We start from the raw sequence: 44,697 nt of genomic DNA on the forward strand, positions 1-44,697 counted from the left end.
TGTTTATTGAGCTAGATTTACCAGCATTGGAACGACCTGCGAATGCGATCTCGATACCAGTATCATGAGGTAAAGCCCTGATATCTGGCGCACTGGTAATAAAGTGGGTGTTTCGATAGTTGAGTGAAGGATTCACTGTTAACTCCGTCTCGACTTTATGTAGTCGACTGATTACTTTTATGTGAAATTGTGTAAAATGACCGTGCTCGGTTTTTGCTCGATGATTGTATCATGATGGCGTGGGCATCGTGGTATTGGAAGCTTGATAATTATAAATGGAATGTCATGAAGAGATTAGCGCTACTACTCACTTTATTCGCGAGCTTTACTGCCTTTGCACAAGGCGATGCAGAAGCAGGTAAAGCAAAATCAGCCACTTGTGCCGCTTGTCACGGTGCAGACGGTAACAGCGTCATTCCCGCCAACCCTAGCCTTGCAGGTCAGCACGAAAAATACCTTCTTAAGCAGCTCAAAGAGTTCAAGCTGGGTATGACGACTGGCGGAGAGCAAGGTCGTAACAATGCCGTGATGGCCGGCATGGTGGCTGCACTGTCTGAGCAAGACATGGCAGATTTGGCGGCATACTACGCATCACAAACTGCGAAGCCGGGTACGACACCGGAATCTTCTATCGAAATTGGTAGAGAGCTGTACATGGCTGGTGACCAAGAGCGTGGTATTGCAGCTTGTATTGCGTGTCACGGCCCTCGTGGTAACGGCACCGCACTGTCAGGCTTCCCGAAAATTTCTGGTCAGAGCGCCGATTACATGAAAGCTCAGCTGATGGCATTCCGTGACGGTCAGCGCAACAACGACCTCAACGGCATGATGCGCATTGTGGCGCAGAAGCTGTCAGATAAAGAAATCGAAGCTATCTCGAACTATGTAGGCGGTCTGCACTAACAGACTGTGCAATAGCCAGATTGCGCAAAAAGACGTCAAAAAGGCAGCATTCGCTGCCTTTTTTCGTTTGGGTTTCTATTATTTCCCATGATCTTGTAAGCGATTGACCATTCTTTATAGAGAAAGGTGCTTAAATATTTGCTGGTTTTTATTTTTTTCTTCCATATTTCAGAAAGATACTTTTTAAGTGCATTTGGTGATTGTTTGAATTGTGAGTTACCGCCTGTTTTGAAAAGTGCGAAAGCGTAAACTTATTCATGTCGACAGGAGCACGACACGGAAAGGACAATCAGGACGATTTCGCAGGGCTGCGCAAGGATTCAAACGGACTTTGGCTTAGGAAAGCCTCAGAGACCAGGACGTTATGTTGTCAGGATGGCATTCAAAAGTGTGAAGGATTCACACTCAGCATGGACCACCTTCAGGACGAAAGGTTAGGACACACACCAGGATGGTGATGACGACAGGACGTTGCGAGTAATAACTCAAATAAAAACGGCAGGACGCCCGCGCTTAGAAGGACCCTTATTCACCGGGATGTGGTGTTACTGTTAGGGATGAAAACGGTAAATCCGTTCATTAGAACGCTATAGAGCGACAGGCTTTGCCTGTCGCTTTTTTCTTATTCAACTTTCTGCTACATTTCCCGCCATTCAATTTGGTGTAGAAATCCCCATGTCCCTTGAATGCCCTCTATGTAGATCTGCTGATATAGCCGATTTCGAGCAGGATAGACGTCGCCGTTTCTTCCGTTGTCAGGAATGCTATCTGGTCTTTGCAGACCCTGAGTGCCTGTTATCACCGGAAGAAGAAAAAGCCGTCTACGACAAACATGAAAATGTCGTGGAAGATGAAGGCTATCGACGTTTCCTAAGCCGTCTCGCGACACCGCTTATGGAAAAAATGGGTGAGAGCGCAAAGCAAGGCTTAGACTTTGGATGTGGTCCCGGTCCGGCTTTAGCCGCCATGCTTGAAGAAGCCGGACACCAAATGGCCGTGTACGATCCGTATTTTGCGCCCAACCTCAGTGCGTTGGACACTACGTATGATTTCGTGACCTGTACAGAAGCCATTGAACACTTTTATATGCCTCACAGGGAATGGAGACAATTGCTGAACTTGGTCAAGCCGGGAGGCTGGTTAGCCATTATGACCAAGCTTGTTATTGATGCTCCAGCTTTCAAAAGCTGGCATTACAAAAATGACCCAACCCACGTGAGTTTTTTCAGTCGCGAAACGTTCCGCTTTTTGGCCGAGCGTGATGGTCTTGACGTGGACTTTGTTGGTAACGACGTAATTTTACTGAGGAAGAAAAACGAATGACCCGCAAGAAAAAAGCCCGCAAAGTTGGCTCTGAAGGTCCTGCGCAATACAGCGAGAAGTCGCTGACCAAAGAAGACATTGCTGCGCTGGCACGCAAGCGTAAGAGCAAGCGCAAAGGTCTGAAGTCTGGCTCACGCCACTCGGAAGGTAAAACCGCGCAACAGCGTCAGGCGCAGGCACAACGCGACCCGCGTCTGGGCAGCAAAAAGCCTATCCAGTTGGTGGTAGAAGCCAAACCACATCCAAAATCTGCAGAAGCGAAGAAGGCCCGTCGCCTGAGCGCTGAGCAGGAATTGGAAATGTTGGAAAATGATGCGCAACTAAATGTGCTTCTCGACCGTATTGAAAACGGTGACAGTTTGGGCGCAGGCCTTCAGCAATATGTTGATGAGAAGCTGGATCGCATCGAGGTGCTAATGAAGCAATTGGGTCTGTTCGAAGAGGACGAGCCTGAAGCGGAAGAAGCGCCGAAGAAAAACAAACGCCGCGGCGACGACGATTTGCTGGCGGAGTTTGAAAACTTCAAATTTGACCAGGAGTAAGTGTTGGAAACTCTTCCTATAGGTGTTGTGGCACTTGGTGGTGCCATCATTCTCGGTTTGGCTGTGTATGCAGGCTGGTTGTTGTCGAAACTTCGCCATCAAACCAAAATGCAGGAAAAGGCGATGAACGCCGCTATTAAACAACGCAACGAGAAAATCATTGAGAGTGTAGATGTGATTGCCATGGCGACACTGCAAGAGCAGTGCGACCTGTCAGAAGCGGCTATCCGCCTTTACATGATCATGGACCACCTGCAGGGAGAGAAGCGCGTGGAGTTCCCAGAGCGCTTCCCCGCACTTTACGAGTTGTATGATGTGGTCAAAGACATGCCACGCGGCGATGCGCGTAAGAAGATCGAAAAGCGTGAACGTATGCGCCACGACATGGAGCGCATGAAGGCGGAATCCCGACTGCAGCAGGCCATTCATACTGAGCTTGAAGAAATCCTTGCATTCACTGGTGCGAAAATGACGCCAGTGCGTACTTTGGCGAGTTAACGACTTACCCTTAAAGGTACGATCTGACCAACAATTTTCCCGTTCCTTGTGCGGGAACAATTCTTAGCAGCCGGAGAGTGTGGCAGAATTGGCCAACTTACACTTTCCGGTTGTTCATTTTGGCGGGAACATACATGTCTAAGCAGCAAATTATCTGGGATCAGGCACTGATCGAGAAGTATAACTACTCAGGGCCGCGTTACACCTCTTACCCAACAGCACTGGAATTCCATGAGGTTTTCACGGCGGCTGAGTTTGATATGGCATGCACCCAATACCCAGATCGTCATCTTTCGCTGTATGTGCATATCCCATTCTGCCACACCCTTTGCTACTACTGTGGCTGTAACAAGGTGATCACCCGTCATGCACACAAAGCGGATCAGTATCTAGATGCGCTGGAACTGGAAATCCGTCAACGTGCATACCTGCTTCGCGACCGCAACGTGACTCAACTGCACTGGGGCGGCGGTACGCCAACCTTCCTGACCAAAGAACAGATTTCCCGCCTGATGTCCCTGCTGCGTGAAGAATTCCGTCTCAATGCCGATGCGGAAATCAGTATCGAAGTGGATCCGCGTGAAATTGAACTCGACATGCTGGATCACCTGCGTAGTGAAGGCTTCAACCGTCTAAGTATCGGCGTGCAGGATTTCGATAAGACAGTTCAGAAAGCGGTGAACCGTGAGCAGGATGAAGACTTCATCAAAGCCATGGTGGTACGTGCCAAAGAATTGGGCTTTCGCTCGACCAACCTGGATCTGATTTATGGCCTTCCGCACCAAGATAGTGCAACCTTTGCTAAGACATTAGAGCAGGTGCTGACCATGCAGCCGGGCCGTTTGTCTGTTTTCAACTATGCGCACCTGCCACAACTGTTCGCGGCGCAGCGAAAAATCAAAGAAGACGATTTGCCATCGCCACAGGAAAAACTGGCGATGCTGGAGCAAACCATTAACACCCTGACTGGCGCAGGCTACCAGTTTATCGGTATGGACCACTTTGCCTTGCCGGATGATGAACTGGCGGTAGCGCAGCGTGAAGGCATCCTCCACAGAAACTTCCAGGGTTACACCACCCAAGGCGATTGCGATCTGCTGGGCTTGGGGGTGTCAGCGATTTCCATGATTGGTGATTGCTATGCACAGAACCAGAAAGAGCTGAAGAAATACTACGGTCAGGTCGACGAGCAACGCCATGCGCTGTGGAAAGGTGTGATGCTGGATGGCGATGATTTGCTTCGCCGTGAAGTCATCAAATCGCTGATCTGCAACTTCACCCTGGACAAGCGTGCGATTGAACGCGAGTTTGATGTTTCCTTCGATACCTACTTTGCGGAAGATTTGGATTTACTGCAGTGCTTTGTCGATGATGAGCTGGTGAGCATCGATGCAGATACCATTAAAGTGACGCTGAAAGGGCGCCTGCTGATTCGCAACATCTGCATGTGCTTTGACACTTACTTGCGTGACAGAGCGCGTCAGCAGCAGTTTTCCCGCGTGATTTAATGCTGTCTCACACCACAAGAAACGAAAAAAGCCGCTGATTGCGGCTTTTTTGTTGGCTGTTGATGGGGCGTTATACGCCGCTGCCGATGCTGAAAATAGCCAGCACCACAGCCAGTGCTGCCGCTGCCAGTTGACCTGGGCCTGCAGCAACAATTTCATTTGCGGTAAACAGTGCGTCGAACATGATACTTCTCATCCGGCGTAAATATGGGTTTTCAATCAAGGGGATTATCAAAGCAAAGGCTTTGCATTGACCTTGGTTGCTTAAAATTCGGCGGCATTCTACTTGAGTTTTGAACAAAAAAACACCGGCTTTTGCCGGTGTTTTCAGGATATTTTTCAGGTGAGCGGATTAGCCGCGGGATGCCGCTTTGGCTTTCAGTTCCGCTTTTTCGCTATCAGACAGGAACGCGATTTCCATGCCGTTCGCTTGAAGCTGAGTGATTTGCGCTTGGCTCAGACCCGCCTGCGGTGCGGCCACTTCGTATTCGTAAGGTAACTCGATACCTGATACTGCAGGGTCATCGGTATTCAACGTTGCCAGAATGTCTTGTGCCAGGAATTGTTTCACCGGGTGTGCTTCCAATGAAGCCACAGTGCTGGTTTGCACGTTAGAGGTGAGGCAAGACTCAATACCGATACGGTTTTTGGCCAGAAACTCCATCAAAGAAGGATCTTCGATGGCTTTCACACCATGGCCGATACGGCTAGCGCCCAGCTCATTGATTGCCTGCCACATGCTTTCTGCTCCTGCCGCTTCGCCAGCATGCACAGTCACATTCAGGTTGGCTTTACGTACTTTGGCAAAGTGGTCGTTGAACTGATGACCCGGCTGGCCCAGCTCGTCACCGGCCAAATCGATAGCAACCAGGTGCTCTTTCAGTGCCAACAGCGCATCCAGCTCCTGCATGCAGGCTTCCACACCAAAAGTACGGCTCATGATACCAATCAGGTTGGTTTTCACGCCGAAGTCACGGCTACCAGCCTGAACGCCATCAATCACCGCTTCCACCACACCTTGCACTGGCAGTTGGTGTTTCATCGCCATGTAGTAAGGTGAGAAGCGAAGTTCTGCATAGTCAATGCGCGCATTCAGTGCATCTTCGACGTTTTCATAGGCGACAAGGCGGACCGCGTCCAGATCGCCAAGTACAGCCACACCCCAATCCAGCTTGGACAGGAAACCAACCAAATCCGGCTCGTTAGACATAACCTGAACGTGTGGGCGGAGTGTGTCGATAGTGTCAGCAGGAAGCGTCATGCCGAACTTCTGACCCAGTTCCAGAATGGTGTTAATACGAATATTGCCATCAAGGTGACGGTGCAGATCCGTCAGAGGAAGGTGGGTTGCGATCATGTGAATATCCTTAAATCAACTTTTGGCAAGTATAAGGACTAAATACAAGGTCGTCAGTAGGGCTGGGAAAGGAAACCGCCTAAAAAGGCGGTTTTGAAAAGATTGTCTACCAAATTTATTTAAATGGTGAACTGCTCTGGATTTATGGCATTTGAAGTTCTTTGAGCTTACGGGTCAGGGTGTTACGTCCCCAACCAAGCAGTTTTGCCGCTTCCTGCTTGTGCCCCCGGGTGTGGCTGAGTGCTTCACGCAGCAAGATACGTTCAAATTCAGGCAAGGCTTCACGTAGCAGGTTGTCATCACCGTTATCCAGCGACAGACGAGCCCATTGGGATAGCGCGGCCTGCCAGCTGTCACCTTCGCCGGTACTTTCCATTGATTCAGGTTGCATCAGCTCTGGCGGCAAGTCTTCGGGCAAAATTTCTTTACCGCTCGCCATCACTGTCAGCCAGCGACAGGTGTTTTCTAGCTGGCGCACGTTGCCTGGCCAGGAAAGACCTGACATTAAATCCAGTGTGGTCGGGTGCAGTGATTTGACCTCGATATCGAGCTCATCAGAAGCTCGCTTGAGAAAGTGTTTGGCGAGCTGGCCGATGTCCTGACGGCGTTCACGAAGCGGCGGCAGGTGAACGCGAATCACGTTCAGGCGGTGGAACAAGTCTTCACGAAAACTGCCTTCAGCCACCAACCTTTCAAGGTTCTGGTGGGTTGCTGCAATGATGCGGACATCCACATTGATGGCCTGATGGCCACCTACACGATAGAACTGGCCATCGGCCAGCACGCGCAGCAGACGGGTTTGGATATCCAGCGGCATATCACCGATTTCATCCAGAAACAGGGTGCCGCCATTGGCCTGCTCAAAGCGACCCTGACGGACATTGTTGGCACCGGTAAAGGCTCCTTTCTCGTGACCAAACAGCTCAGACTCAATCAAGTCTTTTGGAATTGCAGCCATGTTGAGTGCGATAAACGAGTTGGACGCGCGTGGGCTATGGCGGTGGAGAGCATGGGCAACCAGCTCTTTACCCGTACCTGACTCGCCGTTGATCAATACGGAAATCGATGAACGGGAAAGGCGACCAATGGCGCGGAAAACTTCCTGCATAGACGGCGCTTCACCGATAATCTCCGGTGCGGCTTCCATCGTTTCTTTGGGTGAGCGCTGGCGTTTTTGCTCCTGACTGTGGGAGACAGCTCGCTCAACCAAAGCGACGGCTTCATCAATATCAAACGGCTTTGGCAGGTATTCAAATGCCCCTTTCTGATAGGCACTCACTGCTGCATCCAAATCCGAGTGAGCCGTCATGATGATGACGGGTAATGTCGGGTATTCAGATTGCAGACGGTTTAGCAGGGTGAAGCCATCGGTGCCCGGCATGCGGATATCAGAGACAAGTACATCCGGGACTTCCCGGTTTAAAGCGTCCAGCACGCTGTCAGCATCGGCAAACGTTTCACAGGCAAGTCCGGCTGCGCTTAGGGTACGTTCCAGTACCCAGCGGATTGAGCTGTCGTCATCGACGACCCAGATTAGTCCTTTGCTCATATTCTCCCCTTAGCGACGAATGGGTAACAAAATGGTGAAAGTGGTGTGTCCCGGCCAGCTATTTACGTAAATCTTGCCTTTATGCTGATCTATGAGGTTTCGGGTAATGGAAAGTCCAAGCCCTGTGCCTCCGGGGCGCCCTGACACCATGGGATAAAACAAGGTGTCCTGGAGTTCAGGGGCAATGCCAGGACCATTGTCAGAAATATCGATACGTGCAGCCAAACGGTGGCGCTTCCCGCCAATCACCACCTGATGTTCAGTGCGGGTGCGGAGAACGATTTCAGCATTTGGGCTGTCTCCTATAATTTGCGCCGCATTGTTCACCACGTTGAGGATGGCCTGCTCCATCTGATCAGGATCCATCTCGATGTCGGGAAGGCTGGGGTCGTAGTCACGTTCCACCACCACCTTATCTGCACTGAGTTCTACCAGCTGGCGAACTTTCTCCAGTATCACGTGGATGTTTTCTTGCTGGCGGTGACCGGGCTTTTGTGGTCCCAGTAATCTGTCGACCAGATTGCGCAGACGGTCAGCCTGCTCAATGATGATACGGGTATATTCCCCAAGACTTGGGTCGGGCAGCATTTTCTCTAAAAGCTGAGCTGCACCTCGAAGGCCACCGAGCGGGTTTTTAATTTCATGGGCAAGACCACGCACCAGCTCCTTGGCAGCCTGCTGTTGTGCCTGCTGCTGCAACTCTTTACTGATTTGTTGTTGGTGGCCAATAGCTTTGATTTCAATCAGCATAGAAGGACTGCGCGCCCACATTAAAGGGCTGGCACTCAGTTCTACTTTGCGCTGGTGGCCATCCACGACGATGGTGACATCGCTGTCTGTCAGCCCCTGACCGCCAGAGAGGGTTTCTTTAACCAGCTCAAGATCGATAGAGCAGTGTTGTAACAAGTCGGGAAGGGGGTGCTCCAGTAAGCGGCGTGCGCTGAGACAGAGCAGTTGCTCGGCTGCAGGGTTGGCATAGGTGACAACAAGATCATTATCAAGCACCAACACCGCAGTGATCAGGTTATCCATAACAGTTTCGGTCAGCGTGGCCACATTACTTTCCTTTTGGTTGCACCAATATGGTGCAACCCAGTTTACTCGATAGTGCGATGTTGTGCAGCGAAGAAAATCCACTTTCTACAGCAGCGCTGCAAAATAGCGTCTCAGCCTGTGTTATCTGGGGGTTGGTTTGCCCGGAGGCGGGGCTTTTTTCTTGGTTGCCCGATGCAGATACACAGTGATTGAATGGGATGCTGCAATTACCTTGCCATCTTGTAGTAATTGCACCTTTATGGTGTGGGAGCCTCGATCAACGTTGGTTAAGGTTAAAGATGCACCTTTTGAGACGGGCTGTTTCTTTCCATCAACCACGGCGCGAACAGATTGATTTTTCCCTAGTGGCAGGTCGGTAGAAATGTTGAGGGTGATATTGCCTTCATTACTGCGAATCGTGGCCTCATCGCCCGGAGAGATCAGGGAAATTGAGCTGGCCAGCGGCGGCACTTCGGGGGCGTCAGGTATGGGCGGCGCTTTCGGAGCGGCAGGTGAAGCAACATTGGATGGCCCCTGAGCGGGTAGAGGAATCGTACCTAATTCCACCTCGAGCTCCAAACTCGCGGAAGGTGGCGAATCGCTGAAATGCAGGGTGCCATTTTCATCAACCCAGCGGTAATACTCACCCGCGCTGGCGGACACAGACAGTACACCAAAAAAGAGCATACCGATTTTGCGCATCATGAATTCCTTGAGTTTCTGGCGGGATGCCAACAAACCTATTTTCGGTGGGGGAGAAATTCAGACAATAGAAAAAGGGCCCGCCTGTGAGCGAGCCCTTTGATTTGTTATGAAACCCGTTGAATTACACTGAGTAGTACAGTTCGAATTCCAGTGGGTGAGTGGTCATGTTCACCTTCTCAACGTCCTGAGATTTCAGTGCGATGTAAGAATCGATGAAGTCATCAGAGAATACGCCGCCTGCAGTCAGGAACTCACGGTCATCGCTCAGGCACTGCAGTGCTTGCTGCAGAGACTCTGCTACCTTTGGAATTTCTGCAGCTTCTTCTGCTGGCAGGTCGTAGAGGTCTTTATCCATTGCATCGCCAGGGTGGATCTTGTTCTTAATACCGTCAAGACCAGCCATCAGCATTGCTGCGAACGCCAGGTATGGGTTTGCTGCTGGATCACCGAAACGAACTTCGATACGGCGTGCTTTCGGGCTTGGTACCACTGGGATACGGATAGAAGCAGAACGGTTACGTGCAGAGTATGCCAGCATAACTGGAGCTTCGAAGCCTGGAACCAGACGCTTGTATGAGTTGGTGGCAGGGTTTGCAAAGGCGTTGATTGCGCGAGCGTGTTTGATAATACCGCCGATGTAGAACAGTGCAGTTTCAGACAGGCCACCGTACTTGTCGCCAGCGAACAGGTTCTGACCGTCTTTCGCCAGAGATTGGTGTACGTGCATACCTGAACCGTTGTCGCCAACCAGTGGCTTAGGCATGAAGGTCGCAGTCTTACCAAATGCGTGCGCTACGTTGTGAACAACGTACTTGTAGATTTGGATTTCATCCGCTTTGCTTGTCAGTGTGTTGAAACGCGTTGCGATTTCGTTCTGACCTGCAGTTGCTACTTCGTGGTGGTGCGCTTCAACAACCAGGCCCATCTCTTCCATCACCAGACACATTGCTGAACGGATGTCTTGAGATGAATCAACTGGTGCTACTGGGAAGTAACCGCCTTTAACGCCTGGACGGTGACCTTTGTTACCGCCTTCGAAATCAGAACCGGTGTTCCATGCTGCTTCTACGTCGTCAATCTTGAAAAAAGAACCTGACATGTCAGTCGCGAATTTCACATCGTCAAACAGGAAGAACTCTGGCTCAGGACCGATCAGAACAGTGTCTGCGATACCGGTAGAGCGCATGTAGTCTTCAGCGCGTTTTGCGATAGAGCGTGGGTCACGGTCGTAGCCTTGCATGGTTGCTGGCTCAAGAATGTCACAACGTACGTTCAGCGTTGCGTCTTCCGTGAATGGGTCAAGTACAGCGGAAGACGCGTCAGGCATCATCACCATGTCTGACTCGTTAATGCCTTTCCAGCCTGCAACAGATGAACCGTCGAACATTTTACCTTCTTCGAAGAAGTCCGCGTCGATCTGGTGTGCTGGGATTGAGATGTGCTGCTCTTTACCTTTGGTATCGGTGAAGCGCAGGTCAACAAACTTAACTTCGTGCTCTTGGATTAAGGCGAGTACGTTTTCTACTGACATGTGAATAAACCTCCGGTGTCATTGTTCTCTAACTTGGCGAAGGAGCGTCTTTGCGCTTCACCAAAAATGGGTCTGGCTCCACTAAAGCGAAAAGTGTGCCAAGTTTGAAATCCCAGTCGTTACCGATAGTTACACGATAATGACTTAAAAAAGTGCGTTTATTTGATCAATCTTGGTGCGCGTCCGCACTAAAATGGTGCAATGGGAAGGATTGCGTGCCATCCAAGTCATTCAGCAGCGGTTCGGCTATGTTGTCAACGTCAGATCAATGTGATGGATAAGACAATGTTGGAGCTGTGAGGTGGATCGAAAGTCGGCCTATTGTGGTGCAATAAAAAACGCAAGAAGTCGACCCATGATAAGGGCGAAAAATGTTGCCCAAATGTAGCGCACTGTTCGCCCGCAGACAGTATTGGATAAGGGATGGAGACAGACTTCCAAAGTGGGCTTTTTGTGTCGGTAACAAGGCAGAACGAATATAAATTGATCCTAAGTCACATATTTCGTGGGTTTTCAATAAAAATCTGGTAAATTACGGCCGGATTTTTAATCAGTGGCGGTGAGCGCTTTCGGCAAAGCCGGAGCTTTTGGCGGCACATCTTTTTTGAGTGAAAGAGAACCCATGTCTACTTTACAGATAGATAAACTGAGAAACATCGCGATCATCGCGCACGTTGACCACGGTAAAACCACCCTGGTTGACAAACTGCTTCAGCAGTCTGGCACCCTGGAAACCCGTGGCGAGCACGAAGAACGCGTCATGGACTCGAACGACATCGAGAAAGAGCGTGGCATTACCATTCTGGCGAAGAACACCGCGATTAACTGGAATGATTACCGCATTAACATCGTAGATACCCCAGGACACGCCGACTTCGGTGGCGAAGTGGAACGTATCATGTCGATGGTTGACTCTGTACTTCTGATCGTTGACGCAGTTGATGGCCCCATGCCACAAACTCGCTTCGTCACGCAAAAAGCGTTCGCACATGGTCTGAAGCCAATCGTTGTTATCAACAAAATCGACCGTCCTGGCGCACGTCCTGATTGGGTAATGGACCAGGTGTTTGACCTGTTCGACAACCTGGGTGCTACTGACGAGCAGCTGGACTTCCAAGTGGTTTACGCATCAGCACTGAACGGTTGGGCGACGCTGGAAGAAGGCGAAACCGGCGAGAACATGGAACCACTGTTTCAGGCTATCGTTGACAACGTATCAGCACCAGAAGTTGATACCGAAGGCTCTCTGCAAATGCAGATCTCTCAGCTGGACTACAGCTCTTACGTTGGTGTTATCGGTGTTGGTCGTGTGACCCGTGGTTCTGTAAAACCTAACCAGCAAGTGACCATCGTAGGTGCTGACGGTAAGACCCGTAACGGTAAAGTCGGTACGGTACTGGGTTATCTGGGCCTTGAGCGCCATGACGTTGCATCTGCAGCAGCTGGTGACATCATCGCAATCACAGGTCTGGGCGAGCTGAAAATCTCTGACACCATCTGTGACGTGAACGCGGTTGAAGCGCTGCCAGCGCTGTCTGTTGACGAACCAACTGTGACCATGACTTTCCAGGTGAACACCTCCCCTTTCGCAGGTAAAGAAGGTAAGTTCGTGACTTCACGTAACATCCTTGAGCGTTTGCAGAAAGAACTGGTTCACAACGTTGCACTGCGCGTTGAAGAAACTGAAGACCCGGATAAATTCCGCGTTTCAGGTCGTGGTGAACTGCACCTGTCTATCCTGATCGAAAACATGCGTCGTGAAGGCTTTGAGCTTGCTGTATCTCGTCCAGAAGTTATTCTGAAAGAAGAAGATGGCCAGCTGATGGAACCGTTTGAGACCGTGACCATCGACGTTCAGGAAGAGCACCAGGGCGGCATCATGGAGAAAATCGGCCTGCGTAAAGGTGAGCTGAAAGACATGTCTCCAGACGGCAAAGGCCGTGTACGTATGGACTTCATCATGCCATCTCGCGGCCTGATTGGCTTCCAGACGGAGTTCATGACCCTGACTTCTGGTTCAGGTCTGATGTACCACACCTATGACCATTACGGTCCACACAAAGGCGGTAACATTGGCCAGCGTAACAACGGCGTACTGATTGCGAATGCAGCAGGTAAAGCCCTGACTAACGCCCTGTTCAACCTGCAGGAGCGTGGTCGTCTGTTTATCGGTCACGGTGTTGAAGTTTATGAAGGTATGGTTATCGGTATTCACAGCCGTGACAATGACCTGACTGTTAACGCCCTGAAAGGTAAGCAACTGACCAACGTACGTGCATCAGGTACTGATGACGCACAGGTACTGACTTCACCAATCAAGTACACACTGGAGCAGGCTCTGGAGTTCATCGACGACGACGAACTGGTAGAAGTGACCCCTGAAAGCATCCGTATCCGTAAGAAATTGCTGACAGAAACTGACCGTAAGCGTGCAAGCCGCGGCAGTAAGTAAGCCTTCTTAGGAACGTAAAAAGCCTCTCGGATGGGAGGCTTTTTTGTCTCTACCGCTTTTTGTTCTTCTGCGTTATTTGACGAACTTGTTGTAAACAAACAGCAGAATAAGTGCGCCTACTGTTGCCATCACGATGCCGCCAATGCTAAGACCTGTTGTGGTACCAATGCCCAGCAGTGTGCTGACCCAGCCACCAACCACAGCACCAGCAATACCCAGAAGGGTTGTGATAATGAAACCGCCACCGTCTTTTCCTGGCATGATCCACTTCGCGAGAACACCTGCGAGTAAGCCAAGAATGATCCAAGAAATAATGCTCATATTTTCTCCTCCAAGTTGAGAAACGGTAATACCGTTGAATGCAGGCAGTAAATTGCCTGGGCACACCTTACGGTAGTTTGTCTCACATCGTCTGTTTCAACTCCGAGAAAATAACTGAGACGGTTGGGATATTTCTCTTAGTTCTGGAGGGTTGCTAGGAAGCGCTCTGACTCTGTGATGGCTGTTTGCATATCCTTGATTGCATAGTTAATTTCTTTTTCCAAACCAGCAAATTCACCCTTCAAAGCACCAATGGCGGCAGCGTTGAGGTTGTGTTTTAGATACAGAGTGTTATCGCGTAGTGTGTCGAGAACAGGCCCCATTTTGCTTTCTGCTTTTTTCATCGCAGATAACATTTGCCTGTAACTGCGCTCGGTTGCCTTGAGTTTACGTTCACTGTCGCGGCGCAGTGTTGCACTGGAATAGAGGGAAAGCTCCTCGCGCCATTCATCGAACAGGGCGCCAGACACATCTTCAACGGCTGCGATGCGCTCATGTACATTGTCCACGGCCGCTTCGCTGTCTTCGTACTGCTCGTTGATGGTGTCGTACATTGTTTGTAACTCTCCGCCGTCGAAGTTGGTCAGAGTGGTGAGCGCATCAAGCGCACTGGTAAACTGCTCGCTGGCTTCCTGCTGAGCATCGGAAGCAGCCTCAACGCGATCGACCATGATGTCACGCTTATGTACACCGACCTTTTCCATGGTGGCGTAATAGGCTGACTGACAGCCAGCCAGCGTAAAAAACAAAAGCAGGGTGGAGATGAGGCGCACGGTACACTCCTTCGTGTATGATTAATTTTCTAAATAAAGACTATGGTTGAAGCATTGGAACGACTCAAGCATTCATTGCCCAAGGCAGGGCAAATTCTGTTCGCCTTCGCAAGGCATCTCATCCGTCGTGTTCTTCATGACCGCCTGACAGTGACTGCCGGTTACATGGCATATGTCACTTTGCTGTCGCTGGTACCACTGATCACTGTGGTATTGTCAGCGCTATCTTTGATCCCGGGGTTTGCTGAAGCGGGTGATCAGATTCGCACTTTTGTTCTACATAACTTTGTGCCTGCCTCCGGTGACGCTCTTGAGCAATACCTTAATGAGTTTGTCGCAAACGCAGGTAAGATGACCGCTGTCGGTGTGGCCTTTCTGTTTGTGGTGGCATTGATGTTGATCTCTGCTATCGATAAGAGTCTGAACTACATTTGGCGAATAAAACATAAGCGCGCGCCTGTGGTGTCTTTTTCTATCTACTGGATGGTGCTGACACTTGGCCCTGTGCTGGTGGGTAGTAGCCTGGGTGTCAGCTCCTACCTTGGTTCGCTGAACTTGCTGGACCTGGACGGGGCAGATGTATGGGCGCCGACTTTGTTGAAATGGTTGCCTTTCTTCTTTACCGCATTGGCCTTCCTTGGGCTTTATACCTTGGTGCCCAATTGCAGAGTGCGTCTCGTGCATGCCTTTGCCGGGGCGATATCGGCAGCTATGCTGTTTGAATTCAGCAAGAAAGGCTTTGCCTTCTATGCCACAAACTTCCCTTCCTATGAGCTGATATATGGCGCGTTGGCTGTGGTACCTTTGCTGTTTGTTTGGGTCTATCTCAGCTGGTGTATTGTGTTGATTGGCGCAGAAATTACCGCATCGCTCGGCGAGCGAGAAATGTGGAGTATTTCACTTGAAACGGAACCAGGACAACTTACTGACAATTAAGATGATAAGAAAGGAGCTGTTATGATTGCGCTTATCCAGCGAGTCAGCGAAGCCAGTGTCGTGGTTGACGGCGAGACCGTCGGTGCGATTGGCAAAGGGCTGTTGGTGCTGCTGGGTGTTGAAAAAGGCGATGATGAGAAGAAAGCGCATCGCCTGCATGAGAAGGTGTTGGGCTATCGCGTTTTCGAAGATGAAAACGGCAAGATGAACCTTAACGTGCAGCAGGCAGGTGGTGATGTGCTGGTGGTTTCCCAGTTCACACTGGCAGCCGAAACCAACAAAGGGATGCGTCCCAGCTTTAATGGTGCGCCTCCGGCGGAAGCCGATCGTCTTTATCAGTTATTTTCGCAATATTGCCGCGAAAGTGGTGTCAAAACAGAAAATGGTGTGTTTGCAGCAGACATGAAAGTCAGCCTGGTGAATGATGGGCCAGTGACTTTCTGGCTGCAGGTTTAACAACCCAATTGGGCTCACGAGGAGAGAAACAGGATGTTTCGGTTAATCACCCCTACCAAGGATGATGAACTTAAGGCGTATTTTCATTTTCGCTGGAAGATGCTTCGTGAACCCTGGCGTCTGCCGGAAGGCTCTGAGCGCGACGCCTATGATGTTGGCTCACACCACCGCGTGATTGTTGATGCCAAAGGCGAGCCTATTGCTATCGGCCGCCTTTATCTTACGCCGGATAACGATGGCCAAATACGCTACATGGCCGTGGCTCCCCAATACCGTCAGCGGGGCTTAGGTGCACTTATTCTCATGACGCTGGAATCGCTAGCTCGTCAGGAGGGCGCGAAGCGGTTGGTCTGTAATGCCCGAGAGGACGCCATTGGCTTCTACAGTCAAAACGGCTTTGTGAACCAAGGGGAGCTGAGCGAAGAGCGTGGCCCTGTGCGTCACCAGCAGATGCTGAAAACGCTGGATATGATGTCTGACGTGGTGCGCCGCCCTGAGTGGTGTCATGAGCTCCAGCAGCGCTGGCAGCAGCAAATTCCGATCAGCGATAAAATGGGTATCCGTATCAGCCAATTTACTGGCTACCGCTTTGAAATTTGCGCGCTGTTAAACGCCAACCTCAATCCCCATGACTCTATGTTTGCAGGCAGTGTTTTCAGTATGGCGACGCTGGCTGGCTGGGGCATGGTGTGGTTGTTGATGAAAGAGCGTCAGCTCTCTGCGAGTATCGTACTGGCAGACAGTCACATTCGTTACCGACAGCCAATTCTGGAGCGACCGCGCGCTGTCGTGTCTCTTGATGGGCTAAGTGGTGACCTTGATCGTCTCGAAAATGGTCGTAAAGCCAGAGTGAAACTAGAAGTGACTTTCTACAGCGGGGATGATGTAGCAGGGACGTTCTCAGGCACTTATATGCTGGTACCCGAACAGGATCAGGCCGCAGATACCATTGAGAGCCAGACTTTGCTGTTTGGCTGAGCCGAAGGGGCAACAGACCCTAAGCTGTTCTTATTGGTTTGTGTGGGAGAGGTTGCCCTCACCTGAGACTAAATCCCATTGACCGGATAGCGTGGAAAGTGTTCCTCCCTGCTCCAGGCTGGTCGGTGCCAGTCCTATCCGGCCACGATCTGCGGCGATAACCACCTCACCCACATTGACAGGAAAATCAACGTGCTCAGCACCCTCGAGTTTCTTCGAAAACAGCATCATCAGTGACTGCCCGAAAGATTCTCCGTCGTTAACTTGCATCACGGTGCGGTGCGGCGTGGCTTTAAGGTCGCCGGTCAGACTGTAAGCCAAGCTATCTGTGTCGCCCCCCAGTGCGGAAATACGCACAGTGAGATCGTGTTCGCCTTCAAGCGGCAGGTTTAAACCTAGCCACCGTGAATACAAAGACGTCGGCAGGCTGAGGCCTGTACCCTCAAAGTGCCACTGACGGCTAGGACTACTGAAGTCGACACTGGCCTTGGCTGCCAGCTGACCTTGCTGGAAGGTCAGGCTGAGTGGATCAAGTTGCCATAAGCCGTCCTCGACGCTCATCGCTGCATAAGGTGAGGAAACCGGAATACGATTGATGCTGGCTGCTTTTGCGCTGCAAGTCAGTTGTCCTCGCCACATGCCATTATGGCTTGCCTGCCTCAACAGCAAGTCTTTGCCCTTCAGATTCAATCCAATCACTTGCAACGGGAATTCAGGATTCGGTACAGTGACATTGGTGTGTCTGATGGACAGACTGCCAACGCGGATATTGTCGAAACGTTCCCACTGCGCGGATAGCGTCTTAGAAAGTCCGCTTTCCAGCTCCAGACTCAGACCATTAAGTACCAGTGACCGCAATGATAACGAGGCAGGCGTCATATCCCCGGCAAACGAAATGTAGCCCTCGCCATCAATCTTGGAAGAAAAGGCGCCAACCTCAATGCGCGATGGGGAGAGCGACATTTCTGCAAGGACATCAGTCAGTAGCCATTTGTCGAAGTTGATCAGATTGGCATTGAAAGAGAGCAGTGATGACGCATCGTTGGCTGCCCATGCAAGTTCGCCGTTGAGTAGGTTAACCGACTGTGCTGAAAGATTGAGGTGTTCCAGTGTGAAATCATCCACCGACGCACTGACATCCAGCAGATCGAGGCGTTTGATGGCAATGTCGTAGTCTTCACTTAACGAGCCCCACATCGCTGTGAGATTGGAGAGGTTACGCGAAGGTTCAATTCGGGCATCACTCAGCGTGAGTTGGTGGAGCATTACTTTCCGGTCTTCAACTGTCGCGCTGCCTGTAATATTGCCAAACTCACTGTTAAACGACAGCCCCCAAATTTCCCACGTTCCATCGATCACTTCACTGTCGAGCAGAAGGTTGGAAAGCGTCTGGCCATCGATCGAGAGCGAAGGTGCAGACAACTGGAACTGGCCCTGCCAGCTTCCCCATTTATCGTGCGTGTTGCGCCAGTTGGAGACCTGAATATCGGCATGATCGAAAGCAAACGTGTTACTTTGGTAGGCGACATCATCCAGTGCTAGGTGTTTGATTAAAAGCGAAGCCGGTAAAGCTGCTTTGTCGGCCAGATTGATTTTGGCTCTACGAACCACCGCGCTTTGCAAGGAAAGTGAACCATCAAGTGAATCCCACAGTGACAGTGCTACTGAAACGTACCCTGCTTGATAAATTGTGTTCTCGGTTTCCAACTCAATCAGTTCAGGCTCATTCAATGAGAGAGAAAGAGGAGCTAGGAAGTTGTAGTCCAGAGAGTTTGCGCGCAGGGAATAGGGAGTAAGCGTGCTGACAGCTTTCTGCACCAAAGGCAGGCCGTAATTAGTGTTGAGCACGATGAGAAGCGCACCCAATACGACAAAAGTAATGATGACAAGCGAGGCAAACAGCTTGGCAAGGACACGCATTTGGCGATCTACTCTCTTCAGTTATCCGACGCGTAAGGTGCAGCGTGTTACGCTGCGATTCTTTTGAGGTTGGCGTAAAAATTGACGTTATTCAAGCAGTAATCCGTTTCAACACCAAGGCAGTGAAGGAATTTAGAGATTGTGCTGCAAACCACAAAACAAAAAGCCCCCGAAGTTGGGGGGGGCTTTGAATCTTGGTACTTGTTGTTTAGCTGAGCTGAGGCCCTGCTTTGACCATTGCCTCGCCTTCTGGCGTGTCAGTGTATTTCGCAAAGTTATCGATAAAGCGTTTTGCCAGATCCTGTGCTTTGCTTTCCCATTGCAGAGGGTCAACGTAAGTATCACGTGGATCCAGAATGTCAGGGTTAACATCGTGCAGTTTCACAGGCACTTCGAGATTGAAGATTGGCACCACTTTGGTTTCTGCTTTTTCAATCGAGCCGTCAAGGATCGCGTCGATGATCGCACGGGTATCTTTAATTGAAATACGCTTACCAGAACCGTTCCAGCCAGTATTGACCAGATAGGCTTCTGCACCTGCTGCTTCCATACGCTTCACCAGCACTTCCGCGTACTTGGTTGGATGCAGCGTCAGAAACGCATTACCGAAACAAGCAGAGAAAGTTGGGGTTGGCTCAGTGATACCTCGCTCAGTGCCAGCCAGCTTGGCAGTGAAGCCAGACAGGAAGTGGTATTTGGTTTGCTCCGGTGTCAACTTGGATACCGGAGGAAGTACACCGAACGCATCCGCAGAAAGGAAGATTACTTTGTTAGCATGACCGCCTTTCGATATCGGCTTCACAATGTTTTCAATGTGGTAAAGCGGGTAAGAAACACGGGTATTCTCTGTTTTAGAACCATCGTCGAAATCAATGGAGCCGTCGTTGCGAACGGTGACATTTTCCAGCAGTGCATCGCGGCGAATCGCGTTGTAAATATCTGGCTCGGCCTCTTTAGACAGCTTGATGGTTTTCGCGTAACAGCCGCCTTCAAAGTTGAAAACGCCGTTATCATCCCATCCATGCTCATCATCGCCGATCAGTGCGCGTTTCGGATCGGTAGACAGTGTGGTTTTGCCTGTACCTGACAGACCAAAGAAAACCGCCACTTCACCATCTTTGTTCATGTTGGCAGAACAGTGCATGGACGCAATGTCTTGGAGCGGCAGGAAGTAGTTCATCATGGCGAACATTCCTTTCTTCATCTCACCGCCGTACCAGGTACCGCCGATGAGCTGCATGCGCTCAGTCAGGTTAAAGACAGTGAAGTTTTCGGAGTTCAGACCATGCTCCTGCCACTTCTCGTTGACGCACTTCGCGCCGTTCATGACCACGAAATCAGGTCCAAAGTTTTCCAGCTCTTCTTCTGTTGGGCGGATAAACATATTTTTCACAAAGTGTGCCTGCCAGGCCACTTCGGTGATCACGCGGATGCTCAGTCGGGTATCAGGGTTAGCGCCACAGTAACCATCAATCACAAACACGCGTTTGCCTGACAGTTGGCGGGTAACGAGGGCTTTGAGGTCTTCCCAGACGTGTTGGTCGATCGGTTTATTATCGTTGGTCCCTTGATCTGACCACCACATGGTGTCTTGGGTAGTATTGTCGCGCACAATGTATTTGTCTTTGGGAGAACGACCGGTAAAAATCCCGGTGTCAACAGCCACTGCGCCCAGCTCAGTCACAGTGCCTCTCTCAAATCCTTCCAGCTCCGGCTTGGTTTCCTCGACGAAAAGTTGTTCGTATGTAGGGTTACGAACAATCTCTTTAACATCGTATAAGCCGTGTTTTGACAAATCGATATTATTTGCAACCTTTTTTTCGACGTTCATGACAGTCATAGGTGCTCCTTGGGTAAGATGTAGTGTAACTGTCGTCCATGCTAGCAACCTGAATTAGCCAATTCAGAGAGTTAACTCAAAAAATAACTACAAACAAATTAAGAGTTTGTAATGGTCTTAACCAGTCTGCACCTATAATATTACCGTCATGTTGCGCGCATGTGCCATACGGAAGTGGTTATTATTTGTACAAAATTAAGCAATTAGAATGCGGCGTATTTTTTTTGGAAAAGAGAAGTGATAGGTGAAAAAACCGGCGAAAAAGCCGGTTTTCGTGGGGTTTTTGACCATTAATTTTTTGAGAAAATTATTAATGCACGGTTTCTGAAGAGGGACCGTTTTGGTTGAAAATTGCTGAAATATCAACGGAATCAAATTCGTAGTCAGCGCCACAGTAGTCGCAGTGAAGTTTGATATTTCCGGTCTCAGCGACCATTTTTTCAACTTCCTGACGTTCAATTGCAGCAATGGCTGAAGCGCTGCGCTCGCGCGAGCATGAACACTTGAATGTCACAATTTTCGGTTTGTAGACTTTCACATTTTCCTGATGGTAAAGACGGTATAACACTTCTTCTGCTTCTAGATTGAAAAGTTCTTCGTCTTTGACCGTTTCAGTCAACTTCGCTAGATGATCGAAATCGCCTTCATTGCCGATGCCGTCTGGCAAGACTTGCAGCAGCATACCAGCTGCTTTCGATTTGCCTTCTATTTCACCAGTACGCAGCCACAGACGTGTCTTTAATTGCTCTGAACGTGCGAAGTAATCTTCCAGACATTCCTGTAGCGTGTCGCCTTCCAGACCAACAATACCCTGGTAACGCTCGCCTTGCTCCGGTTCGATGGTGATCACGATGTGGCCTTTGCCCATCAGATCTGGCAGCGTTGCGGTTTCCGGCAGTTCACCGTTCCAGCGCGCAGTGCCGCGCAGTACTTGATTATGGTTGCCGTTGATAACAATGAGAGATACCGGTCCATCACCCTGGATTTGTACCGTGATACTGCCTTCAAACTTCAGTGTTGCTGTCAGCAGGCTGGTTGCGACCATCAACTCGCCAAGCAGATCTTTGACTGGAGCCGGATAGCTTTTGCTGCCCGTCAGCTGTTGGAATGAATCAGAAAGTTGAACCAGTTCGCCGCGTACAGAGACGCCATCGAACAAGTAACGGTGCAGACTGTCTTGTGCCATGGGATAACTTCTCCGGCGTTAATCGTTACTGTGTCTAAATTTGATAATATCGCGTCGCTGCTTTTTGTCAGGACGACGATCTGGACTTGGATTGTGTGCATTCATCTGACGTTCAAGGCTTCGTTGTTCTCTACGCGACAGACTTTCATCAGTTTCTCGGTAAAGGGCTTGAGCTTCGGGTGCACCACGGCGACGTTCGCTCAGTTGTTCAACGATGATGATTTTCTCATCAAAACCCTGTCTCAGTTTGATCTCGGCACCAATTTCTACCAGTTTGCTCGGCTTTGAGCGCTGACCGTTGTAGTGAACCTTGCCACCATCGATCATATTTCTCGCTATGGTACGGGTTTTATAAAAACGCGCCGCCCAAAGCCATTTATCCAGCCGCACCTGCAAATCTTGGTCAAAATCGTTGTGTTTCGAGCCCACTAGACACTCCTTTACGTTCGGGGGGCTAAACTTATCACGTTTGCTGAATACGATCAGCATCACAATTAGAGCTCTTATATGGTGTTCATTCGTCTAACTTTCAAGCCGCAATGGAATCATTCAGACAAAAAAGGGCTCTCACTTATCGGCAATGGAAAAGAAAACAGGTAAATTGAACAGTCGATTTCATATTCTTATATTAAGGTGCCGTCAGGTACCAAATGCGGCAATTGACTGAATGGCAATGAAATGCCGATGTTTGTAACAGGAAAAGCATGTCTGCGAATTTTGGGATAAAGCGCTCGCTCGTTTGGGCTCAACCGCAACTTGGAAAGGCGTTTCCCGCTTCTCTTGCGAAGTGGGTGACGCGTTTACTGGTGTTGATACTGGCTTGGACGCTGGGAAGATTGGTGTGGGTTTGGGTACCAAACGCTGCACCGGAAGATGTTTCTGATACACCGGCTGCGGTGGCAAGTGTCAGTGCACAGGGACCCGCCTATCAGCTTGACCAATTGGTCAACCGTCACTTCTTTGGCCGATATAGCGCCAAAGCCGCTCCCGTCGAGAAAAAACCTGAACCTGTCGTCGAGGCTCCTCGTACCCGCCTGAATCTGACCTTGGTGGGCTTGGTCGCTAGTTCTGAACCTGATCGCGGTTTAGCTGTGATAGCCAACCGTGGCTCGCAAAAAACCTACGGCATTGGTGAAGCGATAGAGGGGACGCGGGTTATTCTTCGTCAGGTGCAAACCGATCGCGTTATTTTGCGAAACAATGGGCGTGATGAAGCGCTGATGCTAGCGGGGGTCGATTACAACCAGTCCAGCTCTTCCCCAGCGCCAACTCGAGCGCAAAGCAAACCGAATATTCCAAAGAACACGGGTGAAGCTGACCTGAGCAATGTGAAAGCAGAAATCATGAATAATCCGCAAGCATTGCTGAAATACATCACACTGTCTCAAGAGAGAAACGAAGAAGGGCTGGTGGGTTATCGCCTTGGGCCAGGTGGAGACAGCCGACTGTTCGAACAGGCGGGTCTTCAATCCGGTGATATCGCTGTGGGTATCAATGGTGCTGACTTGACCAACCCAGCAGAAATGAACCGTATCTGGCAAAGCTTGTCTGATGCCTCTGAAATCAGCCTTACCGTCCAGCGTGACGGTCAATTGCACGAAATTTATATCGGTCTGTAACTGGACTGGAAACGGAGAACGAAGTGAATACGTGGAAAAAACGTAAAACATCCTGGTTAGTTGCAGGTGTGCTTGCCATGCAAAGCATGGGAGCTTGGGCTGCCGAATTCAGTGCCAGTTTCAAGGGAACAGATATCCAGGAATTTATCGAGATTGTTGGACGCAACCTCGAAAAGACCATCATTGTTGACCCAGCGGTGCGCGGCAAAGTGAACGTGCGCAGCTACGACGTGTTGAATGAAGATCAGTACTACCAGTTTTTCCTCAACGTGCTGTCGGTCTACGGCTTTGCAGTGGTGGAAATGGAAAACGGCGTGCTGAAAGTGGTGCGTGACAAAGATGCCAAGCAATCGGCAATTCCGGTCGTGGGCGACAATGACAATATTCAGGGCGACGCCGTTGTCACCCGAGTAGTCTCAGTGAAAAACGTCTCTGTGCGTGAGTTGTCTCCTTTGCTTCGTCAGCTGATTGATAACGCTGGTGCAGGTAACGTGGTTCACTATGACCCAGCAAATGTCATCATGATCACAGGCCGAGCGGCGGTGGTAAACCGCCTGGCAGACATCATTGAACGTGTCGATCAGGCCGGTAACAAAGAAGTGGAAGTGGTTAACCTTAAGCATGCTTCGGCATCAGAAATGGTGCGCATCGTGGAAAGCCTGAACAAACAAGGTGACGGCAAAAGCACCCCAGAACTTCTTCAACCAAGTTTTGTCGCGGATGAGCGCACCAACTCCGTGCTGATCTCTGGCGAGCCACAGGTGCGTGACCGTATTCGCCGCCTTATCAGCCAACTTGACCGCGAAATGGCAACCGTTGGCAACAACCGTGTGATTTACCTTCGTTATGCCAAAGCTGAAGAAGTGGTCGATGTACTTCAGGGCGTATCAGAAAACCTGATTGCAGAGAAGCAAGGTGGCCAGAAAAGCGCTACCGGTGTCGGCGGGGACGTGAAGATCTCGGCGCACAAAGGCACAAACTCATTGGTCATTACTGCGCCGCCAGACATTATGCGTGCGCTGGAAGGCGTGATTTCACAGCTGGATATTCGCCGTGCCCAGGTACTGATTGAGGCGATGATCGTCGAGATGTCAGAAAGCGATGGCGCAAACCTCGGTGTTCAGTGGGGCTCACTGGACGGTGGTGGTATCCAGTTTGGTAACACCGGCGTACCCATCACTAACTACCTGGCTGCGCAGGAAGAAGCGAAAGACACCACAACCACAGAATCGCGCTTTGACAACAATAACAACCTGGTTCAGGTGCCAATTACTGAGTCTGGCGACCCAACCGCGATTGCAGAAGTGCTGGGCGGTGTGAGTGGTCTTGCAGCCGGTGTAGTCTTTGGTGACTGGACCGCTCTGGTCACTGCCGTGTCGACCAACAGTGATTCCAATATTCTCTCCTCGCCAAGCCTGATGGTATTGGATAACGAAGAAGCCTCGTTCATTGTGGGTGAGGAAGTGCCGGTTGTAACGGGCTCTGCAACGGGTTCCAACAACGACAATCCATTCCAGACCGTTGAGCGTAAAGACGTGGGCGTGAAGCTGAAGATCACCCCGCAAATCAACGAAGGTGATTCCGTACAGCTCAACATCGAACAGGAAATCTCGAACGTCTTAGGTGCCAGTGGCGCCGTCGATATTCGCTTTGGTAAGCGTCAAATCAACACCTCAGTGCTGGCTGCGGACCAGCAGATGATTGTGTTGAGTGGCCTGATTGATGAGCAAACCAACGAGAGTGAACAGAAGGTTCCATTGCTGGGTGATATTCCTATCCTCGGTCACTTGTTCAAATCTACCTCGTCAGGCAAAACCAAGCGAAACCTGATGCTGTTTATCAAACCGACGATCATCCGTACCGGTTTGACCGCCGATGGCATCACACAGCGCAAATACAACTACATCCGCGCCGAGCAGATCTACCGAGCGCAGGAAGAAGTGAAGTTGATGCCGGGCGTAACAACGCCAGTATTGCCGGAATTTGGCGCTGATTTGACCATGCCTGCAGAAGTGCGTGCCATTATGGCTGAGCTGAGGTAATGCCATGGAATTGCTGTCCCAGGATACGGAAGTCGAAGCAGAACTGGCTCAGGACCTTGATGTACCAATGGTAGCCACACGACTGCCATTTGGCTTTGCCAAGCGCCATGGCGTGGTGGTGGAGCGAACAGGAAACGGTTTCCTGCTGTACTACCGTGACCAGCCAAAGCCTGCGGTGCTTAATGAAGTACGCCGGGTATTGGGCCATGCTTTCACACCAATTCAGCTGCGCTCAGAAGATTTCGAACCTAAGCTGACCCAGCTTTACCAGCGTGATTCTTCCGAAGCCCAGCAATTAATGGAAGACATCGGCGCTGACAGTGACGATTTCTTTGCGCTGGCCGAAGAGCTGCCACAGAGCGAGGATTTGCTGGAATCGGAAGATGATGCACCAATCATCAAACTCATCAACGCCATGCTCGGCGAGGCAATCAAAGAAACGGCTTCTGATATCCACATCGAAACTTTCGAGAAGAGCCTGTCTATCCGCTTCCGTGTGGACGGTGTGCTTCGTGAGGTATTGAGCCCTAGCCGTAAACTGGCACCGCTTTTGGTATCACGTATCAAGGTCATGGCACGACTCGATATTGCGGAGAAGCGCGTGCCACAGGATGGCCGTATTTCACTGCGTATCGGTGGACGTGCGGTGGATGTGCGTGTATCGACCATGCCTTCATCTCACGGCGAGCGCGTAGTGCTGCGTCTTCTCGATAAAAACGCTACCCAGCTTGATCTGGAAAGCTTGGGCATGACCCCGGCGGTTCACGACAACTTCCAACATCTTATCAAACGCCCGCACGGCATTTTGCTGGTGACCGGTCCGACAGGCTCGGGTAAATCGACCACGCTGTATGCAGGTCTGACCGAGCTCAACAGCGCGGAGCGAAACATTCTGACGGTCGAAGACCCTATCGAATTTGATATCAATGGTATCGGCCAGACACAGGTGAACACCAAGGTTGATATGACCTTCGCCCGCGGTCTTCGCGCCATCTTGCGTCAGGACCCGGATGTGGTGATGGTCGGTGAGATCCGTGACCTTGAAACCGCGCAAATCGCGGTGCAGGCGTCGCTGACGGGTCACCTTGTGATGTCGACCCTTCACACCAACACCGCTGTGGGTGCAGTGACCCGTCTGCGTGACATGGGCATCGAGCCTTTCCTTGTGTCTTCCTCGCTGCTTGGCGTGCTGGCACAACGACTGGTCCGTACCTTATGCCCGGATTGTAAAGAACCCTATGAAGCAGATGCCCAGAGCAAAGCTTGGTTTGAATTGCCGGATAGTGAATCACTGACCCTTTACAAAGCTAAAGGCTGTCAGAAGTGTAATCATAAAGGCTATCGCGGCCGTACCGGTATCCACGAGCTTCTGGTCGTTGATACCCAGGTTCAGGAGCTCATCCATAACGAAGCGGGTGAGCAGGCGATTGAACGTTACGTTCGTGAGTCTACGCCGAGTATCCGTGCTGATGGCCTGATGAAAGTTCGCAAGGGCCAGACCACGCTGGAAGAAGTCCTGCGTGTGACGCGGGAGGGCTAATGGCAGCGTTTGAATACAAAGCGTTAAATGCCAAAGGCCGCACCGTTAAAGGCGTTATTGAAGCAGACACGGCGCGTCAGGCGCGCCAGATGCTGCGTGAGAAGTCGTTGGTGCCGATGGAAGTGGCGCAAACGCATGAAAAAGAGCAGCAAAAGCAATCTGCTTCTGTCGGCTTCAAACGCGGGATCAGTACCAATGAACTGGCATTACTGACTCGTCAGCTTGCGACGCTCGTTCAGGCGGGTATGCCATTGGAAGAGTGTATCAAGGCCGTTGCCGAGCAATCTGAAAAGCAGCGTTTGAAGAACATGCTCACCGGTGTGCGTGCGCGTGTCGTTGAAGGCTATACACTTTCTGACAGTTTTGGTGATTACCCTCATGTGTTTGACCAACTGTTTCGCGCCATGGTTGCTGCCGGTGAGAAATCCGGTCACCTCGGCCCTGTGTTGGAACGCCTTGCCGATTACGTGGAAAACCGCCAGCAAGTGAAGAACAAACTGATTCAGGCCATGGTATACCCCATGGTACTGACTGTTGCCGCTATTGGTATTGTGGCCTTTTTGCTTGCGACCGTGGTACCTGACATTGTTGGCCAGTTCCTGCAAACTGGCGCCGAACTGCCAAACATCACCAAGGTATTGTTAGCGGCGAGTGATTTCGTGACCAACTGGGGACTGTTGGTATTGGGTGCCATCGTGGCGCTGTTTGTGCTTACACGGGCGCTGCTACGAAACGAGAGCCGACGACTCAGCTGGGACAGAAGTGTATTAAATATGCCGGTGGTTGGGCGGGTTGCCCGGGGGCTCAATACCTCGCGCTTTGCCCGCACACTGTCGATTTGTACTTCAAGTGCCATTCCTTTGCTGGATGGCATGAAGGTCGCGGCAGATGTGATGACCAACACCTGGGTAAAGAGCAAAGTATTGGAAGCGTCAGATCGTGTCCGGGAAGGGGCGAGCCTTAGGGTATCACTGGAAAAATCGAAACTTTTTCCACCCATGATGCTGCATATGATTGCCAGTGGTGAACGAAGTGGTGAGCTCGAACAGATGCTGACCCGTGCTGCGGACAACCAGGATAGAGATTTCGAGTCCCAGGTCAATATCGCGCTGGGTATTTTTGGTCCGGCGCTCATCATTGCGATGGCCGGAATCGTGTTGTTTATTGTCGTGGCAACCTTAATGCCAATTATTCAGCTCAACAATATTGTGGGCGTATAACCCCAACTCGCTGCCAAGCAGCGTTCTTTCAGGAGAGATAGAAAATGCAACGTCGTCAACAGGGCTTCACCCTGCTGGAAATTATGGTTGTTATCGTTATTTTGGGTGTACTGGCAAGTTTGGTTGTTCCAAACCTGCTGGGGAATAAAGACAAAGCCGATCAGCAAAAAGCGGTGACGGATATCAGTGCGCTGGAAGGTGCGCTGGACATGTACCGTCTCGATAACAGCGTGTACCCAACGACCGATCAAGGTCTGGACGCACTGGTGAAAAAGCCAAGCTCGTCGCCAGAGCCACGCAACTACCGTGAAGGTGGTTATATCAAGCGTCTCCCACAAGACCCTTGGGGTAATGAATACCAGTACCTGAATCCAGGAGAGCACGGCACCGTGGATATTTTTACCTTGGGTGCAGATGGTCAAGAAGGCGGTGACGGCGTGAATCAGGATATCGGCAACTGGAACATGCTGGACATTAATTAATCGTGAGAAGAGGGCGCCCGACCGGGTTTACATTGCTGGAAATACTGCTAGTGATGGTGTTATTAGCGATAAGCGCTGTGATCGTGGTGCCCAACCTTCCACAGAACAAAAATGATGATGCCAAAGAAGAAGCACAGCGTTTCTTCCAGCTTATTCAGCTTTGGACTGAACAGTCCTTGCTGACCGGGCAAACTCTTGGACTCAATGTGGACAAAGACGGCTATCAGCTGCTCCGCCTGACTCGTGAAGACTGGGTGCCGATGGAACAGGATAGAAAAGTCACGTCGGTTACTCTACCTGAAGGGTTGGAGCTTGATTTGGAAGTCAGTGGCTTTGTGGCGGAAGAAGACCGCTTATTCGATAGAGAAAGCCTGTTTGATGACGAGATGTTTGCCGATGAGGAAAGCAAACCGCCTCAGCCGCAAGTGGTGCTTATGGGGAACGGTGAGATCATTCCTTTTACCCTGACTATCGTGGCGGATGACAAGCGCCTGTGGCAGATAAAAGGCAATGACGTAGCAACATTTGAAGTAAAGAACGTGAATGAGGGTAAATAGTGATAAAGCATCGCGGCTTTACCCTGATTGAAGTCTTGGTAGCCATGGCAGTATTTGCTGTGGCGGCCATGGCGGTGCTTAATGCGACTGGTCAGCATGTAAATTCGCTAGGTGCACTGGAAGAGAAAACTTTCGCGTCCATGGTGGCGGATAATCAATTGGCGCTGTTTGTGCTGGAAGACAAACCGATTTCCTCTGCAAAAAATGGTAAGTCAGAAATGGCGGGGCGTGAGTGGTTCTGGACAGTCAAACCCATTGCGACTTCAGACAACTTGTTGCGCGCGGTCGATGTGATTGTGTGGCGTGATGAGCGGAGACAAAGCTCTCTGGTGACGGTAAGAACCTATGTACCAGCGAACTAAAAAAGTAAGGGGATTTACCCTGATTGAAGTGCTGTTAGCTTTGATGATTTTCGCCACCCTGAGTGTGGCAGCGAACCAGATTTTCCGTAATGTCATCAACAGCAATATACAGACAGAAGAAGTGGGCAATGCGCTGAAAAGCCTGCAACGGACGCTTCTGATAATGGACAGCGATTTTCGCCAGATGCTTGCTCGTCAGTACCGAAATGGTGGTGATGAAGCCAAAGAAACCTTGTTGGAATTTGGCGATGATTTATTAGACTCCGAATCCCAGGGTATCCGCTTTGTCCGCGGTGGTTGGATCAATCCTCAACAGCTTTTTCCCCGTGGGGAAGTGGTAAAAGTGGGTTACCGCACTCAGGGTGATACCTTGGAACGTATTCGCTGGATGTACCCGGATGACAGCTCAGCGACAGAACCAGCCTCTATGCCGCTGATGGAAGGGGTCACAGGTATTCACTTTGAAGTCAAGGGAAGTGACGGTTGGAAAAAAAATTGGGACACACCGCTAGAAATGCCTAAAGCGATTCGGGTGGTGATGGAGACGGAACGTTATGGTGAACTAACCCGAGTGTATTTGCTACCGGGGCAGACCATCTCCCCACCTACGGAGAATACGCCGTGATGCGCGGTCAATCGCAGCGTGGCGTTGCGCTTTTGGTGGTGTTGCTGATTATGGCACTGATGACCACGGTCGCGGTAAGCATGTCTGGCCGCATGTTTGTGAATTTCAACCGTGCGGAAAGTCAGGTTCGTTACCAGCAGGCTTACTGGTTCACGCAGTCTGTTGAGTCACTGGCGCGCTACGGTATCGAGCAAAGCTTCGATAGCGAAGACACAGTGACGCTGAGCCAACCATGGGCTGTGCGAGATCAGGTCTATCCGCTCGATGGTGGTCAAGCGACAGGTAATGTCCATGATCAGCAGGCGTGCTTTAACGTGAATGGGTTTCGCAGTGTCAAACCGACGGAAAACGGCACTAACCCGAAACTAGTTGTGTCATTACAGCAGTTGATTGAATCGCAGGGTATCGACAGCTTTGAGGCGGAAACGGCTGCCGCAGCGACCTGGGAATTTATTGATACTGATACCAATGTTCAATCTCCCCTCGGTGTGGAAGACAGTGAATACGAAGCGCGTCCACAGCCGCATGTGGCGCCAAACAATTTTATTGCGGATATTTCCGAGTGGCGCGCCATCAATGGTGTGACGCAAGAAGTGTTTGATAAAGTCAGCCCGCTGCTTTGCGCAATTCCGAGCGACAAGCTTGTGGTGAATGTGAATACGTTGACAGAGGAAGATGCTCCTATTCTGAGTGCCATCTTTCACCCGAGCCTCTCTGAGGAGCAGGCAAAAGAACTGATAAACGGAAGAAACGCCGTTGATGGCTGGCCAGATGTGGCCAGTTTTATGGCTGAGCCGTTGCTGGCCGATATTGAACAGGAAGAAAGGGAGCGCCTGCAGCCATATCTGGATGTGCGAAGCCGCTACTTTGAATTAGACACAGAAATTACCCTCGGTAGCGTAACGCTCAGACTGCGTTCTTTGCTGCAGAGGGATGACAACGGCGAGGTTAACGTTATCCGTCGTCGCTTTGGAGGAAAGAGTGAGCGAGATCCTGACAATCAGGCTTAACAGCGATCCACAGGAGTCGATCCCCTGGCTGGTCTGGTCGCCAGCCCAGCAGGAAGTGATTGCTTCTGGCGAAGCCGAAAGCTTGTCACAGCTGACAGATTATGCGGCTGACCGGGACGTGGTGGCATTGGCTGACAGTGCTGCGATGACGCTGACTACGGCGACTATCCCCGCGGGCAGTGAGCGCCAGCTCGACACGGTTTTACCTTTCCTTTTAGAAGATGATTTGGCACAGGATGTTGATCAGGTTCATATCACTCTACTGGGTAAAAGCGGTGAGCTCGCTAACGTAGCGGTCATTGAGCACAAAGTGCTGCTACGTTGGCTGGACGACTTGTCGGAGGCCAACTTGCACGTCCGTAAACTGGTGCCGGATTGCCTCTGTCTACCGCTGCATGACGATGGCTATAGTGCGGCGAACCTCAATCATCGCTGGCTATTGCGTACCGGAGAAACTGAGGGTAGTTCAGCGGAAGAAGGTTGGTTGCCTGTTTGGTTACAAAGCCTGGACAGTGCACAAGAAAAAGGCGGCATTAAAACCGTTTACAGCTATTCTGATGTGCCGGAAGACATGGGCGACAAATGGAAAGCAGAGCCTTGTGAGCTAGTGATGCTATTGCTCGCACAACAGGCAATGCAGAGCCGTTATAATCTGCTTGTCGGACGCTACAAACCACAAAACCAAATCTATAAACACCTCAAACCTTGGCGCGGCGCGGCGATCGCGGCTGCGGTATTGTTGGCAGTGTTGGGTGGCAAGGAGGTTGCAGATATTTACCAGATGGAATCACAGGCGGCGCAATATCGCGAGCAAAGTGAAGCCAAAGTGCGTGCGTTGTTGCCACAAAACCAGCGTATCCCAACCACAAGCTACATGCGTCGTATCTTAGAAGGTGAGGTGAATAGACTCTCTGGTGCAGGGACCCAGTCTGGTGTGATGGTATGGATGGCGGAATTAGGTCCGCTTCTGGAATCCGCACCTGGCATTCAGCTCGATGCAATGCGGTTCGATCAGGATAGAGGGGAGCTTCGCCTCAATGCGCGTGGAAAAGATTTTGGGGATTTCGAAAAATTGCGTAAAGCCTTGTCGAGCAGATACAACACGGAGCTGGGGCAATTAAGCCGCGACCAGCAAACCGTCACTGGCGCCTTTGTATTGCGTAAGGAACCATCATGAAAGCACTGATCGCCTATTGGCAAGGGCTATCCCGTCGCGAACAGCGCTTGCTCAGTGTGGCAAGTGCAGTATTAGTTCTGGGTATCATGTACTGGGGTGTCGTAAGTCCACTTAAAGTGCGCGCAGAGCAGGCGCAGCAGCGGCTGGTCAGTGAGCGTAATCTGTTGACTTGGGTAAACGGCAAAGCCGCTGAGATTGACGGTCTTCGCCGTGCAACCGGAAATCGCAGTCAGGTGAGTGCGTTACCACTTAATCAGTCTGTGACCACTACGGTGAAACGCTACAACCTGGAAATTGTCCGTTTGCAGCCGCAACGGGAAGAGATTCAAGTGTGGTTGAAACCGATGCCGTTCAATTCACTCATTAGCTGGCTCGATTTTCTCTCCACTAACCACGGTGTGGAAGTGAAGTTTATTGATGTTGGTAAAACCGACACCCAGGGTGTTGTTGAAGTAAAACGACTGCAGTTGGGAAGAGGGTAAAATGAAACGAGTGATCCTTTGGAGCTTGCTTTTCCTTGTGGTTCTGGTCGGGAGCGCGATTGTGCATATTCCGGCCAATTTGGTGGTTCGCCAGCTTCCGCCAACACAAGGGCTGGAGCTGAGTGGTATTTCCGGCACCTTATGGAATGGCTCCGCTGCTAAGTTCTCATGGCAGGGGCAGCCGATGGGGAGACTGAAGTGGCAGTTCAACCCCCTGAAGCTCTTTACTGGCAAAGCGGATGTCGATCTTCGCCTTTCCGGTATGCCGGGGTTATCTGCCCGCGGAAACGTGGGCTACAGCTTGGGTGGTATCTACGCGAATAACCTTTTGGTATCGGCGTCTGCCAATGTGGTGCAGTCGTTTATTCCGTATCCAATGCCTGTTAGTCTGTCCGGACAGTTTGATTTAACCGTACGCGATTACCTGTTTAACCAACAGCCTTTCTGTGAATCGCTCTCTGGCAACCTAGCCTGGTCGCAAGGCAACGTGGCTTCACCCATCGGCACGATTGATCCGGGGTTGGTGGTCGCGCAATTGTCCTGTAATGAAGGTCAGTTGGTGATGGATGGTGACAGTGCATCAGATGCGATTGAAACTGATTTTAATATTTCGCTGTCACCGGATCAACGCTATAGCCTGAATGGCTGGTTTGCGCCGGGTGACGCTTTTCCAGAAAGCATGCGTGGCCAACTTGGCTTTTTGGGCAATCCGGACAGTGAAGGCCGTTATCGCCTCAGTTTCAGCGGTTAATGCCTTCTCGGGAGAGTTAGCATGAAAAAGCACATTCCACCTGAAATCCTTCACGCTAAGGTCGTTGCCAAGTCGCGTCTGTTTCAGATTGAAGCCTTGGATTTAAAGTTCAGTAACGGTGAAGAACGCACTTATGAACGCATGAAACCAAGTGGCCGCAATGCCGTATTGGTCGTGCCGATAACTGAAAATGGCGATTTGCTGCTGGTACGTGAATACGCTGCCGGAACTGAACGTTATGAACTAGGCTTTCCAAAGGGGCTAATTGATCCTGGTGAGACCGCCTTAGAAGCGGGAAACCGAGAACTCAAAGAGGAAATCGGTTTCGGTGCCCATCAATTGTTCCCGCTGAAAGAGGTGGTGCTCGCACCGTCTTACTTTTCCAGCAAAATGACCCTGTTGTTGGCGCAGGACCTATATCCAGAGAAGCTCGAGGGCGATGAACCTGAGCCATTGGAATTGGTCCGTTGGCCTGTTGCGCAGGCAGAAGAATTGTTATCTCACGTCGATTTTGGGGAAGCGCGCAGTATTACCGCATTACTGTTGGCCTTGAGAGAGCTTTCCGGCCGTTGATCACTTCGTGACCAAAGACCATTGGACAAAGTCGTAGTGTGAGAGCCCAAGAGGAGTGTTACATGGAGCTGTCACAACTGCTTCAGCCGGTGATAGAGATTGCCCGGGCTTCCGGTCAGGTGATCCTGGATATCTATCAGCGTGGTGAATTTGAAAAGAACATAAAAAGCGATGACACACCGGTGACCAGTGCCGATCTCGCGGCGCACAAACTGGTCACTGAACGCCTGAGTGCACTAACCCCGGATATTCCTGTGCTGTCAGAAGAAGACGCTTCGATTCCGTTTGCTGAGCGTGGCAACTGGGAGCGTTACTGGCTGGTGGATCCGCTGGATGGCACACAGGAGTTCATTGCCGGGAGCGGCGATTTTGCCACCATTATCGCACTGGTGGAAAACAATCAGCCGGTGATGGGCGTGGTGTATGGTCCAGTTTCAGGGGTCTCTTACTATGCCGCCAAAGGTCATGGTGCCTGGAAGGTGATGCCGGATGGTGAAAAGCACCGCCTGTCTATCCTCAAGCATGAAGATGAACTCGCATCCCTGTCGATTGCGATCAGCCGTCGTCAGGACATCAAAGCGATCACTGACCGCCTTGAGCCTAGCCGTAACTATGATTTGGTGCCTCTGGGTTCTGCGGCGCTGAAGTCCTGCTTAGTCGCAGAAGGCGCGGTGGATTGCTACCTTCGCCTTGGCCCAACGGGTGAATGGGACACGGCGGCGACCCAATGCATCGTAGAAGAAGCGGGCGGACGTATTCTGGATATGACGCTTTCACCGCTGTCCTACAACGAGCGGGACTCTCTGGAAAACCCGAATTTCATTGTATTGGGTGATACCGAACTGCCTTGGCGACAGATTGTGAGATTAGAAGGTTAAACCTACTGGATTTCGCCATCGTTCAGCGACAAAAAACGGAGCAGAAGCTCCGTTTTTTTATTGCCTGTTGGCAAATCAGAACAGACGGTTAAGGCCGTTCAATGCTGCTACGCGGTAGGCTTCTGCCATGGTCGGGTAGTTGAAGGTGGTATTGATGAAGTAATCCAATGTATTTCCTTCGCCTTTTTGCTCAAAGATCGCCTGGCCAATGTGGATGATCTCCGCCGCACGCTCACCAAAACAGTGGATCCCCAAGATCTCTTTAGTTTCGCGATGGAACAGGATTTTCAGACTTCCCACATCCATGCCTGCAATCTGTGCACGCGCCAAATGCTTGAACTGTGCGCGTCCCACTTCATACGGCACTTTTGCTGCGGTTAGCTCCTGCTCGGTTTTACCCACGGAGCTGATTTCCGGAATGGTATAAATCCCGGTTGGGATATGGTCGATAAGGCGGCCTTTGGCCTGACCTTCTACCATTGCCTGAGCGACGATTCGCCCCTGATCGTAAGCTGCACTCGCAAGGCTTGGATAACCAATCACATCACCAACAGCATAAACGTGCTCTACTTCGGTGCCGTAATTATCGTTCACTTTCAGCTGGCCACGTGAATCTGCCTTTAAACCGACGGCTTTCAGGTTCAGCGCATCAGTATTACCGGTACGGCCGTTGGCAAACAGAATACAGTCGGCTTTCATCTTCTTGCCGGACTGTAGGTGCAGGATAACGCCGTCTTTGGTGCCTTCGATTTTCTCGTAGGTCTCATCGTTACGGATCAGAACGCCGCTGTTCCAGAAGTGGTAGGAAAGCGAGTCTGACATCTCGTTGTCAAGGAACGAGAGCAGACGGTCTCGGGTGTTGATCAAATCCACTTTGATACCAAGACCACGGAAGATAGACGCATATTCGCTCCCGATAACACCGGCTCCGTAAATGATCACGTGGCGAGGGTCGTGCTGCAGCGAGAGGATAGAGTCACTGTCGTAGATACGTGGATGTCTGAAGTCGACGTCTTTTGGACGGTAAGGGCGTGAACCGGTTGCGATAACGAATTTGTCTGCCGTGTATTTGTCGACACTGCCGTCCGCGGCTTTTACTTCAATTTCGTGCGTGCCACTGAACTTGGCACTGCCGTGAATGATGCTACAGAGGTTTCTGTCATAAAAGCCCTGACGCATGCGTGTCTGTTTGCCGATAACGGATTGGGCATGACCGAGAATGGCAGAAAAGGTACTGTGTACCTGCTTATTGTCGCCAGTATAAATCGGACTCTGGTTGAATTCGATAATACGGCTGACGGTGTGTCTCAACGCTTTGGATGGAATGGTGCCCCAGTGGGTACACCCGCCGCCAACGGTGCCTTCTTTTTCAATCACCGCGACGCGTAAACCCGCCTTGGTCAGACCCATTGCAGCGCCCTCGCCGCCGGGGCCACTGCCTATTACGATGACATCAAAATGGTTAGACGATGTAGGAGTCGCTTTGCTCATGTCCGTGTGGCCTTTTGTTTTCATTATGTTAAGGATTGCGGGCTAAGTGTAGCGCTCACAGGGCGTGGCGAGAATCAACTCGCTCTTATTCAGCGTAGGTGATCACGCTACTTAACGTAAAAACAGGCCGTTTATGATGTTAATTGAACGAAACATAGGTGATCTGATCTCGCTTCTCGGAAAGTGGAGTATAAGCACTGAACTCACTATAAAAACCGAGTATAGTTTGCGGTTAGATTTCATGAGGTAAAACACTGACGATGGGAATTAGAGCTCAACAGAAAGAAAAAACCCGGCGAACGCTGATTGATGCGGCTTTTAGCCAACTCAGCGCAGACCGAAGTTTTTCCAGTCTCAGTTTACGCGAAGTGGCACGTGAGGCCGGTATTGCACCGACATCGTTTTATCGTCACTTCAAGGATATGGACGAACTTGGTCTGACCATGGTGGATGAAGGTGGCTTGTTGTTGCGTCAGCTGATGCGACAGGCTCGTCAACGTATTGCTACCGAAGGCAGTGTTGTTAGAACGTCAGTCGAAACCTTCATGGAATTTATCGAAAGCAGCCCCAATGTATTCAGGCTGCTATTGCGTGAACGTTCAGGTACCTCTGCGGCTTTCCGCGCAGCCGTCGCACGAGAAATTCAACACTTTATCGCTGAGCTAACGGAATATTTCCAAGCGACAGGCGGATCGACCCGAGATGAAGCCTATAATCAGGCAGAGGCATGTGTCACTTTGGTATTCAGCTCTGGCGCAGAAGCGCTGGATTTGGACAAGCGTGCACGTGCTGAACTCGCGGAACGTCTGGTTACCCAGCTGCGCATTATCGCGAAAGGCGCATACTGGTACCGCAAAGAACGCGTACGCAATGCTCTCAAGGATAAGTTGTCTTCAGGCAGGTAAGTAATATGGAACAGAATCACCAATCAGAGCGTAAATTTCTCCTTCTCGCAGTGATCGCAGGTCTATGTGGTAGCGCATCACTGGCAACGCTTTTCATCGACAGCGTTGCATTCTCCATTTTCCCCATCATCGCCTTTGTTCTGGCGGTGTACTGCTTCTACCAGCAGCATGTTAATCAACCACTGACCGACGGCACACCGCTCATCGCGTTTGCCTGTTTTCTGGTTGGTGCGTTTGGTTACTCAGCGTTTGTACGCATGCAGGTACCAGAGTTGGGCGGTAATTTCTTCTCCATCATCGTGACCATGTTGTTGATATTCTGGGTGGCGTTCAAGATGGGCTGGCTTAGTGTCGGCGGCAAGAAAGAAGAAACGCCAGTCGAAGAGTAATGCTGACAACAAAAACACAAAAGGCGCCTTAGGCGCCTTTTTTCTCAGCGTTTTATTTGCGCTCGAGTAGAACACCCGCTTCCATGTGGTGTGTGTAAGGGAACTGGTCAAACAGCGCAAAACGTGTGATGCGATGTGTTTCTGACAGAATATCCAGATTCTCTTTCAGTGTCTCCGGATTGCAGGAGATATAAAGAATGCGGTCATATGCCTGCACCATGCGGCAAGTACCTTCGTCCATACCGGAACGTGGTGGATCGACAAAGATAGTGTTGCAGTTGTAGCTTTTCAGATCCACACCAGCTTGCTGCAAGCGGCGGAACTCGCGTTTACCTTCCATCGCTTCCGTGAATTCTTCCGCAGACATACGGATGATTTGGACATTGTCGATCTTGTTCGCTGCAATGTTCCACTGCGCAGATTCAACAGAAGGTTTAGCCAGTTCTGTTGCCAGCACGCGATCGAAGTTGTCTGCCAGTGCCAGCGAAAAGTTACCGTTTCCGCAGTAGAGTTCGAGCAGATCGCCTGTACTGTCCTGAGTACAATCCACTGCCCATTCAAGCATCTTCTCTGCCACTTTCCCGTTTGGCTGGGTGAAGTTGTTTTCAATTTGCTGGTAAGTCAGGGTGCGGTCGTTAACGCTCAGCTTTTCCACCACGTAATCGCGGTCAATCACGATCTTTTGCTTACGCGCGCGGCCAATCAGGTTCAGGTTGAAGCCTTCATCGTTCAGGCGTTGCTTCAGCATGCGCGCATTCGCTTCCCACTCTTCGTCAAGCTGACGGTGGTAAAGCATTGAAACCAACACTTCACCGCTCAGGGTAGACAGAAAGTCTACCTGGAACAGTTTGCGACGCAGGCTTTCAATCGGACGGATAGCATCAACCAGCAGTGGCATAAGATCGTTGATGATGCGGCTTGCCTGTGGGAACTGGTCCACACGGTACTTCTGCTTGGTCTCTTGATTGAACATGATGTAATAGAGGTCATCCCCTTCATGCCAGACGCGGAATTCCGCACGCATGCGGTAGTGTTTGTCTGGAGACGGAAACACTTCCAGCTCAGGCGCATTGAACTCGGCAAACGCGTCTTGCATACGCGCGATTTTCTCGTCCAATTGCGCCTGATATTGGGTGGTGTCAATCAGGGTATTGCTCATATTACCTAACCTGCATAACTAAAAATGAGCGCAAATTGTAAGTAGCGGAACCATATTGTCCAGCCTTTTCGCTGACTTTTTCGCCAGTAGAAGCGTAAACCTGTGCCTTGGGATAATATTGGCACACTTTAATCAGACCGAGCCTTGTCATGAGCTTTCGAAAACCAAAGAATCGCAAAGAGATTTGTTATCCGTTTATCTATGAGTCGGCGCTGACCTGCGACTATGAAATCCACACTGATGAGCTTTGCAGTCTGGTGGGGATGGCACTGGCAACCTTGCCGGAAGGTTTTGATGATGTGCGGGAAGATCTCGAGACCCTTCACCCGAAAATCTATCACCTCAATGGTTCGGTGCGTGGGAAGACGGCCATCTTTGAAGAAGATTTGGAATGGTTGCATGCGAGATACGACCATTACAACGAATTAAGCCGTGGTCGTATTAACCGCTTTGTGCTCCCGAGAGGTCCGGTTGGTGTCATGGCGTTGCATCAGTGCCGCACGGGCTCAAAGAAAACCGTGCGTCTGCTTCATCGCTTAGATGAATCAGGCGTGACCTTTGAGCCAGTACTGCCCCGTTTCGCTAATCTGCTTGCTAACTTCTTCTTCGTACTGACGGTGTATATCAAGATGAAGCTGGACGTAGAAGAAGTGGAGTTTGTCAGTCTCAGCTATTGAAAGCGCTGCCAAGCACAAATCACCCATTTCCCGGGCGAATGAGACCAAGTTCTCAATATCTATGTATCAATGGCGCGCTGACTCCTCTATACTCTGCGCGCTTTCACTCCAGCTGGGAATCCGGTGAGAATCCGGAACTGGCGCGCAGCGGTAAAGAGAAACGAAAGTGGCAAGGCGAAAGCCAGACACTGCATCTGAATGTGGGAAGTCGTCACTGTAGGTCGTCTCTAAGTCCGAATATCAGCTGGGTCACAATATGGTTTCAGGATCTCCTGACATCATTGGATACACGCGATATTTGGATCTGATATGTCTAAAAAGCTACTTGCGGCAGGTATGCTGCCATGGGCTGCGTTTGCGCACGCCGAATCTACTACTTCCTCTGTTGACGACACTATGGTCGTTACTGCTTCCCGATTTGAACAACCTATTTCTACTGTCCTAGCACCTGTTTCAGTATTAACTCGTGCGGACCTTGAAGAACTTCAAGCAAACAGCTTGGTTGATGCTCTGAAAACCCTACCAGGTATTGAGATTGGCCAAAGTGGCGGTCGAGGGCAGAATGCTTCAATTTTCTTGCGTGGCACCAATTCTAACCACGTCTTGGTGTTGGTAGATGGCGTTCGACTTCCTCGTACCATGTTGGGCACAATTGACTTCAACATGTTACCGTTAAATACAGTAGAGCGTATTGAAGTGATCCGAGGTTCTGGTGCGACCGTGTATGGTTCTGACGCTATTGGCGGTGTGATTAATATCATTACTCGCAATGATGCAGAGGCAACACGTTTTGGCATTGGTGGTGGTAGCTTTGGTTCTGCCTCAGCAGATGTTGGCGTTACCCGAAAATTGACAGAGAGCCTGTCTTTGCAATTGATGGGCGGTTTGGAATCAGTCGATGGTTACAACGTTCATCCAGATTTTGCAGCAACTGATGATAAGCATGGTTTTGAGAGCAAAAATGTCTCTCTGCGCTTAAGCTATGTTCCGAGCCAAAACTGGAACTCAAACGTCATTGGCCGTTGGTACCAAAACGAAGTTGAGTACGATAATTACGGCAGCAAAAAGAACTCATGGGTTGAAAGTACAACTATAGGTGCAGACTCAGGCTATACGTCGGGTAAGTGGAATACTTTGGTTCGCTTAGAGGTTGGTCAGCAAAAAAATTATGACTATGCCGATGGGCTAGCACCTTCCGCAGACAATTTGAATAGTGAAATCCGCCAAATCCACTCAAGCCTGACTTCTCGCTACCAAGCGAAAGAGAACTTGGCAGTAACGACGGGCGTTGATCTGACACTGGAGAAATATCTCGACGGTAGCTTCATCTCGATTGATTCTATTGAAGACAACCCTCGCCAGAACATTGGCGTGTTCGGTTTAGTAAATTGGAATATTACAGACAGTATCCTGTTGGAAGGCAGTACTCGCTACGATGATAATGACCAGTTTGGTAGCAACACCACTAGTATGATTGCCGCAGGTTGGACCATTAATAAAGACTACCGCCTGTTTGCTAGCTATGGCACTGCATTTAAGGCTCCTGGCTTTGACAAGCTTTATGGCTCAAGCGGTAACATTAATTTGCAGCCTGAGGAGTCAGAGAATGTAGAGGTTGGTCTTGAGGGAGCGATGTTTGACGTAAACTGGAGCTTGAATGGTTACATCAACACTATTGATAACCTGATCGTTTATGCGGGAACTTGGCCAAACGGTAAAAACGAAAACGTCGAAGAAGCTCGTATCAAAGGTATTGAGCTGATTGCAGATTTCGACTTGGGGCCAGTATATAACCAAGTGTCACTAGAGCTTCGTGATCCAAAAGATCTGTCAAAGAATGAGCAACTAGCGCGTCGAGCAAAAGAAGTAGCGAAATGGCGCACTTCAGTATGGTTGGGTGATGTGTTGCTGGGTACTCAGTTTATGTATCAAGGCGAGCGCCCTGACTTCTCTGGTGGTGATATTCTGGATAGCTACTCTGTTTGGGATTTAACTGCGCAGTATGACATTTCGAATAACATTACCCTAGGTGGTAAAGTGGCCAACCTGTTTGATGAAGAATACGAAACTGCGGGAGGTTATCCCGCGGCAGAGCGTTCCTTCTATATCGATTTGAACTTTGCATATTAAGCATCAGTTTTCAAAGCCGCCATCAGGCGGCTTTTTCTTTGTTGGAATGAGGAATGAAAAAACGCGTCATTATCAGTTGGTCATCCGGTAAGGATTCAACCCTGACACTGTGTCGACTGTTGGAAGACGATCGTTATCAAGTTGTCGGATTGTATACCACCTACGTGGCGGGAACGGTTCCTTTCCAGGCCACGCCCATCAATGTTGTCAAAGCGCAGGCAGCAAGCATTGGATTGCCTTTGGTGCTTATCGAACTGAACGAAGTCTTTCCTCCCAATGATGTTTATCAGAAGAGGGTTGTCGAAGGTATACGCAGTAGTGGGCTAAATGTCGATGCAGTGGCGTTTGGCGATATGTTCTGTAATGGCATTGAAGAATACCGCAGAAGCTATATTGAACCTCAGGGCTGGGAGTGTGTTTTTCCATTGCTCGGTGAGGGAAGTGAGGTACTTGCAAACGAAGTCATTGCTTCAGGCATTAAGACCACACTTTCTACCGTTGATACCTCTCAGTTGGATGGAAGGTTTCTTGGCTGGGACTATAACGCCAATTTGTTAGCTGAGCTTCCGGATGGCTGTGACCTTTGTGGCGAAGACGGGGAGTTTCACACTATCGTTACCGATGCACCTTGCTTTCAATATCCTCTGGATATTGAGATCACAGGTTTTCAGCGGGAAGGGAGATTCCACCACCTTAGCTATCATCTCGTCAGGTGAAAGATTCAAATTCGCTGACGTGCAAAGTATGATTGCGTCGCAAGCGGATAACAAAGGGTTATAGCGTGAAGAGTGTGCTGATTTTTGATTCTGGTGTAGGTGGCCTTTCTGTGTTTAAGGAAGTGGCTCAGGTATTGCCGGAACAGCATGTTGTCTATGCCTTCGATAACGAAGCCTTTCCTTATGGAGAGCTGGCAGACGATGTGCTTGTCCAACGTGTGTGCGGAATGGTGTCAGCTATCTGTGATGAGCATGATATTGCACTCGTGATTATCGCCTGCAACACAGCCAGTACTCTGGTGCTTCCACATCTCCGCTCATTACTGAGTATTCCGGTTGTTGGTGTTGTTCCTGCAATTAAACCTGCTGCTATGTTAAGTAAATCTAAATGTATCGGTCTTTTAGCAACGCCAGCTACGGTAAGACGATCCTATACCCATCAACTGGTCAAAGAATTTGCGCCCGATTGCCAAGTAGAAATGGTTGGCTCAACAGAGCTAGTACAAATGGGAGAGGGAAAATTACGTGGTACGCCTGTTGATAAGCAATTATTAAAACAAGTGTTGGCTCCGTTTATTAATAAAACAGACTGTATTGTATTGGGATGCACGCATTTCCCATTACTCAAAGAAGAAATTGAAGACATTCTGGGCGAACAGTGTCTGGTAATTGATTCAGGAAGCGCAATAGCAAATCGTGTAGCGACATTATTAAAAGAGGAAGATCAAAAGACCTCCCTCAGCAAAGCTAAACATTTTGTTTTTAGCAGTGCTCCAGTTAAAGAAGAGGAAGCGCTAAATCAGGAACTGGTAAAGTTGGGGTTCGCAACTATTAACCGCGCTCCGATTTTCTAGGATCATTCGCCTCTCTAACTTTTAGCGTCCTTTCTCCATATTCACTGTTGTTTAATGCCTCTATTGCTTCAGGGGCATCTCCCGCTGCAATCACGACAAACCCAAAACCACGTCGCTTCCCTGTACGCTTATCTTTCATCAAGCGCACGGCAAATACTTCACCATGTTTAGAGAACAATTCCTTTACGTCATTCTCATTAGCACGGTAAGGAAGGTTACCTACATAGATGGTTTTGCTAGTAGAAGGGGTAGAGTCTGAAATATCGCTTGAAGATTTAGTAGAAAAAAGAGAAATGGCAATACCTGTTGTAATAGCACCAAGAGCAAATGCATAACCAGTACTGGCAATTAAAGTAGAGTTGTTTAAAAGCAATGCACCAAGCAATGCAATGGCTGCAGTAATAAGCAAGCTGATAGATGTTTTCATAATCGTCTAAAGTAAACGTCGGTTAGAAGAAATAGCATGAAGAATTGAAATCAATGCTGACTAAAATAAATACAATTGTCGGGTTGATATTACGGATATTGAGTTCTTATTGCTAGTAAGTGAATGTGACGGCTATCTAATGTTGCAATTTGTTGTGTTTTTCAAAGTTTAGGTTGAATTGTGTTCAATCGGAAAAAAAACCAATAAAAACCCTTGCCAATGTGATCCTGGTCTCTATAATGCCGCCTCACCGACACGGGGAGCGGCTTCCACAGCGGAAACGCCCACTCAAATCGGTACGGCGAAGGCCTTAAAAATCGAGTTGAAATAAACGCTTGACGCGCTGTTTCGAATCAGTAGAATGGCCGCCCGATTCAAAGGGAAATTCACCCCGAGAGGCAAGTCAATAAGGTGTTTTGAAAGTTGCGAAAGCAACGCTGAAAAATCTCAAAATTTCTTCTTGACTTCATCGCCCGGCAGCGTAAAATTCGCAGCCCTGACGGTGAGAAGCGACGCTTCTTCAAGTCAACGTTCTTTAACAATTTGACCTATGCAATCTGTGTGGGCACTCGTAGTTGATAGACAAAAGATTTATCGATGTTTACTGAGTGACCAAACGAAATAACTTCGGTTATATCGGCACAGTCAATTCGTTCTGCTCTTTCTTTAGTTTGTAGAGAGGGGTTAGAACACAACAGTATTTCATCGAGCCGCCTTTGTTCACTTTTTCAAAGTGAGGAAGGGCAAAAAAATTCTAATTGAAGAGTTTGATCATGGCTCAGATTGAACGCTGGCGGCAGGCCTAACACATGCAAGTC

The 44,697-nt window shown here is 50.1% G+C and carries 44 protein-coding genes, 1 rRNA gene and 1 riboswitch (1 of these 46 running past the window's edge); of the genes, 30 read left to right on the plus strand and 15 right to left on the minus strand.

Going from position 1 to position 44,697, the window contains the following annotated elements; all coding sequences use genetic code 11:
• Window positions 1–136 carry the 5' portion of a ribosome biogenesis GTP-binding protein YihA/YsxC gene (gene yihA / locus GMA8713_RS09905; protein ID WP_062708684.1) on the minus strand. It extends 521 nt beyond the left edge of the window, so 136 of the gene's 657 nt are visible here — the first part of the coding sequence; the start codon lies at window positions 134–136; its stop codon lies off the left edge, out of view.
• Between the two features lie 149 nt (window positions 137–285).
• On the opposite strand from yihA, the gene GMA8713_RS09910 reads away from it, so the two are divergent.
• The 5 genes from GMA8713_RS09910 to hemN all read left to right on the plus strand — a co-directional run bounded on the left by GMA8713_RS09910 (window position 286) and on the right by hemN (window position 4,774).
• Complete coding sequence (locus GMA8713_RS09910; protein WP_062708688.1) at window positions 286–903, plus strand: c-type cytochrome; 618 nt, start codon at window positions 286–288, stop codon at window positions 901–903.
• A gap of 675 nt (window positions 904–1,578) precedes the next feature.
• On the plus strand, window positions 1,579–2,226 hold the full coding sequence (locus GMA8713_RS09915) for a class I SAM-dependent methyltransferase (protein ID WP_062708691.1): 648 nt from the start codon (window positions 1,579–1,581) through the stop codon (window positions 2,224–2,226).
• Window positions 2,223–2,768, plus strand: a complete 546-nt coding sequence (yihI, locus tag GMA8713_RS09920; RefSeq protein ID WP_062708695.1) for a Der GTPase-activating protein YihI — start codon at window positions 2,223–2,225, stop codon at window positions 2,766–2,768. The genes GMA8713_RS09915 and yihI overlap by 4 nt, the downstream gene beginning before the upstream one ends.
• Entirely contained in the window at window positions 2,769–3,266 is a 498-nt protein-coding gene (locus GMA8713_RS09925; protein WP_062708698.1) for a DUF2489 domain-containing protein, read from the plus strand.
• A 134-nt stretch (window positions 3,267–3,400) separates the two neighbouring features.
• Window positions 3,401–4,774, plus strand: a complete 1,374-nt coding sequence (gene hemN, locus GMA8713_RS09930; RefSeq protein ID WP_062708701.1) for an oxygen-independent coproporphyrinogen III oxidase — start codon at window positions 3,401–3,403, stop codon at window positions 4,772–4,774.
• Window positions 4,775–5,126: 352 nt separating this feature from the next.
• Here the strand turns inward: hemN and add are convergent, their stop codons facing one another.
• The 5 genes from add to glnA form a co-directional block, all read right to left on the minus strand.
• Window positions 5,127–6,131, minus strand: coding sequence for an adenosine deaminase (gene add, locus GMA8713_RS09935; protein WP_062708704.1), 1,005 nt, complete (start codon window positions 6,129–6,131; stop codon window positions 5,127–5,129).
• Window positions 6,132–6,273: 142 nt separating this feature from the next.
• Window positions 6,274–7,680, minus strand: a complete 1,407-nt coding sequence (gene glnG / locus GMA8713_RS09940; protein ID WP_002539706.1) for a nitrogen regulation protein NR(I) — start codon at window positions 7,678–7,680, stop codon at window positions 6,274–6,276.
• A 9-nt stretch (window positions 7,681–7,689) separates the two neighbouring features.
• Entirely contained in the window at window positions 7,690–8,736 is a 1,047-nt protein-coding gene (gene glnL / locus GMA8713_RS09945) for a nitrogen regulation protein NR(II) (protein WP_062708707.1), read from the minus strand.
• 120 nt (window positions 8,737–8,856) lie between these two features.
• A complete protein-coding gene (locus GMA8713_RS09950; RefSeq protein ID WP_062708709.1) occupies window positions 8,857–9,420 on the minus strand; it encodes a DUF4124 domain-containing protein in 564 nt (187 codons plus the stop codon).
• A gap of 121 nt (window positions 9,421–9,541) precedes the next feature.
• Window positions 9,542–10,951 (minus strand): glutamate--ammonia ligase, encoded by a 1,410-nt coding sequence (gene glnA / locus GMA8713_RS09955; RefSeq protein WP_062708712.1) that lies wholly within the window; start codon window positions 10,949–10,951, stop codon window positions 9,542–9,544.
• A 622-nt stretch (window positions 10,952–11,573) separates the two neighbouring features.
• Here glnA and typA point away from each other — a divergent pair.
• On the plus strand, window positions 11,574–13,403 hold the full coding sequence (typA, locus tag GMA8713_RS09960) for a translational GTPase TypA (RefSeq protein WP_046305085.1): 1,830 nt from the start codon (window positions 11,574–11,576) through the stop codon (window positions 13,401–13,403).
• Between the two features lie 72 nt (window positions 13,404–13,475).
• On the opposite strand, the gene GMA8713_RS09965 is transcribed toward typA, so the two are convergent.
• Both GMA8713_RS09965 and GMA8713_RS09970 read right to left on the minus strand, forming a co-directional pair.
• On the minus strand, window positions 13,476–13,724 hold the full coding sequence (locus GMA8713_RS09965; protein WP_062708715.1) for a GlsB/YeaQ/YmgE family stress response membrane protein: 249 nt from the start codon (window positions 13,722–13,724) through the stop codon (window positions 13,476–13,478).
• Between the two features lie 137 nt (window positions 13,725–13,861).
• On the minus strand, window positions 13,862–14,497 hold the full coding sequence (locus GMA8713_RS09970; RefSeq protein ID WP_062708717.1) for a DUF2959 domain-containing protein: 636 nt from the start codon (window positions 14,495–14,497) through the stop codon (window positions 13,862–13,864).
• 42 nt (window positions 14,498–14,539) lie between these two features.
• On the opposite strand from GMA8713_RS09970, the gene GMA8713_RS09975 reads away from it, so the two are divergent.
• Genes GMA8713_RS09975 through GMA8713_RS09985 form a run of 3 tightly spaced genes read left to right on the plus strand, consistent with a single transcriptional unit; the run spans window position 14,540 to window position 16,867 of the window.
• Window positions 14,540–15,433, plus strand: a complete 894-nt coding sequence (locus GMA8713_RS09975) for a virulence factor BrkB family protein (RefSeq protein WP_062708721.1) — start codon at window positions 14,540–14,542, stop codon at window positions 15,431–15,433.
• Between the two features lie 21 nt (window positions 15,434–15,454).
• On the plus strand, window positions 15,455–15,889 hold the full coding sequence (dtd, locus tag GMA8713_RS09980; protein WP_062708724.1) for a D-aminoacyl-tRNA deacylase: 435 nt from the start codon (window positions 15,455–15,457) through the stop codon (window positions 15,887–15,889).
• Between the two features lie 33 nt (window positions 15,890–15,922).
• On the plus strand, window positions 15,923–16,867 hold the full coding sequence (locus GMA8713_RS09985) for a bifunctional GNAT family N-acetyltransferase/hotdog fold thioesterase (RefSeq protein ID WP_062708727.1): 945 nt from the start codon (window positions 15,923–15,925) through the stop codon (window positions 16,865–16,867).
• A gap of 30 nt (window positions 16,868–16,897) precedes the next feature.
• Here GMA8713_RS09985 and GMA8713_RS09990 read toward each other — a convergent pair whose 3' ends face one another.
• From GMA8713_RS09990 to hslR, 4 genes are all read right to left on the minus strand, one after another.
• Window positions 16,898–18,787 carry an AsmA family protein gene (locus GMA8713_RS09990; protein WP_062708730.1) on the minus strand — a complete coding sequence of 630 codons (1,890 nt, stop codon included), beginning with the start codon at window positions 18,785–18,787 and terminating at the stop codon, window positions 16,898–16,900.
• Between the two features lie 208 nt (window positions 18,788–18,995).
• Window positions 18,996–20,627, minus strand: a complete 1,632-nt coding sequence (gene pckA / locus GMA8713_RS09995; protein ID WP_062708734.1) for a phosphoenolpyruvate carboxykinase (ATP) — start codon at window positions 20,625–20,627, stop codon at window positions 18,996–18,998.
• A gap of 310 nt (window positions 20,628–20,937) precedes the next feature.
• Window positions 20,938–21,813, minus strand: a complete 876-nt coding sequence (gene hslO, locus GMA8713_RS10000; RefSeq protein ID WP_062708737.1) for an Hsp33 family molecular chaperone HslO — start codon at window positions 21,811–21,813, stop codon at window positions 20,938–20,940.
• 18 nt (window positions 21,814–21,831) lie between these two features.
• Window positions 21,832–22,242, minus strand: a complete 411-nt coding sequence (gene hslR / locus GMA8713_RS10005) for a ribosome-associated heat shock protein Hsp15 (protein ID WP_062708740.1) — start codon at window positions 22,240–22,242, stop codon at window positions 21,832–21,834.
• A gap of 275 nt (window positions 22,243–22,517) precedes the next feature.
• Between hslR and gspC the strand changes: the two genes are divergently transcribed.
• The 14 genes from gspC to cysQ all read left to right on the plus strand — a co-directional run bounded on the left by gspC (window position 22,518) and on the right by cysQ (window position 35,131).
• Window positions 22,518–23,432: a type II secretion system protein GspC gene (gene gspC / locus GMA8713_RS10010; protein WP_062708743.1), complete on the plus strand. Its 915-nt coding sequence runs from the start codon at window positions 22,518–22,520 to the stop codon at window positions 23,430–23,432.
• Window positions 23,433–23,455: 23 nt separating this feature from the next.
• Window positions 23,456–25,474: a type II secretion system secretin GspD gene (gene gspD / locus GMA8713_RS10015; RefSeq protein ID WP_062708746.1), complete on the plus strand. Its 2,019-nt coding sequence runs from the start codon at window positions 23,456–23,458 to the stop codon at window positions 25,472–25,474.
• A 67-nt stretch (window positions 25,475–25,541) separates the two neighbouring features.
• The gene (gene gspE / locus GMA8713_RS10020) at window positions 25,542–27,014 is read left to right on the plus strand and encodes a type II secretion system ATPase GspE (RefSeq protein WP_062708799.1); all 1,473 of its coding nucleotides are present in this window, start codon (window positions 25,542–25,544) and stop codon (window positions 27,012–27,014) included.
• Window positions 27,014–28,234 (plus strand): type II secretion system inner membrane protein GspF, encoded by a 1,221-nt coding sequence (gene gspF, locus GMA8713_RS10025; RefSeq protein WP_062708749.1) that lies wholly within the window; start codon window positions 27,014–27,016, stop codon window positions 28,232–28,234. The genes gspE and gspF overlap by 1 nt, the downstream gene beginning before the upstream one ends.
• 44 nt (window positions 28,235–28,278) lie before the next feature.
• On the plus strand, window positions 28,279–28,716 hold the full coding sequence (gene gspG / locus GMA8713_RS10030) for a type II secretion system major pseudopilin GspG (RefSeq protein ID WP_062708753.1): 438 nt from the start codon (window positions 28,279–28,281) through the stop codon (window positions 28,714–28,716).
• 2 nt (window positions 28,717–28,718) lie between these two features.
• Window positions 28,719–29,273 (plus strand): type II secretion system minor pseudopilin GspH, encoded by a 555-nt coding sequence (gene gspH, locus GMA8713_RS10035; RefSeq protein ID WP_084387694.1) that lies wholly within the window; start codon window positions 28,719–28,721, stop codon window positions 29,271–29,273.
• A complete protein-coding gene (gspI, locus tag GMA8713_RS10040; RefSeq protein ID WP_084387695.1) occupies window positions 29,273–29,635 on the plus strand; it encodes a type II secretion system minor pseudopilin GspI in 363 nt (120 codons plus the stop codon). The genes gspH and gspI overlap by 1 nt, the downstream gene beginning before the upstream one ends.
• Window positions 29,619–30,260, plus strand: coding sequence for a type II secretion system minor pseudopilin GspJ (gene gspJ / locus GMA8713_RS10045; protein ID WP_062708755.1), 642 nt, complete (start codon window positions 29,619–29,621; stop codon window positions 30,258–30,260). Before gspI ends, gspJ begins: the two co-directional genes overlap by 17 nt.
• Entirely contained in the window at window positions 30,260–31,270 is a 1,011-nt protein-coding gene (gene gspK / locus GMA8713_RS10050) for a type II secretion system minor pseudopilin GspK (RefSeq protein ID WP_062708759.1), read from the plus strand. The genes gspJ and gspK overlap by 1 nt, the downstream gene beginning before the upstream one ends.
• Window positions 31,242–32,447, plus strand: a complete 1,206-nt coding sequence (gene gspL, locus GMA8713_RS10055; protein WP_198159484.1) for a type II secretion system protein GspL — start codon at window positions 31,242–31,244, stop codon at window positions 32,445–32,447. The genes gspK and gspL overlap by 29 nt, the downstream gene beginning before the upstream one ends.
• The gene (locus GMA8713_RS10060) at window positions 32,444–32,929 is read left to right on the plus strand and encodes a type II secretion system protein M (protein WP_062708762.1); all 486 of its coding nucleotides are present in this window, start codon (window positions 32,444–32,446) and stop codon (window positions 32,927–32,929) included. The genes gspL and GMA8713_RS10060 overlap by 4 nt, the downstream gene beginning before the upstream one ends.
• Window position 32,930: 1 nt before the next feature.
• Window positions 32,931–33,680, plus strand: a complete 750-nt coding sequence (locus GMA8713_RS10065; protein WP_062708765.1) for a type II secretion system protein N — start codon at window positions 32,931–32,933, stop codon at window positions 33,678–33,680.
• Between the two features lie 21 nt (window positions 33,681–33,701).
• Complete coding sequence (gene nudE, locus GMA8713_RS10070; protein ID WP_062708770.1) at window positions 33,702–34,253, plus strand: ADP compounds hydrolase NudE; 552 nt, start codon at window positions 33,702–33,704, stop codon at window positions 34,251–34,253.
• Between the two features lie 62 nt (window positions 34,254–34,315).
• Entirely contained in the window at window positions 34,316–35,131 is an 816-nt protein-coding gene (gene cysQ, locus GMA8713_RS10075; protein WP_046305057.1) for a 3'(2'),5'-bisphosphate nucleotidase CysQ, read from the plus strand.
• 75 nt (window positions 35,132–35,206) lie between these two features.
• On the opposite strand, the gene sthA is transcribed toward cysQ, so the two are convergent.
• The gene (gene sthA / locus GMA8713_RS10080; RefSeq protein ID WP_062708773.1) at window positions 35,207–36,622 is read right to left on the minus strand and encodes a Si-specific NAD(P)(+) transhydrogenase; all 1,416 of its coding nucleotides are present in this window, start codon (window positions 36,620–36,622) and stop codon (window positions 35,207–35,209) included.
• A 260-nt stretch (window positions 36,623–36,882) separates the two neighbouring features.
• On the opposite strand from sthA, the gene fabR reads away from it, so the two are divergent.
• Both fabR and GMA8713_RS10090 read left to right on the plus strand, forming a co-directional pair.
• Window positions 36,883–37,527: an HTH-type transcriptional repressor FabR gene (fabR, locus tag GMA8713_RS10085; RefSeq protein ID WP_062708777.1), complete on the plus strand. Its 645-nt coding sequence runs from the start codon at window positions 36,883–36,885 to the stop codon at window positions 37,525–37,527.
• Window positions 37,528–37,532: 5 nt separating this feature from the next.
• On the plus strand, window positions 37,533–37,916 hold the full coding sequence (locus GMA8713_RS10090; RefSeq protein ID WP_062708780.1) for a YijD family membrane protein: 384 nt from the start codon (window positions 37,533–37,535) through the stop codon (window positions 37,914–37,916).
• A gap of 52 nt (window positions 37,917–37,968) precedes the next feature.
• Here the strand turns inward: GMA8713_RS10090 and trmA are convergent, their stop codons facing one another.
• Complete coding sequence (gene trmA / locus GMA8713_RS10095; RefSeq protein WP_062708783.1) at window positions 37,969–39,075, minus strand: tRNA (uridine(54)-C5)-methyltransferase TrmA; 1,107 nt, start codon at window positions 39,073–39,075, stop codon at window positions 37,969–37,971.
• A 149-nt stretch (window positions 39,076–39,224) separates the two neighbouring features.
• Between trmA and GMA8713_RS10100 the strand changes: the two genes are divergently transcribed.
• The 4 genes from GMA8713_RS10100 (at window position 39,225) to murI (ending at window position 43,452) form a co-directional block, all read left to right on the plus strand.
• Complete coding sequence (locus GMA8713_RS10100) at window positions 39,225–39,752, plus strand: cobalamin adenosyltransferase family protein (protein WP_062708786.1); 528 nt, start codon at window positions 39,225–39,227, stop codon at window positions 39,750–39,752.
• Between the two features lie 76 nt (window positions 39,753–39,828).
• Window positions 39,829–40,015, plus strand: a riboswitch (cobalamin riboswitch).
• 46 nt (window positions 40,016–40,061) lie between these two features.
• On the plus strand, window positions 40,062–41,882 hold the full coding sequence (locus GMA8713_RS10105; RefSeq protein ID WP_084387697.1) for a TonB-dependent receptor domain-containing protein: 1,821 nt from the start codon (window positions 40,062–40,064) through the stop codon (window positions 41,880–41,882).
• 53 nt (window positions 41,883–41,935) lie between these two features.
• Window positions 41,936–42,598 (plus strand): Dph6-related ATP pyrophosphatase, encoded by a 663-nt coding sequence (locus tag GMA8713_RS10110; protein WP_062708789.1) that lies wholly within the window; start codon window positions 41,936–41,938, stop codon window positions 42,596–42,598.
• 65 nt (window positions 42,599–42,663) lie between these two features.
• The gene (gene murI / locus GMA8713_RS10115) at window positions 42,664–43,452 is read left to right on the plus strand and encodes a glutamate racemase (RefSeq protein ID WP_084387698.1); all 789 of its coding nucleotides are present in this window, start codon (window positions 42,664–42,666) and stop codon (window positions 43,450–43,452) included.
• Here murI and GMA8713_RS10120 read toward each other — a convergent pair.
• The gene (locus GMA8713_RS10120) at window positions 43,430–43,879 is read right to left on the minus strand and encodes an RNA recognition motif domain-containing protein (RefSeq protein WP_062708794.1); all 450 of its coding nucleotides are present in this window, start codon (window positions 43,877–43,879) and stop codon (window positions 43,430–43,432) included. The two genes, murI and GMA8713_RS10120, sit on opposite strands and share 23 nt — an antisense overlap.
• Window positions 43,880–44,634: 755 nt before the next feature.
• Between GMA8713_RS10120 and GMA8713_RS10125 the strand changes: the two genes are divergently transcribed.
• Window positions 44,635–44,697 (plus strand): 16S ribosomal RNA (locus GMA8713_RS10125); the annotation flags it as partial.

Origin of the sequence: Grimontia marina, from assembly GCF_900060185.1 — a bacterium.
In the GTDB taxonomy this organism is placed as follows: domain Bacteria; phylum Pseudomonadota; class Gammaproteobacteria; order Enterobacterales; family Vibrionaceae; genus Enterovibrio; species Enterovibrio marinus.

Coding starts and splice junctions, on each gene's coding strand:
- GMA8713_RS09910 (WP_062708688.1), top strand. CDS start 286: ATGAAGAGATTAGCGCTACTACTCACTTTATTCGCGAGCTTTACTGCC.
- GMA8713_RS09915 (WP_062708691.1), top strand. CDS start 1,579: ATGTCCCTTGAATGCCCTCTATGTAGATCTGCTGATATAGCCGATTTC.
- yihI (WP_062708695.1), top strand. CDS start 2,223: ATGACCCGCAAGAAAAAAGCCCGCAAAGTTGGCTCTGAAGGTCCTGCG.
- hemN (WP_062708701.1), top strand. CDS start 3,401: ATGTCTAAGCAGCAAATTATCTGGGATCAGGCACTGATCGAGAAGTAT.
- add (WP_062708704.1), bottom strand. CDS start 6,131: ATGATCGCAACCCACCTTCCTCTGACGGATCTGCACCGTCACCTTGAT.
- glnG (WP_002539706.1), bottom strand. CDS start 7,680: ATGAGCAAAGGACTAATCTGGGTCGTCGATGACGACAGCTCAATCCGC.
- GMA8713_RS09950 (WP_062708709.1), bottom strand. CDS start 9,420: ATGATGCGCAAAATCGGTATGCTCTTTTTTGGTGTACTGTCTGTGTCC.
- glnA (WP_062708712.1), bottom strand. CDS start 10,951: ATGTCAGTAGAAAACGTACTCGCCTTAATCCAAGAGCACGAAGTTAAG.
- typA (WP_046305085.1), top strand. CDS start 11,574: ATGTCTACTTTACAGATAGATAAACTGAGAAACATCGCGATCATCGCG.
- GMA8713_RS09965 (WP_062708715.1), bottom strand. CDS start 13,724: ATGAGCATTATTTCTTGGATCATTCTTGGCTTACTCGCAGGTGTTCTC.
- GMA8713_RS09975 (WP_062708721.1), top strand. CDS start 14,540: ATGGTTGAAGCATTGGAACGACTCAAGCATTCATTGCCCAAGGCAGGG.
- dtd (WP_062708724.1), top strand. CDS start 15,455: ATGATTGCGCTTATCCAGCGAGTCAGCGAAGCCAGTGTCGTGGTTGAC.
- GMA8713_RS09985 (WP_062708727.1), top strand. CDS start 15,923: ATGTTTCGGTTAATCACCCCTACCAAGGATGATGAACTTAAGGCGTAT.
- GMA8713_RS09990 (WP_062708730.1), bottom strand. CDS start 18,787: ATGCGTGTCCTTGCCAAGCTGTTTGCCTCGCTTGTCATCATTACTTTT.
- pckA (WP_062708734.1), bottom strand. CDS start 20,627: ATGACTGTCATGAACGTCGAAAAAAAGGTTGCAAATAATATCGATTTG.
- hslO (WP_062708737.1), bottom strand. CDS start 21,813: ATGGCACAAGACAGTCTGCACCGTTACTTGTTCGATGGCGTCTCTGTA.
- gspC (WP_062708743.1), top strand. CDS start 22,518: ATGTCTGCGAATTTTGGGATAAAGCGCTCGCTCGTTTGGGCTCAACCG.
- gspE (WP_062708799.1), top strand. CDS start 25,542: ATGGTAGCCACACGACTGCCATTTGGCTTTGCCAAGCGCCATGGCGTG.
- gspF (WP_062708749.1), top strand. CDS start 27,014: ATGGCAGCGTTTGAATACAAAGCGTTAAATGCCAAAGGCCGCACCGTT.
- gspG (WP_062708753.1), top strand. CDS start 28,279: ATGCAACGTCGTCAACAGGGCTTCACCCTGCTGGAAATTATGGTTGTT.
- gspJ (WP_062708755.1), top strand. CDS start 29,619: ATGTACCAGCGAACTAAAAAAGTAAGGGGATTTACCCTGATTGAAGTG.
- gspK (WP_062708759.1), top strand. CDS start 30,260: ATGCGCGGTCAATCGCAGCGTGGCGTTGCGCTTTTGGTGGTGTTGCTG.
- GMA8713_RS10060 (WP_062708762.1), top strand. CDS start 32,444: ATGAAAGCACTGATCGCCTATTGGCAAGGGCTATCCCGTCGCGAACAG.
- GMA8713_RS10065 (WP_062708765.1), top strand. CDS start 32,931: ATGAAACGAGTGATCCTTTGGAGCTTGCTTTTCCTTGTGGTTCTGGTC.
- nudE (WP_062708770.1), top strand. CDS start 33,702: ATGAAAAAGCACATTCCACCTGAAATCCTTCACGCTAAGGTCGTTGCC.
- cysQ (WP_046305057.1), top strand. CDS start 34,316: ATGGAGCTGTCACAACTGCTTCAGCCGGTGATAGAGATTGCCCGGGCT.
- sthA (WP_062708773.1), bottom strand. CDS start 36,622: ATGAGCAAAGCGACTCCTACATCGTCTAACCATTTTGATGTCATCGTA.
- fabR (WP_062708777.1), top strand. CDS start 36,883: ATGGGAATTAGAGCTCAACAGAAAGAAAAAACCCGGCGAACGCTGATT.
- GMA8713_RS10090 (WP_062708780.1), top strand. CDS start 37,533: ATGGAACAGAATCACCAATCAGAGCGTAAATTTCTCCTTCTCGCAGTG.
- trmA (WP_062708783.1), bottom strand. CDS start 39,075: ATGAGCAATACCCTGATTGACACCACCCAATATCAGGCGCAATTGGAC.
- GMA8713_RS10100 (WP_062708786.1), top strand. CDS start 39,225: ATGAGCTTTCGAAAACCAAAGAATCGCAAAGAGATTTGTTATCCGTTT.
- GMA8713_RS10105 (WP_084387697.1), top strand. CDS start 40,062: ATGTCTAAAAAGCTACTTGCGGCAGGTATGCTGCCATGGGCTGCGTTT.
- GMA8713_RS10110 (WP_062708789.1), top strand. CDS start 41,936: ATGAAAAAACGCGTCATTATCAGTTGGTCATCCGGTAAGGATTCAACC.
- GMA8713_RS10120 (WP_062708794.1), bottom strand. CDS start 43,879: ATGAAAACATCTATCAGCTTGCTTATTACTGCAGCCATTGCATTGCTT.